This is a genomic window from Cryobacterium sp. (assembly GCF_025463825.1).
In the GTDB taxonomy this organism is placed as follows: domain Bacteria; phylum Actinomycetota; class Actinomycetes; order Actinomycetales; family Microbacteriaceae; genus Cryobacterium.
In genome coordinates this window covers 1-47,630 of record NZ_JAODBG010000096.1, presented here as the reverse complement: position 1 = coordinate 47,630, position 47,630 = coordinate 1, and the positions used below count along the sequence as shown (strand labels likewise).

The window sequence follows — 47,630 nt, the reverse complement described above, 5'->3', positions numbered from 1 at the left end:
GAAAGCCGCCGCAGCCAGGTCCGCGGCCACCGCCGCAGCACGCGCAGCAACGGCGGCTGCCACTGCGGCTGCCGCAGCGCGCGCCACCCCCACCGACGTGTACTCGGACCAGACGACGAACTCGAGTGCCCAGAGCGCCCCCGTAGCGGAGGGCGCCGTCAGCGCGCCGGCCGTCAACGAACCCGCACAGTCCACACGTGAGGAGCCGGCGGCCGCCGGCGCTGTCGTTGTGGAATCCGTGCCTGTGCAGCCTGCACCCGTCAAGGCCGCACCGGACGGGACCGTGCCGGATGCGTCAGCGCCGGCCGAGCCGGTCCTGGCCGAGCCTGCCTCGGTTGACGCCGACCTGCCTGCGGCCGCCGTCGACGTTGCAACCACCACCTCGACCCCCTCCCGTCCCGCCGAGCCCGCTCCAACCGAGCGTCGCCCGTTCTGGCGGCTGACCCGCGTCGCCCGGAAGCAGGCCGCAGCGGTTCCCGCACCACCGGCTGCGACGCCGCCGGTCGAGATCGCTCCGGTACCCACCGCTCCGGCAGCGCCCAGCCAGTCGACTGCAGCCGCGGCAACGTCCCGCAACACTCCCCTCGTGCGGAAGCCTCTCGCACCACGCACCGCGGCAATCGCCGTCGTCAACCCGAACGCCCCCGTGGAGATCGCGGTCAGCGGACTCAACAAGCGCTTCGGCCAGAATGTCGCCGTCGCCGGCGTCAACCTCGAGGTGCGCGCCGGGTCGTTCTACGGCATCGTCGGCCCCAACGGCGCGGGCAAGACCACGACACTGTCCATGATCACCGGACTCCTTCGGCCGGACTCCGGCACGATCCACGTGCACGGCATCGACGTGTGGGCCGACCCGGTCGCCGCCAAGCGGGCCATCGGCGTTCTGCCGGACCGGCTCCGCCTGTTCGACCGGCTCACCGGCGCCCAGCTGCTCTACTACTCCGGTGTGCTTCGGGGCCTCGAAGCCGAGACCGTGCGGGCCCGTTCGGCCGACCTGGCCGCGGCCTTCGGCCTGGAAAGCGCCCTCAACCGTCTGGTCGCCGACTACTCGGCCGGCATGAGCAAGAAGATCGCGCTCGCCTGCGCCATGATCCATTCACCCCGGGTGCTGGTACTCGACGAACCGTTCGAGTCCGTCGACCCCGTATCGGCGGTGAACGTCACCGAGATCCTGCAGCGCTACGTCGCCAGCGGCGGAACGGTGATCCTCTCCAGCCACGGCATGGACCTCATCCAGCGAGTGTGCGACAACGTCGCCATCATCGTGCAGGGGTCCGTCCTGGCATCGGGAACCATCGACGAGGTGCGCGGGAACGCTTCCCTCGAGGAACGTTTCGTGGACCTGGCCGGCGGACGAAAGGTTGCGGAGGGCCTGGAGTGGTTGCACAATTTCTCGGACTGAAGCTCAGGCTCCTCGCCAACCTCTTTCGGCGCAGCCCCTGGCAGGTCGTGGGAGTTGTGCTCGGCCTGCTCTACGGGCTGCTCGTCGCGGGAGCGCTGGCGGCGATGCTCGTCGCCTTCCGCGGTGTCGAGGACATCGGTGCCATCCGTGACGGCCTCATCGTCGGCGGCTCGATCGTGGTGCTGGGGTTCTTCCTCATCCCGTTGATCTTCGGCGTGGATGACAGCATAGACCCGCGCAAATTCTCCACCATGGGAATTCCCAACAAGCAGCTGGCGTTCGGCCTCGCCGTCTCGTCACTGGTGGGTGTGCCCGCCACCGCCCTGGCGCTGGTACTGCTGGGAACCATCGTGACCTGGTCAAGGGGGCCGGGGGAGACCCTGCTTGCCATCGTCGCCGCCGCGCTGCTGCTGGCCACCTGCATGCTCGCCTCCAGGGTGAGTACCTCGCTGGCCGCGTTCATGCTGTCCACTCGACGGGCGCGAGAGTTCTCGGGCATCCTCGGAGTCCTGCTCATCGTCATCCTCACCCCAGTGATCGTGCTCCTGTTCAACATGGACTGGAGCCGGTACGGGCTCGACCTGCTCGGCGGGTTCGCGGCCATCCTCGGATGGACACCGCTCGGCGCGGCCTGGGCCGTTCCCGGCGACGCCGCCACGGGCGCCTGGGGCGATTCCCTCCTGCGGTTGCTCATCGCCACCGCGACCGCGTTCCTGCTCTGGCTCGCCTGGCAGGGCCTGGTTTCCCGGATGCTCGTCTCGCCCGGCCGTGAGGCGCAGGCGCGGGCGTACGGCGGCTTGGGCTGGTTCGACCGGATGCCGCACAACGCGACCGGCGCCATCGCGGCTCGCAGCATCACCTATTGGGGCCGGGACCCGCGCTACTGGGTCTCCCTGGTCATGATTCCCATCGTGCCGGTGCTGGTGATCCTGCCGCTCGCCATCGCGGGAGTGCCGGTCGAATACCTCTCGCTCGTGCCGGTTCCGCTCATGTGCGTGTTCCTCGGCTGGACGCTGCACAACGATGTCGCCTACGATCACACGGCCATCTGGCTGCATGTGGTCTCGGGGCCCCGCGGCGTCGCCGACCGGGTCGGCCGGCTCGTGCCGGCCCTGTTCGTGGGGATCCCGTTGATCGGCCTCGGCGCCGCTGTCAGCGTCGCGTTCTACGGCGACTGGGCGGTCCTGCCCGGACTCCTGGGCGTGAGCACCTGCATCCTTCTCGCGGGGTTGGGTTTCTCCAGCTACACCTCCGCACGGTTCCCCTACCCGGCCACGAAACCCGGCGATAGCCCGTTCGCACAGCCGCAGGCGTCGGACACCGCCGCCGCGATCATCCAGTCGTTCACCTTCGTCGGCTCGATCGTCGTGGCAATCCCGGCCATCGTGTGCCTGGTGCTCGGTATCTTCGTCGATCCGATCTGGAATCTGCCGGCCCTCTACTGGGGGCTGGGCGGCGGCGTGCTGGTGCTCATCGGCGGCGTGTGGGCCGGCTCCCGCACGTTCGAGCGGCGCGGCCCCGAAATGCTGTCCTCGGCATTGCGCGCGTAGCTGCATACACTTGAACGTATGACACACGACACTCGCGCGAGCATTGCCGACCCCGGCCAGGGCCCCGGAACCGGCGGCGGAACCTCGACCCTCGACCGCGAGCTCGAGGAGCTCCTCAACCAGGAGCAGATCGAGCCCGGCGACCACGAACGCTTCTCGCATTACGTCCCCAAGGACAAGATCCTTGAATCCGCGCTCTCCGGCAAGCCCGTCAAGGCGCTGTGCGGCAAGAAGTGGCTGCCGGGCCGCGACCCGGAGAAGTTCCCGGTCTGCCCGACCTGCAAGGCCATCTACGAAAAGATGAAGCAGGATTGACCGGCGAACCGGCCGCCACCCCAGCTCGCGGAACAGGGCCGGCTAGCGGTACACCGTCGGGATGACGGCGTCGCCGCGGCCGAGCCGGAACGCGTCGATTGGTAGTTCGCGCATTGCCGCGGCGTGGTGTTCGCGGGCCAGGTGCGTGCCCGCCACACCCAGGTAGCGCTCGTCCACGACGCCGGCCACCATCAGCGGCACCAGCAGCGACCGCTCGACGAAGCCGTCGGTGTCGGGCAGGGGCAGCTCGTTCGGCGGGGAGGCCGGACCGTCGGCATCCACCAGCACCACTTCCTCCCGGGCGGTGCCGGCCGAGTCCACACGACGCACCGCGCTCTTCCGCCCGCCGACGGACGCCTTGGACGCCGCGGTCTTCGCCACCGACACCCAGTCATCGTCGGCGTTCTTGTGCGCAACGAGCTTGTAGACCATGCCGGCAGCCGGGGCGCCGGAACCCGTGACGAGCGAGGTGCCCACACCGAACGCATCCACCGGGGACGCCGACAACGCCGCGATCGAGAACTCATCGAGGTCGCTGGTCACCGTGATGCCGGTGTTCACGGCGCCGAGCGCGTCCAGCTGCGCGCGCGCGGCGGCGGCGACGGTCGGCAGGTCACCGGAGTCGATGCGGATCATGCCGAGGCCCGGGCCGGCGACCTGAACGGCCAGCTCGATGCCGCGCTCGATGTTGTAGGTGTCGACGAGTAGCGTGGTCGAGGCGCCGAAGGCGTCGACCTGGGCGCGAAAGGCGTCTTCCTCGCTGTCGTGCAGCAGGGTGAAGGAGTGTGCGGCGGTGCCCATAGTGGGGACACCCCAGCTCCGGCCGGCCTCGAGGTTGCTGGTCGAGCCGAACCCGGCGATGTACGCGGCGCGGGCGGCGGCAACGGCGGAGTGTTCGCCCGTGCGGCGGGAGCCCATCTCGGCCAGCGGGCGACCCAGACTCACCGACACCATGCGGGCGGCGGCGCTGGCCACGGCGCTGTCGTAGTTGAGCACGCTGAGGATGACCGTTTCGAGCACCACGCACTCGGCGAAGGTACCGTCGACCTGGATCAGCGGCGAGCCGGGGAAGTAGGCGTCTCCCTCGCGGTAGCCCCAGATGTTGCCGCCGAAGGAGTAGTCCGCCAGCCAGTCCAGCGTGGGCGGCCGCACCACGTTGTTGTCCCGAAGCCAGTCCAGTTCGGCGTTCCCGAAGCGGAAGTCCTTGATCAGGTCGAGCAGCCGGCCGGTGCCGGCGACGATCCCGTACCGCCGCCCGGCCGGCAGCCGCCGGGCGAAGGCCTCGAACATGCACTCCCGGTCGGCGGTGCCGCTCTGGATCGCGGCATCCACCATGGTGAGTTCATAACGGTCGGTTCGAAATGCAGAGGACTCGGTCACGCGGGCAAGCCTAGCCGCATGACCTCCCGCACCGCCGCTCGCGGTTCAGAGGGCGCCGAACGCGACGATGCAGTTCTGGCCGCCGAAGCCGAACGCGTTCACCAGCGCGTGCTTGATGGGCTGGATGCGCGCGGTGAGCGGCGTGTAGTCGAGCGTGCAGTCGGGATCGGGGGTGCGCAGGTTGATCGTGGGCGGCACGATGCCGTTCTTGATCGACAGCGCACCGATGAGGGCGGAGAGCGCCCCGGCGGCGCCGATCATGTGCCCGGTCATCGACTTGGGGGCCGTGATCGAGATCTTGTCGGCGAAGTGGCGCAGGGACTGACGGATGGCCAGGGTCTCGGCCTTGTCATTGGCCTGGGTGGAGGTGCCGTGGGCGACGATCATGTCGATGTCGGCCGGGTTGAGCTTGCTCCGGTCCAGGGCGCGGGTGATCGCCTGACTGGCGTACTGGCCGGACGGGTCGGGGGCCACGATGCTGAAGCCGTCGCTGGTGAGCGCGCCACCGAGCACCTCGGCGTACACGCGGGCGCCGCGGGCCGTGGCGTGGGAGAGCAGCTCCATCACGAACACGACCGCGCCCTCGCCGAAGACGAGACCGTTGCGGTTCGCGTCGAACGGTCGGCTGGCCTCGGTGGGCTCCTCGTTGTGGGTGGACGCGGCGTGCATTGCGTTCAGCCCGGCGAACATCACCGGGGTGATGGCGGCTTCGACGCCGCCGGCGATGACGACGTCGGCGTCACCGGTGATGAGCATGGTGCGGGCTTCGAGCAGCGCGTACGCACCGCTCGCGCAGGCCAGGGCGCTGGCGTTCACCGGGCCGTGCACGCCCAGGTCGATTGCGATCTCGCAGGCGGCCATGTTCATCAGCGATTGCGGCACGAAGCGGGGAGAGATGCGGCGGGCGCTGCCGGCGTTGACATGCTCGGTGGCGTCCTGGATCTCGGCATAGCCGGAGACGGCGCTGTTGACGATGACCGCGGTGTGGATGCCCTCCATCGACGGGCCGAAGCCGGCGTCGGCCACGGCCTCGCGGGCGGCGGCGATGGCCAGCTGCGAGGCACGGGAGGCCCGCTTGACCTGCTTGATCGACATGCGCGTCGCCGGGTCGAAGCCCTTGACCTCGCCGGCGATCTGCGTGGGCAGGTCGGTCGCGTCGAACTGGGTGATGCGGGCCACGCCGCTGCGGCCGTTGGTGAGGCCGTCCCAGGTCTCGGTCCACGAGTTGCCCAGGGGCGTCAAGGCGCCCAGGCCGGTGATTACGACTCGATCATTCATGACGATCATCTCCTCAGACGGCACGAGGGACGTCTTACGGTGGGGCTCTGTCTGGTTGACCTGGCCCATATGCCGAGTGTAGTGACGGGTATATACGTCTCTACGTACGTTGGGGCGTTCCCGGCATATAGCGGTGTCACGCCGGGGCGAATGCCGAACCCGGCTAGGCTTGATTGTCGTGACTGATGCACCGATTGGGATTTTCGACTCCGGCGTCGGCGGACTCACCGTCGCCCGCGCCATCAAGGACCAACTACCCAACGAGTCCATCCTCTATATCGGGGATACCGCCCATTCCCCGTACGGGCCGAAGAAGATCGCCGACGTGCGCGGGTACGCCCTGGAGGTCCTCGACGACCTGGTCGCCCAGGATGTGAAGTTGCTGGTAATCGCCTGCAACACCGCATCCGCCGCCGTGTTGCGGGACGCCAGGGAGCGCTACAGCGTGCCCGTGATCGAGGTGATCCAGCCGGCGGTGCGCCGGGCGGTGGGCACCACCCGCAACAAGCGGGTCGGTGTGGTCGGCACGGCGGGCACCGTCAAGTCGCGGGCGTACAACGACGCCTTCGCGGCGGCCACCGACATCCAGTTGTTCTCGCAGGCCTGCCCGCGTTTCGTGGAATTCGTCGAGTCCGGCGTCACCACCGGCGATGAGGTGCTGCGGGTCGCCGAGGAGTACCTGGCTCCGCTCAAGGCCGCCGACGTCGATACCCTGGTGCTCGGCTGCACCCACTACCCATTCCTGCGCGGAGTGATCTCCTATGTCATGGGGGATGCCGTGACGCTGGTGTCCAGCCACACCGAGACCGCGAACGACGTCTACCGGGTCCTCGTGGGCCAGGGGCTGGAGCGGGCCGTGACCACCCCGCCCACCTACCGCTACGAGGCCACCGGTGACAGCGCCGACGACTTCCTCCGCCTCGCCCACCGGCTGCTCGGCCCGGAGATCGCCCGGGTCGACCTGGTCGCGACGGGCACCATCAGTCTCAGCGAGGTGGCCAGTCTGGCCGCGTCGTCCACCACACCGCGTATTTTCAAGGAGTACCCGTGACCGACATCCTGCGCGCCGATGGCCGCACCAACGACCAGCTGCGTCCCGTCACCATCGAGCGCGGTTGGAGCGACCAGGCGGAAGGCTCCGCCCTGATCTCGTTCGGCCGCACCAAGGTGCTCGCCACGGCCTCGTTCACCAACGGTGTGCCGCGCTGGATGGCCGGCAAGGGCAAGGGCTGGGTCACCGCCGAGTACTCGATGCTGCCCCGATCGACGAACTCCCGGATGGACCGGGAATCGGTCAAGGGCCGCATCGGCGGCCGCACCCACGAGATCAGCCGGCTGATCGGCCGGAGCCTGCGCGCCGTCGTGGACATGAAGGCGCTCGGCGAGAACACCATCGTCATCGACTGTGACGTCCTGCAGGCCGACGGCGGCACCCGTACCGCCGCGATCACCGGCGCGTACGTGGCGCTGGCCGACGCGCTCGAATGGGGCCGCGAGAAGAAATTCATCGCCCAGAAGGCGCAGCCGCTCACCGACAGCGTCGCCGCCGTCTCCGTGGGTATCATCGCCGGGGTGCCGATGCTCGACCTGGCCTACACCGAAGACGTGCGCGCCGAGACCGACATGAACGTCGTCGTCACCGGCCGCGGCAAGTTCATCGAGGTGCAGGGCACGGCAGAAGGCGCCCCCTTCGACCGCAGTGAGCTCGACTCCCTGCTCGACCTGGCCCTCGGTGGGGCGATCACCCTCACCGAACTGCAGAAGACCACGCTGGGCCGCTGAGATGCGCGTCGTTCTCGCCACCCACAACGCCCACAAGGTCGAGGAGCTGCGCCGGATCCTCGCGCCGATGCTGCCCGGCCTCGAGGTGCTGGCCTATGACGGCCCGGAGCCGGTCGAGAACGGCGCCACCTTCACCGAGAACGCCCTGATCAAGGCGCGTGCCGCGGCCGCGTACACCGGGCTGCCGGCGATCGCGGATGATTCCGGCATCTGCGTAGACGTGCTCGGCGGCGCGCCCGGTATCTTCTCCGCCCGCTGGGGCGGCCCGGCGAGGGACCCCGACGAGAACCTGCGACTGCTGCTCTGGCAGATCAGTGACATGGCCGACGAGCACCGGGCCGGGCACTTCACCTGCGTTGCGGCGCTGGCCCTGCCGAATGGCGTCGAACGAGCCGTCACGGGGGAGTGGCCGGGCCGGATCCTGCGCGAGCCGGCCGGCGGTGGCGGATTCGGTTACGACCCGATCTTCCAGCCGGACGGACACGACTTGTCCGCCGCGGAGCTGCCGGCCGACGTGAAGAACGCCGAGAGCCACCGGGCCATCGCCTTCGCAGCTCTCGGTCCGGTGCTCACCGAACTTCTGGGCGTGTGACCAGGGGTTAGCCCCGCGGGCCGGCCGTGGGAGACTGCTGAGAACGGCACTCATTCCCAACTGGCGGCGGGGCTCGCTTTCAGGCGGTCAGGCTCGTAGCGTGGGGGCATGGGTCACGATCACGCATCCGTTTCGACGCGCAATCGGGCGCGCCTGTCGGTTGTGATCGGGCTGGTGGCCACCGTGCTCGTCGTCGAGATCGTCGGCGCCTGGTTCACCGGGTCCCTGGCCCTGCTCGCCGACGCCGGCCACATGTTCTCCGACCTCGCCGGGCTCATCATCGCGCTCGCCGCCACCGTGGTCGCCGCGCGCCCCGCCACCGACCGGCAGACCTTCGGCTACCAGCGGGCAGAGGTGTTCGGTGCGCTGATCAACGGCATGATCCTGCTCGTCGTGGCCGGGTTCGTTGTCGTCGGGGCGACCAGCCGGCTCGCCTCCGGCGTCCCCGGCGACGTGCTGGCGGCGCCGATGCTCGTGGTCGCCGTGATCGGCCTGGTCGCGAACATCATTGGAATCCTGCTGCTGCGCCCGGCCGCCGCCGGTTCGATCAACATGCGCGGTGCCTATCTCGAAGTGCTGGGGGATGCGCTGGGTTCGGTGGCCGTGATCGTCGCCGCCGTCGTCATCCTCACCACCGGCTTCGCGCAGGCCGACGCGATCGCGTCGCTGGTGATCGCCGCGATGATCGTGCCGCGGGCGTTCGGGCTGCTGCGTGACGTGGTGCGGGTGTTCAGCGAGTCGGTACCGGCGGACACCGACGTGCGCGCCATCCGTGAGCACCTCGAGGGCACCGCGGGTGTCGTGGCCGTGCATGACGTGCACGTTTGGGCGATCACCTCGGGGTCACGCGTGTTCAGCGCGCACATCGTCGTCGAACCTGAACTGCTGGCGGCGGGTAGGTCGGGCGAACTGCTGCGCGAGCTCTCCGAGTGCCTCTCCCACCACTTCGACGTCGACCACTCCACGTTCCAGCTGGAACCGGCCGACCATGCGGCGGACGCGGAGCACGAGCACCACTCGCACCGCTGAGCACCGGTCAGCTCAGGCCTCGTGCTTGCCGTCGTTGTTCGTGTCGAAGGTCTCCGGGTCGAGCACCAGCTTCTCCGGGTCGACGCTCACGCCGGCGCGAGCCTCACGGCGGGCCTTCACCGTGGACTGGACGTAGTGATAGATGGTGGGGATCAGGGTGATCACGACGGCGCCCAGCAGGATCAGGTCGATGTAGTCGCGCACGAAGTCGGCCAGCGGCGGGATGTATCCGAGGAAGTAACCGAAGAACGTGAGTCCGGCTCCCCAGATCATGGCGCCGATGAAGTTGTACAGGCTGTACTTGCGGTAGTCCATGTGACCCACGCCGGCGGCGACCGGGGCGAAGGTGCGCACGATGGGCACGAAGCGGGCGGCGATCACGGCGAAGCCGCCGAAGCGCACGAAGAACGCGTTGGTGCGTTGCACGTTCTTGACGCTGAACAGGCCGGATTCCTTGCGTTCGAACACTCGCGGGCCGAGCCGGTGACCGATGAGGTAGCCGACTTCGCCGCCGACGAACGCCGCGCCGCCGATGGCCAGGGCGACCCACCAGATGTCGATGGTGATGATGTCGAAGAACACGAACAGGCCGGTGATGACCAGCAGCGTGTCACCCGGCAGCAGGAACCCGATCAGCAGGCCGGTTTCGGCGAAGACGATCGCGCAGACACCAAGCAGCGCCCACGGCCCGAAGCCGTTGATGAGGATCTCCGGGTCGAGCCACGGGATGAGTGCAGTGTTTATCACGAAGAAAACTCCAGTCGGCGGCGGCTAGATCGGCCAGTCGGCGGTGATCGCTTGCGTCGCTACAGGTTACCGCGTTCTTGACCCAGACCGCCGGGCGGCGGGGGTGGCTATCCCCCCAAAATGCTGGGTGGCCCGCCACCCGTGGCCACTTCCCGGCGGATGCTGGCACGATCGGCGAACCAGGTGCGCAGGCCGAACACAATCGACGCCGTGATGAAGAAACCAGCGATGATGTACGCGGCGCTCTTCACCCCCGGGATCGCGGCGGCGTAGTAGCCGGTCAAGGTGATTCCCACACCCCAGGCGAGCGCGCCGACGAGGTTGCTGGAGAGGAACTTGTAGTAGTTCATGCGGCCGACACCGGCGACCACGGGCACGAACACGCGGGCCCAGGGCATGAACCTGGCCACCACCACGGCCCACCAGCCGTACTTGAGGTAGAACGACTCCGTCTTGCCGATCGCCAGCTGGGTGCGCCGCCCGCCGCGTGTGTCGAGATGGCCGCGGCCGTAGCGTCGGCCGAGCAGGAAACCGACCTGGTCGCCCAGGAACGCCGCGACGCCGACGCCGACGGCGAGCACGACGATGTTCAGGCTGGCCGTGGAAGCGGCCACCAGGCCGGCGCCGAACAGCAGCGAGTCGCCCGTGATGAAGGGGATGAAGACTCCCAGGAACAGGGCGGTGCCAGCGAAGACGAGCGCCCAGACCAGCAGGTAGAACACCACCACGCCCGCGCTCGCGAGGAAGTCGCTGAGCTGCCCGTCCAGTGCCGCGGCGCGCACCATCGGCTAGCGCGCCAACCCGTCGAAGACCGCGCCGTTGTAGGTGAAAGCCGCGTCGACCTCGGCAACGAGGGTGTCCACATCCGCGGGTGGCAGCGACAGGGAGTTCAGCTTGTCGCGGTAGGCGCGCTTGTACTGGACGATGTTGTTGATGGCATCGAACCTGTAGAAACCGAGTTGTTCCGGCGCTGCCCCGTAGTACCGGGCGACGAGTGCGGCGATGGCCTGACCGCCGGACAGGTCCCCGAGGTAGCGGGTGTAGTGGTGCGCCAGGCAGCGCACGCTGTCCGCGCTGGTGAGGGACTGCAGGTGCGCGATGTAGGCCGTCGTGGACGGCAGCGGCGGGTGCTCGAGGCGCCAGTTCTGCACGCCGAGGGCGGCCAGGTCGCTCTCGATGGCCGGTAGCCGGTCGAGCGCGGGGTCGAAGATCTCATTGCGGTCCACCTGGGAGACACGGTCGACGAGTTGCTCGAGGGCTTCGTAGACCCAGGCGTACTGGCCCAGGTAGCGCGTGTAGTCCGCGAGGGACAGCGCGCCGCTCATCAGCTCGGTGATGAACGAGCGCGTCTCGGTGTCACTGTGCTGGCTGCTCGAGCTGGCGCGGAGGTAGTCGGCCAGGCTCGGCTGCTGGTCCATGGAGTGCTCGGTGCTGATTGGGGACGCGGTCATGAGAACCGATCTGCTGGGGGAACGAGTAAGGCAATCCTAAGCTCCACCGCTGCGGGTGGGCAGGATTGGGCAAATCTCTCGATAGCAGCGGAGCCGGACGGCATCTGTGGGCCGACAGCCGGCTTCGTCGGTGCGGGAGAAGGGACTTGAACCCTCACGCCTTCCGGCACAGGTACCTAAAACCTGCGTGTATACCAATTTCACCACTCCCGCGAGTGCCGCTCCAGTCTAGAGCGCGAGCAGTGCTGCCGCCGTGACCGCGCCCGCCTCGTCCCGCGCCGCCCCGATCTGGGCGGCGGAGAGCCCCAGAACCCGAAGGCAGGACGCGGCGATGGTCTGATCGTCGTCGGCGCTCTCGCTCTCCTCATCCCGGCGCAGCTGGATCACGACCTCCGCCAGCTGGATCAGGAGGACGCCGATGCGGTCCTCGCTCACGGTCGCCCGCACATCGGCCACGGCAGCGGCGGCACCGAGGCGGCCGTAGATGGCCCGGAGCGCGATCCGCTGGTTGCGGAAGGCGTCATACCGGGGATCCTGGATCTCGGGCAGCAGGTAAAGGGTGCCGATGTTATGCGGGGTGTTGCGCAGGGTGCGGGCATCCATGCTGGCCAGGGCGAACAGGGCACCGGCCGGACTGATCTCCCCGGGCACCCGAGCTTCGATGTCGGACACGAACTCGATGCTGGGTCGCACCGAGCCGCTGAGGAGTTCAGCGAGGATTTCGTCCTTTCCGGCGAAGTGGTAGTAGAGCGATTGCTGGCGGATACCGACCCTGTCGGCGATCGCGCGCGTCGACGTCCCAGAGAACCCGGCCTCGGCGAAGAGCGCGGCGGCGGCGTCGAGGATCTGCTCCCGGGAGGTCAACGACGAGCGCCGGCTGTCGTTGTTCGCGCGGGGGCGGCCGGCCTTGTTCGTGGGCGGGGCGGAGGTCATGGTCTCTCCATGTTCTCACTCCGAACCACGGAGCGTCGCAGGGGGAGCATCCCGGTCAGGAGCGTAACCAGGCAAGCCAGCCGCCGTGGCCGCTGATGTTCTTGGCCCCGATCGTCGCGACCGCTTCGCACAGGAAGCCGGGCACCCGTCGCCCGTCGGCCAGCAAGACGCTGCCGATGGTCATGGGAGCGGGGAGGCCGGCAACGAAAGCCCCGAAGCCAGCCGCCGGCAACGACCACACCTCACCGACGATCGCAGACCCGGCCCTTTCCACGCGGAGCAGCCCCGGTTTCGGCGGAGTGGTGTCAAGCGCGAACAGCGCGTAATCCGCACTCGTGGTCGCACTGCCGACGAGGGTGCCGCCCGCGGCGACCAGCTGATGGTTCAGGGGCTGGTCGGTGAGATGGGCGCCCACGACGAGGACCTCCAGCGCGGGCGCAAGGAACCGCTCGGCCAGTTGCTGCACGGCACCGTCGCGGAAGGCGGCGGCGGTGAACATCACGCCGAACGGTGCGCCGTCGACCGTGCCCGCGGGGATCGCGAGGGACGTCATGTCGAGCAGGTTGGCGAAGTTCGTGTACCTGCCCATTCTGCTGTTGCCGCCGATCGGGTCGGCGGCCAGCTCGTCGAAGGTCGGGTGCCAGGTCGTCGTGGGGGTGAGCAGGGCGTCGCAGCCGGCCAGGGCGTCGCGCGCGAGAGCGGCCAACCTGTCGAGCTCTTCCCGGTCCTGGAAGAGTTCAACGGCGGTTCGGTCGGCTCCGCCGAGCACGATAGCGGCCACGGACGGGTCGAGATCGGTGCCGATCAGCTCCCGGTGCGAGTCGATGTGTGCGCCGACCGCGGCGTAGCGTTCGGCCACGAAGGCGCCGTCGTAGAGCATTTTCGCGGCCTGCAGGAGCGGCTCGATGTCAACGTCGACCACGTCGACGCCCGTCGCCGCCAGCCGGTTCGCCGCGTCGCGGAAGGCGTCGGACCAGCCCGGAGCCAGGCCCTCCAGCTGGTCGGCGGCTGGCACCCCGACCCGGGGACGGGCGGGAAGGCCAACGGAAGGGAGGTGCTGCCGGGCCTCCGCGTCGGTCCGGGCCAGCGGATCGGCGCCGTCCGGTCCGGCGAGGAGCTCCGCGGTTTGTCGCGCCGTGGCCAGGTCCCGGGCGAAAACGGTGACGCAGTCGAGGGTGCGGCAGGCGGGGACGACCCCCGTGGTGGGGATGCGTCCGCGGGTGAGTTTCAGGCCGATGATCCCGTTCAGCGCTGCCGGCACCCGACCGGATCCGGCGGTGTCGGTGCCGAGGGCCACGTCCACGATCCCGAGCGCGACGGCCACGGCGGAACCGGAACTCGACCCGCCGGAGATTCGGTCGGGGCGCCAGGCATTACGCACGGCGCCGTACGGGCTGCGAGCTCCGACCAAGCCGGTGGCGAACTGGTCGAGATTGGTCTTCCCGATCACGATCGCTCCGGCGGCGCGCAGGCGACCGACCGCGGTGGCGTCCGACTCCGGGCGGTAGCGGTAGCTGGGGGCGGCGGCGGTGGTGTCCAGTCCGGCGACGTCGATATTGTCCTTGACACCCGCGACGGTTCCGGCCAATGGCAAATTCTCACCAGCGGCAACGCGGGCGTCGATGGCGGCGGCGTCGTCGAGGGCGGCCTGCTCCTCGCGCAGGCTGATCCAGATTTCGGGCCGGTCGAGCGCCCGGATGCGCTGGTATGCGGCGCGCACCCGATCGGTTGCGGTGGGATGGGGCATCAGTGGGCTCCGGAGATGGCGAGGAGGGGCTGGCCGGGGGCCACCTGGTCTCCTGGACGGACATAGATTTCGGTGATGGTGCCGTGGGCGGAGGCGGTCACGGAGGACTCCATCTTCATCGCCTCGAGCGACATCAGCTTCTCGCCCGCGACCACCCGTTGGCCCGGCGCGACGCCGACCTGCCAGACGGTCGACGTGAAGGGTGCGGTGACGGCGGTGGCGCCGGCCGGGACGACCACGGCATCCGCCGGTGCGGTCTCCTTGGTGTCGGGCCGGACGTCGAATTCGCCCGCCGCCCGCCAGCGGTCCTTCTCAGCGCTGAACGCCGCAGCCTGCACGGCGCGGAAGTCCTCGATGGAGGCGGAGTTCTCCGCGAGGAACCGCTGGTAGTCCGCGATGGCGAAGGTGCCTTCCTCGGTGGCGAAGTCGCCACGGCCGGCGTCGGTTTCGGCCCGCAGTTCGAGAAGTTCGTCGGCGCCCACCGGGTACCACTCGATCCGGTCGAAAAATCGAAGCGCCCAGGGGTTGTCGGCGAAGAGTCCGCCGCGACGGAACCGGTTCCAGACCTGCACGGTGCGACCGACGAACTGGTAGCCGCCGGGTCCTTCCATGCCGTAGATGCACATGTAAGCGCCGCCGATGCCCACGGAATTCTCCGCCGTCCAGGTGCGGGCCGGATTGTATTTCGTGGTGACCAGGCGGTGCCGCGGGTCAAGGGGGGTGGCGACCGGCGCGCCGAGGTAGACGTCGCCGAGGCCCAGGACCAGGTAGGTGGCATCGAAGACGGTTTTCAGCACGTCGTCGACCGAGTGGAGGCCGTTGATGCGGCGGATGAAGTCGATGTTCGACGGGGTCCACGGCGCGTCGGCGCGGACGCCGTTCATGTACCTCTCGATGGCCAGGTGCGTGGCAGGGTCATCCCAGGAAAGCGGCAGCCGCACCGTGCGGGAGGGCACGACCAGTTCGTGCGTGGCCGGAATGTCGTCCTCGATCTCGCGGAGCAGTCCGGCCAGCGCGGTGGCCCTGAGCTCGGCGGAGTCGGTGCGGATCTGCAACGAGCGGATGCCCGGCGTGAGTTCGAGAACGCCCTTCGGGGATTCTTCGGTCAGCTTCGTCATTAGAGCGTGAACGCGCATCCGCAAACCGAGGTCGAGGGTGAGATCACCGTATTCGACGAGGAGGTTGTCGTCACCATCGCGGCGGTAGGTCACCGAGGGACGCTCGGAGTTCTGCTCGAGGCGGCCGATCACGCCGTCGTCGCCGTCTCCGCCGGAGCTCTTCACGGTGAAGGATGCGCGGTTGTCGACGAGGCCGGCCGCGTCGGCTTCCCGCACCGGCACGAAGCGGATGGTGTCACCCGGGCGCAGCTGGCCGAGCTTCCACAGATCGCCGCTTCCGACCACGGCGGGGCAGACGAAACCGCCCAGGCTCGGCCCATCCGGTCCGAGGATGATCGGGGTGTCCCCGGTGAAGTCGATCGCGCCGATCGCGTAGGGGTTGTCGTGGATGTTCGACGGGTGCAGGCCGGCCTCGCCGCCGTCCTCCCGCGCCCATTCCGGCCGGGGACCGTCGAGACGCACGCCGGTGCGGGCGGAGTTGTAGTGCACCTCGTAGTCGGTGGCGTAGAAGACGTCCATGTCGACTCGGGTGAAGAAGTCGGGCGCGCCATGCGGGCCCTCTGTGACGCCGATCTGCCAGGTGGAGGTGATTGCGGGGCGCCGGTTGGCGGGGGTGGGGCCGCCGACCAGGGACAGGCGGGTGCCGGTCGGGAACGCCGGGTGCGGCGCATCCGAGTCGGGGGAGCCCGGCCGGAGCACGTCGCCGGGGAGCAGGGCGCGGCCGGCGTGGCCGCCGAATCCGCCGAGCGTGAAGGTGGAAGCGCTGCCCAGGTACAGGGGAACGTCGAGCCCGCCGCGCACGGCGAGGTAGGCGCGTTGCCCGGGGCCGGGCAGGGTGCCGATGGTCAGGACGCTGCCGGCGGCCGCTTCGACCGGTTCCCACATCGGCACGGCGGCTCCGTCGAGGGTGGCCGTGGCGCCGGCGCCGGTCAGGGCGAACAGGGTGGCCGCGCTGAACCGGAGGGTCGGGCCGGTGGCGGTGATCTCCAGGCCCGGCGCCCCGGCGGGATTGCCCACCGCCAGGTTGGCCTCAGCGAGAGAGACGGCGTCCATGGGGCCGCTCGGCGGGACGCCGATCTGCCAGTAGCCGGTGCGCCCGGGGATGTCCTGCACCGTCGTCATCGCGCCCGCCTCGAGAACATCGATGCGCGGGTCAGGGTCCGCCGTGGTCTCCAGCGTCGATGTGGAGTGCACGGAGGCGCGCAGCGCCGTCTCGTCGGTCAACGAGCGCAGGAGCCCCAGATTGGTGACGACGCCATCGACCCGGCTGGCGTCCAGGCCCTCGCGGAGCAGGTCGAGAGCGGTGTCGCGGGTGGGCGCGGCGGCGATCACCTTTGCGAGCATCGGGTCGTAGTACGGGGAGACCTCGAGGCCGGTCTCGATCCAGCCGTCGATGCGCACACCGCTGAGGGCGGGGCCGCCGTAGCCGGGGAAGACGGCCTGGGTCACCAGGCCGGAGCTGGGCAGCCCGCTCTTGGCCGGATCTTCCGCGTAGACGCGGGCCTCGAAGGCGTGCCCGACGGGCTCGAACGGCGTCGTGAAGACGGCCGGATCGATCCCGTCGGCACCGTCGCGGGCGAGACGGAGCATCATCGCGACCAGGTCGACGCCGTAGACCTCTTCGGTGACCGGGTGTTCGACCTGGAGGCGGGTGTTGACTTCGAGGAAGGCGGCTTCCTCTCGGATCGGGTCGTACACGAACTCGACCGTGCCGGCGGAGCGGTACTTCACCGAGGAGGCCAGGGACCGTGCGGAGTCGTGCAGTTGGCGCCGGACGGCGTCCGGGAGCGCGGGCGCCGGGGCTTCTTCGATGACCTTCTGGTTGCGGCGCTGGAGGGAGCAGTCCCGATCGCCGATGACGGCAACGCGGCCGTCGCCGGCGCCGAAGAGTTGTACCTCGACATGCCGCGCCGGCCGGACCAGGCGTTCGAGGAACACTCCGGCCGAGCCGAAGTTCTTCTCGCCCAGCCGGGCCACCCGGTCGTAGGCGTCGCGGACCTCGTCGATGGTGGTGCAGGCCTGCATGCCGATCCCGCCACCGCCACCGGTGGCCTTGAGCATGACGGGCAGCCCGATGCGCTCGGCGGCGGCGACGGCCTCGTCCGCCGAGGACAGCAGGCCGGTGCCGGCCAGCATGGGCACGCCGGCGAGGGCGGCGAGTTCACGCGCAGTGTGCTTCTCACCGAAGGAGGCGATCTGATCGACGGTGGGTCCGATGAAGCTGATACCTTCGGCTTCGATCCGGCGGGCGAACTCGAGGTTCTCGGACAGGAACCCGTAGCCGGGGTGGATGGCGCCGGCGCCGTGCTGGGCGGCAGCGGCGAGGATGGTGTCGATGTCGAGGTAGGACTCCCTGGCCGGGGCGGGGCCGAGCCGGACGGCCTCGTCCGCTTCCCGCACGTGGGGGGCGGCGCGGTCGGCGTCGGAGTAGACCGCGACGGTGCGGAGGCCCATCGTCTTGGCGGAGCGGATGATCCGCCGGGCGATCTCGCCGCGATTTGCGACGAGGAGGGTGTCGAAGGCGCTGGTCATGCGTGATCCGTTCCGGTGGGGGCGGCTGCGGGGGCGTCGGTGACGATCATCCGCAGCGGCGTGCAATTGAAGTCGTTGCAAGGGTTGTTTATTTGGGGGCAGTTCGAGACGATCACGAGCACATCCATCTCGGCGCGCAGGGCGACGCGTTTGCCGGGTGCGGACATCCCGTCGACAATGCCGAGCGTGCCGTTCTCTTCGACAGGGACGTTCATGAACCAGTTGATGTTGGAGACGAGGTCCCGGGCGCCCAGGCCGTATCGGGCGGCTTCACTGAGGAAGTTCTCCCGGCAGCCGTGCTGGTGTTCGGTGTGATATCCGTAACGGAGGGTGTTGGATTCCTTGGAGCACGCCCCGCCGATGGTGTCCTGGCGGTCGATCTCATTGCCGACCACGCTCATCAGCGGCCGGCCCAGGTTGGACCGGAGCACCGAGCCTTCGCGGAGGTAGGCGTTGGCCTGCCAGGCCAGGGTGTCCGGCACCGAATAGCGCTCGTCGGTCTCGGTGGCGTTGTAGACCAGGAAATCGGCGGACTGGTTGCCGCCGAGGTCGACGATGGTGAGGACCTGACCGGCCCGGAGGGCGCCGGACCACGGGGCCAGCGGGGCCACCGTCTCATCGCTGACGACGGGGCCGTCGGCGAGCGGGCCGGACTCCTCCATCGGGGTGCCGGCGGCGTAGACCGCTCCGACCGGCACCGTCGATTCGATGGTGCGCGTTCCGGCGGGGTGGGTGGTGGGAATGGTCATAGTCCGCGTGCCTCCGCGTAGTCGATCGAGTTCAGGTATGCGCGGGTGAGCTCGGGGGTGGCCGTGAACCTGTCGTCCGCCGCCGTGGTGGGCTCTCCCCGCCAGGCGTGCACCTGGAGCGGCCCGACCAGGTAATCCTCTGCCGGGTCGAGTGGGTGCGGCACGTTGACGATGAGGACGATCAACGGCAGCTCCGCAATCAGTTCGACGTAGGCGCCGGCGCCGGCGCTGCCCCGGAAGACGAGCTGGCCGTCCGCCTCGACGTGGACGCCCTGGAAGAACGAGATGCTCGGCGGCAGGTCGCGCCCGGTGAGCCCGTGCTTGGCCGCGGCGAGGAGGAACCGTGACCGGCCGGACGGGGTGGGACCCTGCGGATCGGCGGACCCGTACCTCGCCGTGCTGAAGGCATCCGTTGTCGTACCGCAGAAAGCGTCGTGGTGGCCCGAGGTGTCGGCGGAGATGCTGGCCAGGGCCCGGCCGTCCCCGGAGAGGAGCGGATGACCGGCGCCGAGGTAGGCCTGCCAGGGGATCTTGATGGTGTCGGCGACATTCAGCCGTTCGCTCGGTTCGAGGGCGTTGTAGAGGATCACGCTCGCGCAGGCCCGCCCGGTCGGGTCGTCCAGGCGGATGCGGGTGCCGCGGGCGAGAACCTTGTGGGTGTAGCCGCCGGGCGCGACAGTCTCCGCCCAGGTGAGCGCGGCGGGATCGACGCCCGGCGGGACGACCGGTGACGTCGACGCCGGGCGGTACGGCAGGTACGGTGCCGTTTCTGTGGCACGGGCTCGCGCGTCGGCGCGGGCGGCCACCACGCTGTCGGTCTGGTGGAGATCTGCTCTCGAGGGCATGACGTGCTTTCTGTTGGGGCGCCGCCCGCATCGGGGCGGGCGGCGCGGCCGGGTCTGGTCAGGCCAGGGTGGCGACGGAGGGGGTTCCGATGGCCGAGTGTTCGGCGGATCCCGGCAGGTGGCCGAGGTCGATGGCGCCGTCCCTGGAGCGGTTCCGGCGGTGCACGAGGTAGCCGACGACGAGGGTCGCGCCGATGAACAGCAACGCGCTCCACTGCAGCCACCAGGTTTCGCCGGTGAGGTCGTAGATCTCCGCGCGCGGCCAGACCAGGTTCACGACCATCCCGATTTGATAGGCGACCGCCAGGGCGTTCAGCGGGATGCCCCACCGGCCCAGGGTGAAGAGCGGTTTGCCGTCCTCGTCCAGGCCGTGCTCGACGTCGGTGCCACGTTTGGTGAGCCGCTGCACCAGCATGGGCAGCGTCACCCCGAGGTAGGCGAGGTAGAGCATGGCGATGCACAGGCTGGAGAGAGCGGTGAATATGGCGCTTTGGCCGAAGTTGACGGCCAGGGCGAGGGCGGCGCCGACACCGATGACGATGCTGGTGGCGATCGGTGTTCCGGTGCGCGGCGATACCTTCGCCAGGGTGCGCCAGAACGGGAGGGCGCGTTCCCGGGCCATCGAGTAGATCATGCGCGAGCCGGACGTCTGCACGGCGAGGGTGCAGACGAAGACGGCTACGGCCACCGCGACCAGCAGCAGCCGGCCGAAGACCGGGCCGAGGCGCTCGGTGACGACGTAAGCGATGCCACCGGACGCGAGGCTGCCGTCGCTGAGGCTGGGCGCGGCGACGAGGGTTGCGATGATGAGGAGCGCCCCGCCGAGACCGGACACGATGACCGCGCGCACGATGGTCTTGGGGATGGTCCGGCGCGGTGCGTGGGTCTCTTCGGCGAGCTCGCCCGCGGAGTCGAAGCCGACGAGCACATAGGCGGCCATAAGCGAGGACGCCAGGAACGCCCAGATGTACGGGTCGTCCGTCGGCGCGGCGCCCTCGGTGGTGAAGACGACCGCGGCGCTGCGCTCCGGCAGCAGCATCAGGGCTGCGACCACCACGATCACTCCGATGATCTCGATGAGCACCCCCACACTGGTCGCGAGGGCCATGATGCGAACGCTCAGGATGTTGACGACGGTCGTGAGCACCAGAAGCCCGACGCCCAGGAGCACGGCGTTCTGCGCGCCGGTGGCGGAACCGAGTGACGGGTCGGCCGTCGGCCCGCCGATGATCTGGAAACCTGCCCAGATGGCCGGAAGCACGGCCTGCACAGCGATGGCAGCCACGGCGACGGTCAGGGTCTGGGCGACGATCATCACCCAGCCGGTGAACCAGCCGAACGTCGTGCCGGCCAGTCGGCTCGCCCACTGGAAGATCGACCCGGAGATGGGCCACCGCGCGGCGAGTTGGGCGAAGTTGAGGGCCACGAGCAGCTGGCCGGCGAAAACGAGCGGCCACGTCCAGAAGAACGCCGCGCCGCCGAGGCCGAAGCCTAGGCCGAAGAGCTGGAAGACCGTGGTGAGGATCGAGACGAAGGAGAAACCGGCTGCGAAGGAGGCGAACGACCCGACGCCCCGGTGCAGTTCCTGGCGATAGATCTTGGGGGTTTTGGTGGGGGATCCGGGGGCGTGGAGCGAGGGTGGTTCCTGGGCACTCATTGAGGTGGCCTTCCGCGAGCAGATATCCAATATCTGTCGATTGACAGGTACAGGTTTCATGCTGGTTCACGGCGGTTGCGCCCCCGTTTCGCGTTTGTTAATTGCACATTTCGGCGAAAGCGAGTTTTTCCGTTGCCGTCGCCCGGACACCCGGTGCCCGGCGGCGCCGTTCTGCCTGTGGATAACTCGCACGCGCCGACGGACCCGCGGGGCAGGATTCCTTTCATGAGTGAGGCCGTGCGCATCATCACCGAGCAGGTGCGGCTGCGCGTGCGCCGGGACGGTGCCGACCTCGGCGGGGATGCCGGCCTGGCCGACCAGTACGTGCGCGATGAGGTGCGTCGCTACAGCGAACGAGCGCTCGGCGGGTCGATGCCGCTTCTCGCCGACGAGTTCCAGGCCGCGAGGGAGGTCGTCGCCGCCCTGACCGGTTTCGGCGCCCTGCAGCCGTTTCTTGACGACCCCGAGATCGAGGAGATCTGGATCAACTCACCGAGCCGGGTCTTCGTCGCCAGGGACGGGGTGCCGGAGTTGACGACCATGGTGCTCACCGAGCGGGAGGTGCGCGACCTGGTCGAGCGGATGCTGCAGGCCTCCGGCCGCCGGGTCGACCTGTCTTCCCCGTTCGTGGACGCGTCGCTGCCCGACGGGTCCCGGCTGCACGTGGTGATTCCGGACATCACGCAGAAGCACTGGGCGGTCAACGTACGTAAATTCACCCGCCGCATCCGCGACCTCACCCAACTCGTCGCCCTGGGCGCGCTCACCCAGCCGGCCGCCGACTTCCTCCGAGTGTGCGTGCGTGGCGGCCAGAACATCCTGGTCTCCGGCGCCACCCACACCGGCAAGACCACGATGCTCAACGCCTTGCTGGCGGCCACCCGCCGCACCGAACGGATCGTCACCGTGGAGGAGACCTTCGAGCTGAGCGTGGGGGCCCGTGACGTGGTGGCGATGCAGTGCCGGCAGCCGAGCCTGGAGGGCGCGGGCGAGATCACCCTGCGCCGGCTGATCAAGGAATCGCTGCGGATGCGGCCCGACCGGTTGGTGGTGGGGGAGGTGCGCGAGGCGGAAAGCCTCGATCTGCTCATCGCGCTGAACAGCGGACTGCCCGGCATGTGTTCGATCCACGCCAACAGCGCCAGGGACGCCCTCCGCAAGCTGTCGACGCTGCCCCTGCTGGCCGGGCGCAACATCGACTCGTCGTTCGTGCTACCCACCGTTGCGGGGTGCATCGACATCGTCGTGCATTGCGGAATCGACCGCCATGGGCGTCGGCGGGTGACCGAGATCATCGCGCCGAGCGGGCAGTTGACCGGCGCCACGATCGAGGCCAGCCCGCTGTTCCTGATGAAGGACGGCGTGCTCGAACACACCGGAGGTTTCCCCACCAAGCTCGCCAAGTTCCGGGCCGCCGGCCTGGACCCGGTCGGGGTATTGCGGAGGGGATCGGCATGATCCTGCTGTTGGGCAGCCTGCTCGGCGCCGGCCTGGTGCTGCTCAGCGCTCCGCTGTTCTGGCCGGCGACCCGATCCGGCAGCAGAGGCAGTCCGCTGCTCGCGGGGTGGCGGGCCCGCCTGGCCCAGGCCGGTTTCGGCACCCTGCCGCTGTCTGTCTTCGCCACCATCTCGGGGGTGCTCGCCGTGGCCGCCGCCGCGCTCGCCGAGGCGGTGCTGGGCGTGCGGGCGCTCACCGTGGTCGCCGGGCTGGTCTGGCTGATCCTGCCGACGCTGATCGTGCTCTGGCGGGCCAGGGCGCGGCGCCGGCTCAACCGGGCCGTGTGGCCGGACGTGGTCGACCACCTGGTCTCGGCGGTGCGCTCCGGCCTGGCGCTGCCCGATGCCGTGAGCAGCCTGTCCCAGGCCGGGCCGGTGGTCACCCGCACCGCCTTCGCGGAGTTCGAGTGGGAGTACCGCGCCACCGGCAACTTCGGGTACAGCGTCGACCGGCTCAAGGCATCCCTCGCGGACCCGTTCGCGGACCGGCTGCTCGAGACCCTCCGGATGGCCAGGGAGGTGGGCGGCAGCGACCTCACCGTGGTGCTGCGCAGCCTGTCCAGCTGGCTGCGGCAGGACGCCGCGGTGCGCGCCGAGGTCGAGGCCAAGCAGTCCTGGGTGGTCAACGCCGCCCGGCTGGGGGTGGCGGCGCCGTGGATAGTTCTGGTGCTGATCAGTTCCCGGCCCGAGGCCGCGCAGGCCTTCAACACGGCAGCCGGCACCGTCGTGATCCTCGGCGGCCTCACGGTGTCGGTGCTGGCCTACCGGGTGATGCTCGCCCTGGGGCGCCTGCCCGAGGAACGCCGGTGGTTCCGGTGACCGCCTCCGCCTGGGGCGCCTTCTTCGGTTCGGTGCTGGGCATCGGCCTCTGGTCGCTGGTGAGCCTGGTCCCGCGGCTGAGCCGCCCCCGGGTCGTGAACCGGCTGGCGCCCTACCTGCTGGACGTCTCGGCGGAGGCCCGGGTGGTGGTCGGCCGCCGCTCGGTCGACCCGATCCCCGTGCTCGGCACCCTGTTCTCGCCGGTGTTCGAAGCGCTGGTTCACACCCTCGCCGGTCTGCTCGGCGGCGCGGACGTTGTTGCCCGGAGGCTGCACCAGTCCGGCTCCACCCGCACCGTTGAGGCGTTCCGCGCCGAGCAGCTCGTGTGGGGGCTGCTGGGCCTGGCCGCCGGCCTGCTCACTGTGCTCGGCACGCCGGTGGGCCGGGCGTGGCCACTGGTCGTGCAGATTGCGGCTCCCGGCCTGGCGGCGGCGGCCGGCGTGGTGCTGCGGGACCTACGGCTCACGCGGGCCGCGACGGCCCGACTGGCCCGCATGGACAGCGAACTGCCCACCATCCTCGAGTTCCTCACCCTGTCCCTCGCCGCCGGGGAAGGCATCCTCGACGCCCTGCGCCGAGTCGCTCGGAGCACGTCAGGGGAATTGTCCCGGGAGTTCGCCGGGGTGATCGGTGACGTGCACGCCGGCGTGTCCGTTCCCACCGCCCTCACGGAACTGTCCCGCCGGATGCGCCTGACCTCGCTGACCCGGTTCGTCGACCAGGTGGTCGGCGCGATCGACCGCGGCTCTCCGCTCGCCGAAGTGCTGCGGGCGCAGGCGCAGGACGGTCGGGAGGAAGCCAAACGCCATCTGCTCGAGGTGGCGGGGAAAAAGGAGGTGGCGATGATGGTGCCGCTGGTGTTCCTGATCCTGCCGATGACCATCGTGTTCGCGATCTTTCCCGGCCTGTTCGTGCTGCAGGCCGGTTTCTAGGGCTAGACAACCGCATCAGCCGTGCACCATCCAGGAGAAAGCAGGACACCGTGAGTCTCATCATTCAGTTGCTGGACCGTATCCGCGCCGGGCTGCACGACGCGAGGGGGGACGTGCCGGGGTGGGTACTGATCACCCTGATGACGGCCGGGCTCGTCATGATCATCTGGGGGCTGGCCGGGCCCGCCCTCAGCGGCATTTTCGAGCAGGCCATCGACCGAGTCAGCGGCATCTAGCGTGCCATGATGCGGTGCTGGCGCTGGCCGCCGGGCGACTCCGAACGAGGCTCGGTATTGTCCGAATTCGTGATGGTGGCCGCCCTCCTGACCGCGCTCACCCTGGCCGTGCTGCAGCTGGCGCTGGCGCTGCACATCCGCAACACCGTGCTGGATGCCGCCGCCGAGGGGGCGCGGTACGCTGCGCTGGCCGACAGCGGACTCGACCAGGGCGCCACCCGCAGCCGAGACCTGATCACGTCAGCGCTCGGGCCGGCGTATGCCGTGGACGTCTCGGCCAGCTACGTGGACGTGGCCGGGCAGCCCGGCGTGCGGGTCCGGGTCGTGGCGCCGCTGCCGCTGTTCGGCCTGCTGGGCATGAGCCGCGGGTTGGAGGTGGAGGGGCATGCCGCCGTCGAGGGGTTGGCGACCGAGTGAATGGCGGGCGGCGCTCGCCGGCGAGTCGGGATCCGCGTCGCTTGAGTTCATCACGGTCGGGCTGATCCTGTTGGTACCGCTGGTGTACCTGGTGCTGGCGATGTCGGTGCTGCAGGGTGGCGCCTTCGCGGTGGAGGGTGCGGCCCGGCAGGCGGCGCGCGTATACGTACTGGCGCCGACCCCGGCCGAAGCCGAGGCCCGCGCCGAACGGGCGGTCCTGGTCGGCCTGGCCGACTACGGCATCGACGCGGCCACCGCTCAGGTGAGCATCGGCTGCGCGGGCGGCCGCGTCTGCCTGTCCCGTCGCACGGTGGTCACCGTGACGGTGCGCGTGCAGGTGGCCCTGCCGTTCGTGCCCACCGTGCTCACCCATTCGCACGCCGGCAGCATCCCGCTCCAGGCTTCGGCGACCCAGACCGTGTCCAGATTCTGGCACGAGGGCTGAGGATACGGATGCAACCGGCAGCGGTACGCGGCAGGCCCCACGGCGAGGAAGGGACCACCCTGCTCCTGACGATCTTCTACGGGTTCCTGGCGCTGCTCGTGGTGCTGATCGTGGTCGCCGCGACCAGCCTGTACCTCGAACGGAAGAAGCTTTTCACCCTGGCGGACGGTGCGGCGCTCGCGGGCGCCGAATCGTTCCCGCTCGACGCCGTCGCGGTCGACGCCGGCGAGCTGCATGCCGCGCTGACCAGCCCGGAGATCCGCGCCGCGGCCAGTGCCTACCTGGCCGCGGCGCCGCATCCGGGCGTCGAGGGCCTGGTGCTCTCACGCGCCGACACCGTCGATGGCCAGAGCGCCACGGTAACCCTGCAGGCCTGGTGGCGGCCGCCGGTGCTCACCCTGTTCGTTCCGGACGGCCTGCCGGTGGAGGTGACGGCGGTCGCCCGGTCGGTGTTCCACTGACCCGCATACTGCTGTTGGTCTATCCCGCGCGCGGTCTTCGACGGCGTCGCTGAGATCGAGGACCGCGCGGCGTCGCTCGGGCGCTTGGTGGGTTGAGTCCGGCCGCTGTCGACGACTGATCGCCGGTAGTGTCGTCGGAGTGCGGCATCCGGCCGGCGGGGGAGAACAGTGACAGCACAGCGTGACCGCCTCACCGGAGCCGGAGCCCAGCTCATCACCGAAGTGACCATCAACTACGGGTCGTCCCTGGCCGGGCTGCTCATTCCGATGGTCGGCTCACCCGTGGTCGTGGCCGTGCGCCAGCTTGTGATGGCCATCACCGTGTTGCCGTTCTACCGGCCGAAGTTCGTCACGTTCACCTGGGCCCGGCTCTGGCCGGCGTTGCTGCTCGGCGTGGTCCTTGCGGTGATGAACCTCACCTTCTATGAGTCGGTCGCCCGTCTCGGCCTTGGCGTGGCCGCGACGATCGAGTTCCTGGGCCCGTTTGCCGTGGCGCTGGCGGCATCCCGACGCTTCCTCGACTTCATCTGCGCGGCCGTCGCGGCCGCGGGGGTGCTGCTGCTGACGTGGTCGGATGGCACGCTCGACCCGTTCGGCATCGCCCTGGCGCTCACCGCGGCGGCCGCCTGGGCCGGCTACATCCTGCTCACCCGGCGAGTGGCCACGCAACTGCCGGGCCTGGAGGGCATCACCATCGCCAGCGTGGTCAGCCTGGTGCTGCTCGTTCCGCTGGCACTGGTCACGGTGGATTACTCCACGTTGAACTGGGGAATCGTCGGCTTGCTCGTGGCCGTTGGCGTGCTGTCGTCGGCGTTCCCGTACACGCTGGACACCTTCATCCTGCGACGCATCACCCCGCGCCTGTACGCGATCATCACCAGCTTCGGCCCGGTCTTCGGCGCGGTCTTCGGCGTGCTGGTGCTGGGCGAGAGCCTGCTGGTGCAGCAGCAGCTGGCGATTCTCGCCGTGTGCGTGGCCGCCGGCGCCTCGATCGCCACCCAGCGGGACCAGCCGGTGTCCGACCTCGAACGCACGGCCCGCGCCATCCCGTAGGCGGCAAGTGGATGCGGCATTCGATGAAGCGGAACGCGAGTCAGTCGCGGGTGGGGATCGCTTCGAGGGCGTCGGTTTCGAGGGCGGCCACGAATTCGTAGGCCACCAGCTCGCGCGGGGTCTCCTCGATTCCGACCAGCGGGGCCAGCACCTTCGATTCGTTCAGAGCGTTGAGCTTGCGGGCGGTGGGCAGCACCTGGCGTTCCATCGAGCCGACGAAACCGTTGTAATCCTTGACTGTGCGCTCGATGGCACGGCCGAGCTTCTCGATGTGGGTGGCCGTGGTGGCCAGCCGGGAGTACAGCTCCCGGCTGAGGTCGAAGAGCACCTGGGCGTCGTGCGTGAGCACGTCCTGCTGCCAGCTGAACGCCACGGTCTTCAGCACCGACCACAGGGTGACGGGGGACGCCAGGGCAACGCGCTTACTGAACGCGAATTCCATCAGCGACGGGTCGGCTTCCAGCGCCGAAGACACCAACGACTCGCTGGGAATGAACGCGATCACGAGTTCGGGGGAAGCGTCAAGGCCCTGCCAGTAGGCCTTGCTGCCCAGCGCCGTGACATGGTCACGCACCGCCTTCACGTGCGCTTTCATGAAGACAGCACGCTGGGCTCCGTCGACGCCGGTGGCCGTGGCGGGGATCTGGCTGGCCTCCAGGAACGCGGTGAAAGGAACCTTGGCGTCGACGGCGATGTTCTTGCCGCCGGGCAGGTGCACGACCATGTCGGGCCGGCCGGCGCCGGCGTCGGAGTGGATGCTGGACTGCACGTCGAAGTCGACCCGCTCGATGAGCCCGGCCGCCTCCACCACACTGCGCAGCTGGGTCTCGCCCCAGACACCGCGGGTGTTGTTGGCGCGCAGGGCCGAGGCGAGCGACTCGGCGGTGCTGCGCAGGCGCTCCTCGGACTCCGTGGCCGAGCGCAGCTGTTCGGTCAGCTCACCGTGCTGCAGGCTGCGCTGCAGCTCGAGCTCGGCGACCTTCTGCTGCATGTTCGCGAGGCCGTCCTTCACCGGGGCCAGGGCCTGCAGCACCTGGCTCTCTTGCCGGTCACGCTCGGTGCGGGCGGCCTGGTCGTCGTGCTGCCGGTCGACGATGTCCCGGTACTGCCGCTTCTGCTCAGCAATCTGGTCGCGCAGCCCGTCGGCGGTGGCCTGCATCGAGGCGAGTTCCTCCCGCAACAGCGATTGCACGGCGGCCTCCCGGGCGCGGGTCTCGGTCAGCAGCACCTGGTGCCGGGCTTCGAGTACCGCCGGGTTCTCGCCGGTCGGGGTGGCCGACCGACGGCGCTGCAGGAGCAGGGCGCTTCCGAGCGCGCCGAGGACTGCACCGAGAACGAGGCCGAAGAGAAGCGCGAGGAGATCCATGCGGCCAGTCTGACAGCGGCCACCGACACCGCCGGCAGGCCGGGCGCGAGTCGCGGTCGCAGCGCGTCGGGGCATGGTTCGGCCGCATCCGCCTTGGCTCGCGCCCGGTGGCGTAGGCTCGGGCCGCATGGACGACCAGGAGCGCAGACGGCGGGCGACCGAGCAGGAACAGCGCGCCCTCCGCGGGTTGGAGTCGATCTTCATCGGCGGTGACCTGGTCGAAGAGTCCTTGAAACTGTCCAACCAGTTCACCGACCGGCAGACAGGCCGGCTCTCCGCCTGGTTCCGCCGCCTGACCGGTCGGCCCAGGCGCGACTGACGCGCGCTGAGCGCAGCGTGGGTTGGTGCAGCGTGAGTTAGCTCAGTGCCATCGGGCCGTGCGTAGCGCGGTGCTCCTGGGCGGCGACCGGGCCGATCACGCCGACGTTGACGCCGCAGATGCGCGCCAGGTCCTCGATGCTGTCGGCCCCGTGCCGGTCGGCGGCATGGATCATGATGGCGGCGCAGGCCTCCGAGTCGGCCAGGGCGTCGTGGTGCGCGAAGTCCTCGAAACCGGCGGCCATCGCGGCGACCGGCAGCCGGTAGGAGTCGAGGTGGTAGGTCTTGCGGGCCACCTGCAGGCTGCAGACGTACCGGAAGTCGGGCACGTCCATGCCGGTGATCGTGGACGCGGTCTTGATCACGCCCAGGTCGAAGCCGGCATTGTGCGCCACGAGAACGTCCCCGTCGGCGAAGTCGACGAGGTCGGGCAGCTGCTGCGACCAGCTGAGCGCATCCGCCACCTGCTCGGGGTAGATACCGTGGATGCGGATGTTCCACTCCTGAAACAAGTCATGGCCCAGCGGCGGCCGGATGTACCAGCCTATTTTGTCGACGACGACGCCGTCGCGCACCTTCACCAACCCCACGGAGCAGGCCGAGGCAGCCGAAGAGTTGGCGGTTTCGAAATCGATGGCGGTGAAATTGACGGGCACGCCTCATGGTCTCACGCGCTACCGACACCGCCGTGCCGCCCCGCATCCGCCCGGCCGCGCGTGCCGCGAAAACACGCGGCAGAACGACGGTCAAGTTGAGCCGGTACCATTGACTCTCGTGGCTCTTACTATTGCAATCGTCGGACTGCCCAATGTTGGCAAGTCCACCCTCTTCAACGCGCTGACCAAGAACAACGTGCTCGCGGCGAACTACCCGTTCGCCACCATCGAGCCGAACGTCGGCATCGTCAACCTGCCCGACCACCGACTCGCCAAGCTGGCGACGGTCTTCGGCAGCGAGCGGATCCTGCCGGCGCCGGTGTCGTTCGTCGACATCGCCGGCATCGTGCGCGGCGCCAGCGAGGGTGAGGGCCTTGGTAACAAGTTCCTGGCGAACATTCGGGAGGCCGACGCCATCGCGCAGGTCATCCGCGGTTTCGCGGACCCCGACGTGGTGCACGTCGACGGCGCCGTGAACCCGGCCGGCGACATGGAGACCATCAACACGGAGCTGGTTCTGGCCGACATGCAGACGCTGGAAAAGGCGCTCGTGCGGTACGAGAAGGAGACCAAGGGTCGCAAGCTCGACCCGATCGTGCTCAAGACCGCCCTCGAAGCGCAGGCCTTCCTCGACACCGGCAAACCGCTGTCGGCCTCGAAGATCGACGTGGAGCCCATCCGCGAACTCGGCTTGCTCACCACCAAGCCGTTCATCTACGTCTTCAACGTCGACGAGGCCGTGCTGCAGGATGCCGAGAAGCTCGCCGTGCTGGCCGACCTCGTCGCCCCCGCCAACGCCGTGTTCCTCGACGCCAAGCTCGAATCCGAGCTCGCCGAACTAGACGAAGAGGACGCCGCCGAGATGCTGGCGTCCACCGGCCAGGAGGAGAGCGGACTGAACCAGCTCGCCCGCATCGGCTTCGACACCCTGGGCCTGCAGACCTACCTCACTGCGGGACCCAAGGAAACGCGCGCCTGGACCATCCACAAGGGCTGGACCGCGCCGCAGGCCGCCGGAGTCATCCACACCGACTTCCAGAAGGGCTTCATCAAGGCAGAGGTCTTCGGCTTCCAGGACCTCGTCGACGCCGGCTCCGTGGTGGAAGCCCGCGCCAAGGGCAAGGCCCGCATCGAGGGTAAGGAATACGTCATGCAGGACGGCGACGTGGTGGAGTTCCGCTTCAACAACTGAGACAAAATGTAAGGCCATGAGGCCGACCTCGCGAGCCTGTCCGCGGAGATCCGAATCACGCTCGTGGCGCGAGCCCACAGGGCTCGCCGGGAGCCATCACACGGGTGTGCCCCTGTTCCAACCGGGTTGTTGCATGAGGAGGTCGTCGTGCTCGTGCCGGCGGCACTCCTCGATGAAGGCGACGGCAATGACCGGGTCGGCGAGCCACCGGCGGTACTGGTCAGCACTGAGCTCGTAGAACTCCTCGTAGGTCACGGCGCTGCTGTTCACCGGAAACGACGCGTAAGTGCGCCCCGATTCTTCATCGACACCGAGCGAATAGCGGTCCTCGCGGGAGAAGTACTCATCGCGGGGCTTCATCCTGCTCACGACTGAAGGCATCGGTGGTCGAGCTCCGACTGGGTCATTGTAGAAGAATACCGCTTGAGACTGAAGGTGCATCGGTAACTCTGGGAGTCAACATGATCGCTGCAGGAACATTGCCGCACGCGGGTAAGAACGACGGCCCACCGGTGCGCTTGGTGTTGCCGCATCAGCTCTTCCAACAGCATCTGGATGCGCCGGGCGACACCGTCTTCGTGCTCATCGAGCACGACCTGCTCTTCCGCCAATACCGGTTCCACTCGCACAAGCTGGTGCTGCACCGCGCGTCCATGGGCCGCTTCGCGGGGCGTTTGCGCGGGCTGGGCTACGAGGTTGTCGTTCTCCAGAGCGATCCTGGGCGTAGCTCCCACGATCAGCTCGCCGACTTCGTCCGCACCCGCCGGCCAAACCTGGTCGCGTGGTTCGACGTTGTCGATGACTGGCTCGAGCAACACCTGGTCGCCGGTCTCGCCCAGGGCGGGTATCGGATGCGCTCCGCTGACATCCTGGAGACACCGAACTTCCCCACCGACCGTGCGCAGATCGACGACTGGTTCTCCCGCAACGACTCCTGCATGCAGGACTTCTACGAGTGGCAACGCCGCCGGCTCGGCATCCTCCTCGTCGACGGCAATCCCGTCGGCGGCAGGTGGTCGTTCGACACGGAGAACCGCAAGAAGCTGCCGCGCGGGTACACACCGCACTCGGTGGGCCGGTTCGCGCACCATCCGGTGCTCTAGCGCGAGGGAACCTTCGATCTCGATGCCCTGATGGCCGACGCCGATGGGAACGACGACCCGGTGGCTCCCGAGGTGAGCAGCGCGATCGGGTGGGTCCGCGCCGAATTCCCGGACGCCCCGGGCGACCTCAGCTGTTCGCCTGGCCCACGAGCGCGGCCGAAGCCCAGGAACACCTGCGGGAATTCGTGCACGATCGTCTGATCGATTTCGGACCCTTCGAAGACGCCATCTCCACGGAGCATCCGTTCATCAACCACGGTCTGCTCACCGCCGCGCTGAACATCGGCCTGCTCGACCCGAGGGAGGTGCTCCAGGCGGTACTCGACGGTGCCGACGAGAACACACCGCTGGCATCCGTAGAGGGGTTTGTTCGGCAGCTGATCGGCTGGCGGGAGTACATGCGCGCCACCTACCGAACCCAGGGCCGCCAGATGCGCACCGCCAACCGGCTCGACCACCAGAACGCGCTCGGGGACGGCTGGTGGGACGCGACCACCGGCCTGGCGCCCGTGGACATGGTGATCTCCCGTGTACTGGCCACCGGGTAGGCCCATCACATTGAGCGGCTCATGGTGCTCGGCAACGCGATGTCCCTGCTGCGAATCCATCCCGATGCGGTCTACGAGTGGTTCACGGAGATGTTCATCGACGCGTACGACTGGGTGATGGTGCCCAACGTCTACGCGATGAGCCAGTTCGCCGCGGGGCCGAAGATCACCACGAAGCCCTATGTGTCGGGGAGCAACTACCTGCGGAAGATGTCGGACCTTCCGGCGGGAGAATGGGCGGCCGACTGGGACGGTCTGTACTGGACGTTCATCGAGGACCACCGGACGGTGCTGGAACCCAACCCGCGCATGAGATTGGTCCTCTCCCTTCTCGACGACATGGACGCGGACATCCGGGACGGCCATCGGCGCCGCGCCCTGGTACTTCTCGACGTCGGTCGGGGCACGTCGCTGCTCGGGGGGCCTCGAGGGAGGCCCCTGAGGCCCCTGTGCCGGCCTCCCCACGGATGAGCGCGTAGTGGCAAGATCAGGACAGCGACCGGTGCCCTCCGTCACCGGGTTCCACCTGTGGAGGAGAGGACCGAGGCCGGATGCCTGACACCCAGCGCGTCACCCCGGGCAGAGCAGCACGCGTCAATGAGATGCGAATCGTGCTGGAGTGTCCAGGGCCGTCGGCGTTCATCGGTGTGGCGGACGTTGTCGACCAAGCGATGGCAGAGTGGCAGGTGGCACCGCTGGCGACTGGGCAGGACCAGGTCTGGGTAGTGTTCGGGACGGTCGTCGAGCGGGTGGGCACAGCCGACTATGCGCGGGTGGCCCACACCCTGGTGCAACGCATCCTCGACCTGACGGTCGGTCGTCATTTGCCGAAAAGTGCCCCTTGGAACGCATTCACGGGGCACTTTGCGGCGAGTCGAGTCGGCGCGGGCTAGTGGCCGCGGGCGATCCAGGCCGGCAGGTCGGGGGACTCCGCGCCGATCGAGGTCGACTCGCCGTGGCCGGTGTTCACGACGGTCTCGGCCGGCAGGCTGAGCAGCTTCGTCGTGATCGACTCGATGATCGTGGGGAAGTCGCTGTACGAGCGGCCGGTTGCCCCGGGGCCGCCCTGGAACAGGGTGTCGCCGCTGAACAGGGTGCCGAACGTGGGCGCGTAGAAACACACCGAACCGGGGGAATGCCCCGGCGTGTGGATGACCTGGAGTTCGATGCCGGCCACGCTCAGGCTGTCGCCGTGGGCCAGCTCGCGTTGCGGTGCGGCATCCGGGTAGACGACGTCCCAGAGCATCCGGTCGTCCGGGTGCAGGTAGACCGGGGCGTCCGTGGCGGCCGCGACGGCACCGGCGGCGCCGATGTGGTCGTTGTGCGCGTGGGTGCTGAGGATGCCCAGCAGGGTGCGATCGCCGACCGCGTCGAGGATCGCCTCGGCGTTGTGGGCGGCGTCGATCACCACGCATTCGGTGTCATCGCCGACGATCCAGACGTTGTTCTCCAACGCCCAGCTGCCGCCGTCGAGGTCGAAGGTGCCCTCGGTGACGAGGTGCTCGATGCGCGCGCCCATCAGAGCACCACCACCGAACGCAGCACGTCGCCCGAGGCCATCTTGGCGAAGGCCGCCTCGATCTCATCGATGCCGATGCGTTCACTCACGAAATCGGCCAGCGGCAGCCGGCCTTGCAGGTACAGCTCGGTGAGCATCGGAAAGTCCCGCTCTGGGAGGCAGTCGCCGTACCAGGAGCTCTTGAGCGAACCGCCGCGGCCGAAGACATCCGCGAGGGGAATCTCTAGCTTCATGTCGGGCGTCGGCACGCCGACGAGCACCACGGTGCCGGCCAGGTCGCGGGCGTAGAACGCCTGCCGCCAGGTCTCGGGGCGGCCGACGGCGTCGATGACGACATCCGCGCCGAACCCACCGGTGAGGGCCTGCACCGCGGCGACGACGCCGTCTTCGTCGAGGCCGGACGAATCGATGGTGTGTGTGGCGCCGAACTCGGAGGCCTTGGCGAGCTTCTTGGCGTCCCGGTCGATCGCGATGATCGTGCTCGCGCCGGCGAGCGTGGAACCCACCACCGCGGCGTCGCCCACGCCGCCGCAGCCGATCACGGCCACGGAGTTCCCGGGGGAGACGTTGCCGGTGTTCATGGCGGCGCCGATACCGGCCATGATGCCGCAGCCGAGCAGGCCGACGGCTGCGGGGTCGGCCTCCGGGTTCACCTTGGTGCACTGGCGTTCGTGCACAAGGGTCTTCTCGGCGAATGCGCCGATCCCCAGAGCCGGGCTCAATTCGGTGCCGTCGACCAGGGTCATCTTCTGGGTGGCGTTGAAGGTATTGAAGCAGTACCAGGGCTCGGCCCGGGTACAGGCCCGGCAGTCACCGCAGACGGCGCGCCAGTTGAGCACCACGAAGTCGCCGACGGCCACATGGGTCACGCCGTGGCCGATCACGCTCACCCGGCCGGCCGCCTCATGCCCGAGCAGGAACGGGAAGTCGTCGTTGATGCCCCCTTCCTTGTAGTGGAAGTCGGTGTGACAGACACCGCAGGTTTCGATGTCGACGACGACCTCGCCGAAACCGGGGTCGGGGATGACGATGTCGGTGAGCTCCACGGGAGCTCCCTTCGAGCGGGCGATCGCGCCGTGAACGGTGATGGGCATGGAGCTCCTCGTGGGTGGCCGGGCAGCCGGTGTCGGCAGGCTTCCAACCTATCGAAGCATGCTGACCGGCCGCTAGCCAGCCTGGCTCAGCGGTCGGCCCGGGACCAGGCCAGCAGCTTGTCGACCGGCCAGGTGGTGACGATGCGATCGGCGGGCACCCCGGCCGCCTGGGCGCGTTCGGCGCCGTAGGCCAGGAAGTCCAGGTGCCCGGGGGCGTGCGCGTCGGTGTCGATGCTGAACAGGCAGCCCGCGGCGAGGGCGACCCGGATGAGGTCGTCCGGCGGGTCCTGGCGCTCTGGCCGGGAGTTGATCTCGACCGCCACATCGTTCTCTGCGCAGGCGGCGAACACCTGGTCGGCGTCGAAGGTCGACGGTGGGCGGGTGCCCCGAGTGCCGCTGACGAGCCGGCCGGTGCAGTGGCCAAGCACGTTGGTGTGCGGGTCACGCACCCCGGCGAGCATTCGCTGGGTCATGCTCAGCGTGTCGGCGCGCAGCTTGGAATGCACGCTGGCGACGACGATGTCCAGCCGAGAGAGCAGCTCCGGCGTCTGGTCCAGCCGGCCGTCTTCGAGGATGTCGACTTCGATGCCGGTGAGCACTCGCACTCCCGTCGCGGCGGCCGGGTCGCTCAGGCTAGCGAGGACGTCGAGTTGTTCCGCCAACCGGTCGCCGCTGAGCCCGTTTGCGATCGTCAGGCTGGGGGAGTGGTCGGTGAGCGCCTGGTACTCCCGGCCCAGCGTGCGGGCGGCGGCCATCATCAGCTCGATCGACGTGCTGCCGTCGGACCAGTCGCTGTGCGCGTGCAGGTCGCCGCGAAGCTGGGCGCGCAACTCGTGACCGCCGCTGGTCAGCGGTTCGGTGCCGCGCTGGCGCAGGTTCTCGAGGTAGTCAGGCACCACCCCGGCCACGGCCTGCCCGATCACCTCGGCGGAGCGGCCGCCGATGCCCTTCAGACTAGTCAGCCGTTTCGTGCGCGCCCGCTCGGCGACGTCCGCGGCCGGCAGGTCTTGGATGATGCCAGCCGCTTTGCGGAAGGCCTGCACCTTGAAAGCGGGCGCCAGTGCACGCTCTAACCAGAAGGCGATCTCATTGAGGGCGTCGACGGCATCCATGCAGACATCATCGGCCCGAAGCGGCGGTTGTCGCGAGCCCCGGAATGCGCGCCACGGTCAGGCGACCTCGAAATGGGCGACGATGAGCTCCCGGTCAAGCAGGAACCGGTCGTCTTCGGGGTAGAAGACCGCCAGTTCGATGTCTTCGCCGGCGAAGGATTCGATGTGCGCGTAGGAACGCCAGAAGGACACCGTGCGCACCTCGCAGCGGCCGTCGGGCAGGTCCCGGAACACGATCAACGCGCCCAGGTTCCCTGAGGTCGAGCGGTAGTCCGCCAAGCCGGTGCGCTCCATGTACGCGGCATACTCGGCACGGGATTTCGGCGCGATCCAGCCGGTCCAGCTGCGCATCACGCTTCCTGCGGGTACGTCCAACATGGTGTCCTCTTTCCGTCCGGCGGAGCCGTGTTGTCATGCTGGCATCGTCCCGCCGCGCTGCCAACGGTAGGGAACACCCCCCAAAGTGCCGGTCGGGGGCTGGATGCGGTTTTCGCGGGGCAGTTCCATACTGGGGGCGTGACGAGCGCGGTTGTATCTGGCGGGCCGCGCTCGGGCTGTTCGTCCGGCGGCGTCGATGCGCAGCCAGGGCATGTCGAGCGGCCTACGGACACGGCGGGGCCGGCGGTGGCGGGACGGTGGCAGAATGGCCCGATGACACTGCATCTCACCGGCGATGACGCCGCGGACACCCTGCTCAGCGAAGACCCTTTCGCGCTTCTGCTCGGGATGCTGCTCGATCAGCAGATCGCGATGGAGGCCGCGTTCGCCGGCCCGGCCAAGATCCGCCACCGGATCGGCACCCTGGACGCGAAGACCCTCGCCGAGTACGAACCGGACGCCTTCGTGGAGGTGTTCCGGCAGACGCCAGCGGTGCACAGGTTCCCCGGTTCGATGGCCGGCCGGGTGCAGACCCTCGCCGGTGTCGTCGCCGAGGACTGGAACGGCGACGCGGCGTCGATCTGGACCGCCGACGATCCCGACGGCGCCGAGGTGTTGCGCCGACTCAAAGCCCTGCCCGGGTTCGGGGAACAGAAGGCGAAAATCTTCCTGGCCCTGCTCGGCAAGCGGCTGGGCCTGACGGCGGCCGGCTGGCGGGAAGCATCCGCCCCCTACGGCGAGGAAGGCTCGCTCAAGTCGGTGGCCGACATCGTCGACCCGGAGTCGCTCGCGAAGGTGCGCGAGAGCAAGCGCGCGGTCAAGGCCGCCGCCAAGGAGGCTGCCAAGAAGTAGCGTCCCGACGGGTTCCAGCCCGTAGCCGGGCACCTGTCGCGGGTTTAGCATGGTCGCGTTCGCACCACCGACATGTGCGGAGGAGTTCATCATGGACGCAGACGACAAGAACACCACCCCGGCGGATTCACTGCACGAGGTGGCGGGCATCCAGAAATACGCGATGCAGGTGGGCCAGGTGGCCGACGCGCTGTCGAAGGGCGATGCGCTCACCGCACGCCTGATCGACGCCGTGCACGGCGGCGACAGCCAGGCGGTGCAGAAGGTGTTCGCCGAGGTCGGTGTCGACACCCAGGTGACTTTGAAAACGGTGGACGCCAGCGATACGGCGGGCCCGCAACCCGACCAGCAGGGCACGGCCGTCGCGCGCGCTCAGGCACCGAAGGTGCGCACCGTAACGGTGACCATTGGAATCGGACCGATCTCCATCTCGGTCACGGTCACCAAGAAGTCCTCCTGACCGCCCGCTCGAGCGTCCACCGGCCGACGCGCCGGAGGGCCCGGAGCGCGGGAGAATGGAGGCAGCCAGGTGGCAGGGAGTCACCGGTCGAGGAGCGTGCAAGTGGGACCCCGTTTCAGCGAGCAGGCGTTCGATTTTCTCGAGGAGCTCGAGCATCGCAACAACCGCGAGTGGTTTCAGGAACACAAGCCCGTCTACGAGTCGGAGCTGAAGGCTCCGATGCTTGAGGTGATCGACGCGATCAATGTCCAGTTGGCTGACATCGCGCCCGACTACCGGCGACCGGCCCCCAAGGCCATGCTGCGGATCTATCGCGACGTGCGGTTCTCCAACGACAAGACTCCGTACAAGACGCACCTCGCCGCTAGCTGGCCCCGGCAGGGGCTCGAGAAGTCCGGCGGCGCCGGGTTCTTCCTGCAGGTGGGGGTGCACGGTGTGATGGTGGCCGGCGGCGCGTATTCGCCGGGGCCGGACCAGCTGCGGGCGATCCGCGAGCACCTCCTGGAGCACCACGAGCAGATGCGCGCCGTGCTCGCCGACGCGACCCTTGCGCGGCTCGCCGAGCCTTTCGAGGGCCGACCCTTGCTTCGCACACCCCGCGGTTTTCCCCCGGAGCACCCGGCCGCCGACCTGTTGCGAGTGCGCAGCTGGGCCCAGTTCGCACGGCTGCCCGGCGACGCCGCCCTCCGGGAGGACTTCGTCGACGTCGTGATGGAACGGTTCCAGGCGCTCGCCGCGTTCGTCGACCGGCTCAATGTGATCCTGGTCGACGCCACCCCGCTGGCGCTGGAGAACGCCACCGGCCGACGCCGGGCAGCGGGCAGCCGGCCCTGACGCGTAACGCCCGGCGGCCCTGACGCGGAGCGCTATGCCCTTTGTCGGGCAGGATGCGCCAGAATGGGGTCGAAGAGCGGGCGCGGCCGAAGCGGTCCAACGGTCCCTCGAAGGAGCAGCCCGTGAACGATCCTCGAGCCAAGATGGAAGGCAATCGCCTTCTCGGACTGGGAGCTCCGCAATTGGACTGGACGAAGGCACCCGGCCGGGTCCCTGGCTTCTGGGTGGCGCTGCTCGGCCTGGTCGTGGCCGTCGTATTCCCGGTGCCGGCACTCCTGGTCGGGGGCGTCGGCCTCGCCTTCACGCTGCAGGCCCGCCGGGTCATTCCCGCCGGGGCCGTCGGCAGCGGTCTCACCCTCGCCGCCCTGGCCCTTGCCGGGGCGACGCTGGCCGTGGTGGTGCTGCAAATCGTGCTCTCCATGGTGTTATAGCAGTCCTCCTGCCGGCCCTGCTCGACGCCCTGAACGCTTCCACCGCGGAGTGCTCGAAGTAGGTGCTCACCGCCCCTTTCCAGCCCGGCCAAGGGGGAGTTTCATGGGGTCATGACAGCTGGAACGGAACCGTCGACCCGCTGGGCCACCATCCAGAAAGACCCGGCTTCCCTTCCGGTGCCGCCCAACCTTGTCGACTATGCCAAGGCCTATGCCGAATTCGATTGGGAGAAGGCTCGGGAGGCCATTTCGGGGCTGCCTGGCGGCAACGGCCTCAACATTTCGCACGAAGCCGTCGACAGGCACGCCAGCGGTGCGCGCGGCGGCCGCGAGGCCCTGCGGTTCGTGCTGGCCGACGACAGCATCCAATCGATGAGTTTCGAGGACCTCGCCGATCAAGTCAGCCGGTTCGCCAGCGTGCTGCGGCGCCTCGGGCTGGAGCGGGAGGACCGAGTCTTCTCCCTGCTCGGGCGCGTGCCGGAGCAATACGTGGCCGCGTTCGGCACCTTGAAGAACGGTAACGTGTTCTGCCCGCTCTATGACGCGTTCGGCCCTGAGCCGGTGCGCCAACGCCTCGCGATCGGCTCGGGGCGGGTGCTGGTCACCACCCGGGCGCTGTACCTGGAACACGTCGCCCCGGTGCGGCTGAGGCTGCCGGAACTCGTGTTCGTGCTCCTCACCGACACCCGCGGTGAGCCCGAACCGGGCACCCTCGACCTGGCGGCGCTGCTGGCCGAGGTGCAGGAATTCGGGGTCACCGTCGTCACGCAGCGCGAAGACATGGCCGTGCTGCACTTCCCCAGCGGCACGAGCGGGGCCCCAAAGGGGGCGATCCACGTGCACGACGCCGTCACGTCGTACTAGGTGAGCGCGCTGTACGCCCTTGACCTGCACGCCGACGACGTGTTCTGGTGCACGGCGGACCCCGGCTGGGTCACGGGGATGTCGTACGGGGTGTTCGCGCCGCTCGTGCACGGCATCACGGCCATCGTCGACGAGGGTGAGATCAGCGCCGAACGTTGGTACCGCATCCTCGCCGAGCAGAAAGTGTCCGTCTGGTACACCACGCCGACCGAGCTGCGGATGCTGATGATGGCCGGTGCGGACGTCACTGCCGGCCACGATTTCTCGGCCCTGCGCTTCGTGGCGAGTGTGGGCGAGCCGCTCGAACCCGAACTCGTGCTCTGGGGCCAGGAGGTCTTCGGCCAGCCCGTGCACGACAACTGGTGGCAGACCGAGACCGGCGCGATCATGATCGCCAACCTCGCCGGCGTGCCGATCAAACCGGGGTCGATGGGGCTGCCGCTGCCGGGGGTCGAGGCTGCCCTCGTGGCCCGCGGAGACGCTGGTGCACCGCTGGTGCGGGACGGTGAGACGGTTCTGATCAGCGAGCCCGACACGGTGGGGGAACTGGCCCTCCGCTCCGGCTGGCCGTCGATGTTCCGCGGTTATGTGCACGACGAGAAACGGTACGCGGCCTGTTTCAGCGGCGAGTGGTACCTCACCGGCGACCTGGCCAAGCGGGACACGGATGGCTACTACTGGTTCGTGGGCCGGGTGGACGACGTGATCATCTCGTCCGGCCACCTGATCAGCCCGTTCGAGGTGGAGAGTTCCCTGGCGGAGCATTCGGCCGTTGCCGATGCCGCTGTGATCGGCGCGCCGGATCCGGTGGCCGGCGAGGTGGTGAAGGCGTACGTGCAATTGCGGGACGGTGTCACCCCGATCGCTGCCCTGCGTCAGGACATCCTGGACTTCGCCGACACCCGGCTCGGCGCCGCAGTGGCCCCGGAGGCGCTCGAGTTCATCGACGACCTGCCGAAGTCCCAGAACGGCAAGATCCTGCGCCGGGTGCTCAAGTCCAGGGATCTCGGGCTGCCGATGGGGACACCACCACGGTGGACGAGGGCGGCTGAGGTGCCACCGGGGAGCGCCTGAAGACGACGCGCCGCTGCACCTGGAAACCGACCAGGTAGAGCGTGGCATCCGTCAGGAGCTTGGCGGCCAGAAGCGGCACACCGAGCCGGGTGAGCAGGCTCAAACCCGCATAACTTGCGGCCAACAGCGCCACGGCCAGCCCGGCATACGCCGCAGCCTCACGCCGGACGCGATGAGGTCGGGTGCCGGCGAAGACCAGCGTGCGGTTGAGCAGGAAGTTCACCGAGGCACTCAGCAGCCGGGCGGCGACGACGCTGGCGCCCAGCACGCCGGTGACGGCCACGAACGCCTGCAGGGCCAGCAGATCGATCAGGAAGGAGCCGAAGGACACGGCCCCATAGACCAGCAGCGGCCGCATCACCCGGAGGGAGTCGACCACCGGCCGGAAATGCGACGACGCATTGCCATGCAGGTAGACGGTCTCGATGTCGACCTCCTCGATGCGCCGACCGACCCTCGACGCCTCGAGCAGGGTGTTCAGTTCGTATTCGAACCGGTTCCCGTCGACACCGACGAGTCCCGCGAGCAGGCTGGCCGGGTAGCCGCGCAGGCCTGTCTGGGTGTCGCGGAGGCTGACCGTCGTGGAGAAACGGAAGGCCTGCCTGGCCAGCGTGTTTCCTACCCGGCTGCGCAGCGGCACCGTGCCGGTGAAGCGGCGGGCGCCCAGGACGACCGGGGCATCGGCCCGGCCGGCGTGCTGCCGCACCCGGTCGGCCACCCGCACGATGTCGCGCACCCGGTGCTGACCGTCGCTGTCGGCGCAGACCACGGCTGCCCCGGGGTACCGGCTGAGGATGTGGCGGAAGCCGGCCTTGAGTGAACAGCCCTTGCCGAGGTTGACCGGGTGCCCGATGACCTCGGCGCCCAGGGCGCGCACGGCATCGAACACCGGCCGGTAGTCCGCACCGCTGCCGTCGTCGACCACCAGGACAGGGAACGGTTCGGCGCCGGCGCGCAGGTCGGCAACGAGGGACACGAGGCGGGCATCCGGTTCGAAGGCGGGGATCAGGATGATCATGCGCCGGCTCACCCTTGAATGTAGAGGATGTCGGAGGTGCCGCGCTCGCTGCCGGTGCCGAGCGGATCGTTGACCAGGGAACCGTTGAAGTACATCGTCGACGAGCCGCCGCCGTCGAGGTTGTAGGCGGTGGTCGCGCCCAGGCCCTGCATGATCCCGGCCAGACCGGGGAGGGTGACGCCGGCGCTGTAACCGGGGCTGCGCCCGTCGACGACCACGAAGACCAGGTGGTTGTCGTCGATGACGCCGATCGCGGTGCGTGGCTGGTCGCCCTGGATCGAGTGGTTGCCCACATTGGTGTCGATCTCGACGTCTTCGATGCCGTCGACGACGGCGCCGTCCTCGACGATCGCCGGCCCGAACGAGACGGTGTTCCAGACGCCGTCGGCGAGGAGTTCGTCGGCCGAGGTCGTGGTCTCGTCGTACACCTGCACCGATCCGTCCAGGTAGAAGGCGAGGCCCTGCCTGGCACCTTCGTCGCGGTAGACGACGCCGTTGCGGATGACGATGCCCGTGTCCCGGAAGCCGTAATAGTCGCCGTTGATGGCGAAGATCGCGTCGTTGTCTGCGGCGATGGCAGAGGTGGTTTCGGTGATGTTCTCCCCGAAGGCGTTCTTGGCGAACGCCGAGCGCAGGGCCGTGGCGTCGGTGAGGGTGACGTCGGCCACGTAGTAGGTGACCGTCTCGTCGCCGGTGCCGGTGACGACGGTGGAAATCGACACGTCCGCGTCGTCGGAGTCGTAGCCGGTGTCCGTGACCGTGGTTTCGTCCGTGCTGTCGGTGCTGCCGTCGGCGGTGTCGTCGTCGGTGGCGGTGACCGACGAATTCTCGGCCTCGTAGGCGTCGACATCCGTGATCTCGGCGTGCTCGATGACGAATCGGTCGAGCGCCCAGGTGGTGCTGCCGCCCAGCGCCAGGGTGAGTGCCAAAGCCGAGCTGATGATCACCCGGCGTCGGGTGCGTCGGGGTTTTCCGGTGGAGGTGGGTCGCATTCCTCCTGTTTAGGCGGCGTTTCTATGCGCCCGCACTGGCGTGCCTAAGCGGCGGCTATCGGGGGACTGACGGTCTGCTGACCCCGGCCCTTGGACGGGGATCTGGACGGTCGCCACCCGGAAGGCACGGTCGGTCATCGCCAGCACCGCGCGCGCAACCGGCATCCGTTCGCGTTCGTGGCTGCGCAGCAGGGCGGGGACGGCCTCGCCGTGGCAGACGAGGGCGAGCTTCCAGCCGAGGTTCACGGCATCCTGGATGCCGGTGTTCATGCCCTGGGCGCCGGCCGGGCTGTGGATATGCGCCGCGTCGCCGGCAAGGAACACCCGGCCGCGCCGGAACGCCTCGGCCAGGCGGCTGCTGACGGTGAACTCCGTGAGCCAGGCGGGGTGGTGCACCACGATGTGCTCCCGAGTGTGGCTGGCGACGGCGGCCTGCACGACGGGCAGGGTGACGGGTCCGCGGGGCGCAGACCGTGGCAGAGTCACGATCAGCCGCCAGCTGGCGGGGGTGCCGAGCGGGAACAGGAACATCGGGCCGGTCCTGGCGAGGAAGACGTGCACCCTGCCTCGTTCCAGACCGTCCGCCTCTACGTCGGCCAGCAGGAATCGTTGCGGGAAGGACCGGCCGGCGAAGTCGATTCCCGCCAGGCGTCGGGTCGCGCTGTGGGCGCCGTCACACCCCACAACGAAGCGGGCGCGCACGACCCGGGGCGGCACGCCGGGCGACTCGAGGGTGGCCGTGACGCCGGCGGCGTCCTGCTCGAGGCCGGTCAGCCGGTGGCGGCGGACCCGCTCGGATGGAGTAGCAGGGTTCCCGTCGGGTCGCCGGCGGCGACCAGGTCGTCCGCGAGCCCGTTGCGGGCGAGCACTTCGAGGGTGCGCGCCTGGATGGCCAGCGCCCGGGACTCGTGCACGGCATCCGGGGCGCTGTCGACGAGCCACGCGCCCACGCCGAGGGTGTGCAGTTCCCTGGCCAGGGTAAGCCCGGTGGGTCCGGCGCCGACGATCAGGACGTCGGTGTCGAAGCCCGCAGGTCCAGGCGCCCTGGCCACGGTCTTACCGCGGACCCGGTTCCGTCGCCGACTCCGCCGCTGGTGATGGTGCTGCGCGGAACTCGGTTTCCTTGACGAGAGACGTCCGGTGCGATCCCCGGTGCGCCAGGCGCCGACCTGCTCGCCGAGGTGGAATCGGCCGGAACGCAGCAGGGTTCCGTCGGTCCGGAACCGATCCCACTGTCCGTGCAATGCGCCATCCAACTCCAGCCCGCTTGCCTTCATCGAGCCGTCCGAGAACCTGTCGTGCCGAGGGATGGGTGTGCCGACCGGAGCGGGGTCAGGGGCGGCCGCGTGGGCGGGCAGAGAGTCTGGCATGTCCCCATGCTGCCCCGGAATGGTGCCACGTTCTAGGGTATGGGTGGTCGGGTGCGCTCAGGCGTCCGGACCCAGGCCGTCGGGACCGAACTCGTCTGGACCGAGTTGGTCTGGACCGAGCTCGTCTGGGTCCAGGTCGTCAGACTGGTCGGGGCTCGGCAGCCGGTACGCGTCGGCGGCGGTTTCGGTGTGGTCGAAGATCGAGCGCAGCAGCCCGGCCATGGTGGTGGAGCGCAGCATCGCCACCTGGTCGAGCGGGCCCACCGGGGCGATGCCGGCCAACTGCCAGGCGGACTCCACCGGATCTTCCGACAGGGCGACATCCGCTGCCCAAGCGTCATCGGTGAATTCGCTGGCAAGGGCAAGGGTGCGGCGCACGGTCTGCTCGGCGAGGACCCGCAGGGGCGTCAGGGCGTCGTCCCAGACCAGGGCCGGTAGCTCCCGCACCACCGCCTGCGGGTAAGGGGCGTCATCGCTCCACTCCACCACCTCGATGCGCCGGTCGCCCTGGGCGACGAGACCCACGAAACCCTCGGGCGCCACCAGCTCTATAACCTGGGCGACGGTGCCGGTGCTGAACGGATGCTCACCGCCGCCGACCTCCTGGCCGCGTTCGATCAGCACCACCCCGAACTCGGCGGGTTCAGACTCGAGGATGCGCGCGAGCATCATCAGGTATCGCTGCTCGAAGACCCGCAGCTGCAGCGGCATATGCGGGAACAGGACCGAACCGAGCGGGAACATCGGCAAGCCGATGGTGCCGGCCTCCGCGCGCGCGCCAGACGACAGGTCCGGGGTTCCGGGCTCGTCGGGCGGGTTCGCGTGGTTCGACATGTCCCCAGCGAAGCACCTTCCAGCCCGAATTCCAAGCGTCACGACCGGTGCCCGGCTACAACTGTTCCCGTTTCGGACAATTGTGACCGGCACACCGGGACCAGTTGTCCGGAGGGGTAACAGTTGCCGTGCGGAAGGCGCTCAGGCCTGGTCGACGTGGATCGGCGGCAGCCGGCCGGCCCAGGGCATCGCCTGCTCCAGCTGGGCGGCCGGCCACCTGCAGCAGCAGGTCGTCGCGGCCGTAGGCTGCCACCAGTTGCACCCCGACGGGCAGGCCCTCGCGGCTCGGGCCGAGCGGGAGGCTTATCGCGGGGTGCCCGGAGATGTTGAACGGCGCGGTGAACGGTCCGAACTCGAGGATGCGCCCGATCCACGAGCGGGCGGTGTGGCCGGGGGCGTTGTAGTCCAGGGTGCCGTGGCGGGGCGGCAGCTGCGCCAAAGTCGGGGTCACCAACAGGTTGTACCGGCCAAGGAAGACACCGATCGAGCGGGTCACCCGGTGCTGGGCGTCGATCGCGGCGGCTACATCCAGGGCGCTGGCGTTCGCGGTTTCCGCGAGCACTGCCCGGGAGACGGCCTCGAGGCGAGTTGGGTCGGGCCGTCGGGGCGCCCGCAGCAGGGCGGTGCCGGTGGCGAACACGCCCAGCATCTCGGCTTCGAGGATGTCCTCCGGATCAAGTACCGGCGCGTCCTCAAGCACCGCATGCCCGATCCACTCCAAGGTGCGGGCAACGGCCTCGGCGGCGGCGGCCATCTGAGCATCCACGGGAACTCCGGACCAGGCTCTGCGCATCAGCGCGACGCGCAGCCGGCCCGGGTCCTGCTGGATCGTGCGGGCGAAGCTCGTGGCCGGGGCCGGCAGGGTGTACTTCTCGCCGACGCTGGGGGCGCCGACGGCGTCGAGCAGGTGTGCGGCATCCCGCACACTGCGGGTGAGAGCGAATTCACCGATGAGCCCGAACGCGGCCTCACCGGCCAGCGGACCGTTCGGGGTGCGACCGCGGCTCGGTTTGAGGCCGACCAGGCCGCAGCACGCTGCCGGCACCCGGATGGAGCCGGCCGCGTCGTTGGCGTGGGCGAGGGGCACGGCGCCGGCGGCGACCAGGGCGGCCGCGCCTCCGCTGGACCCGCCGACCCCTCGGCCGAGGTCCCACGGGTTGCGGGTGGGGCCGGTGCGAACGGGTTCGGTCGCAAAGTTCAGACCGAATTCCGGGGCCGTGCTTTGGCCGATCGCCACCAGTCCGGCCGCCCGGAACCGCACCATCATCTCGTGGTCGACCTCGGCGGCCACGCCCTGGATGCTGCGGCTGCCGAGCGCGAAGCGCACCCCCTGGGCGAACGGGCCGCTGTCCTTGATCAGGAAGGGCACGCCGGCCAACGATCCCTGCGAACCCGGGCCGCAGCGTCAGTCGAGCCGTTTGGCAAGCACCCGCACGTCGGCATCCGTGTAGCCCAGCCGATCGTAGAAGCCGGAAACGGCGGCGTTGGTCTCCCGCACCATAAGCTGCACCTTAACGGCTCCGCGCTCCACGAGCCAGGCTTCGGCCGCCTGCATCAGCGTGCGGCCGAGGCCCGAACCGCGTTCGGTCAGGGCGACAGCCAGGTAGTACACCCAGCCACGATGTCCGTCGTGCCCCACCATCACCGTGCCGACGAGCCGGTTGTCGATGACGGCTCCGAGCACGGTCGACGTCGGGGTGTCGAGCGCGCGTTGCAGGTCGGCGGCCGGGGGATTCCACGGCCGGGTCAGGCCGGCCTCTTCCCACAGCGCGATGACGGCCGGGAAGGCGGCGGGGGAGATCTCCTCGATGTTCATCGGTCCATTCTGTCGGAGGCACATCGTTGGCCGGGTGCGCGGGTGCTGACGAGCACGGCGCCGCCGGGCACTGGCATGCTGGATGCATGACTGAGACTGTCTTCGATCTGCCCGGCGGCCCGTTCACCCTGCGCCCGGCTGCCTCGACGGATGTGGCCGCCATCGTCAGTCTCCTCGCCGACGATCAGCTGAGAAGCGCCGAGGAATCCGTCGCGCCGGAAGACCTGGCGCCGTACCTCGCCGCGTTCACCGCCATCGACGGCGACCCGGCGCACCTGCTCGTCGTGGCCGAGGACCCGGCCGGGCGCGTGGTGGGAACGCAACAGCTGACGGTGTTGCCCGGCCTCGCCCGGTCGGGGGCCACCCGCCTGCAGATCGAGGCGGTGCGGGTGAGTGCCGACGTCCGCGGCAACGGACTCGGCGGAGAGATGATCGCCTGGGCGGTGGAGTATGGGCGCAGCCGGGGTTGCCGCCTCGTGCAACTGACGTCAGACGCGTCCCGTCTGGACGCCCACAGGTTTTACGAGCGCCTGGGTTTCACCTCTTCCCACGTGGGATTCAAGCTTCTCTTGTAGCAGTCCCGGTGAAGAGGATTGCGTCCGTTCGTTCGTTCACAGGTCATTAGAACGGCGGGTTTTCGGGCACCGGTGGCGAGGGGTGGCGTGGGGGCTGGTGCCGGGGCATCAGGTAGCTGTCGTCCGCGGGCCGCTTCGGGGTTGTCGGTCCCACGGTCGGCGGTTGGGGCCGGGGTGGGCCGATCGGGTTGGCCGGGTCGGTGCGGTAGGTGCGCTTGCCCGGTGAGGTCCAGACCAAAACTCCGCCGGGTTCTTGGG

General features: G+C 69.2%; 52 protein-coding genes, 1 tRNA gene and 2 pseudogenes. 28 read left to right on the top strand and 27 right to left on the bottom strand.

Features of this window, described 5'->3' with window-relative positions:
- The first annotated feature begins 619 nt into the window (after nt 1–619).
- Genes JWP54_RS11935 through JWP54_RS11925 form a run of 3 tightly spaced genes read left to right on the top strand, consistent with a single transcriptional unit; the run spans nt 620 to nt 3,267 of the window.
- Nucleotides 620–1,402 (top strand): ABC transporter ATP-binding protein, encoded by a 783-nt coding sequence (locus tag JWP54_RS11935; RefSeq protein ID WP_297372285.1) that lies wholly within the window; start codon nt 620–622, stop codon nt 1,400–1,402.
- Nucleotides 1,378–2,952, top strand: a complete 1,575-nt coding sequence (locus JWP54_RS11930) for a hypothetical protein (RefSeq protein WP_297372276.1) — start codon at nt 1,378–1,380, stop codon at nt 2,950–2,952. The genes JWP54_RS11935 and JWP54_RS11930 overlap by 25 nt, the downstream gene beginning before the upstream one ends.
- Before the next feature lie 18 nt (nt 2,953–2,970).
- Entirely contained in the window at nt 2,971–3,267 is a 297-nt protein-coding gene (locus JWP54_RS11925; RefSeq protein ID WP_265399575.1) for a DUF3039 domain-containing protein, read from the top strand.
- A 42-nt stretch (nt 3,268–3,309) separates the two neighbouring features.
- Here the strand turns inward: JWP54_RS11925 and JWP54_RS11920 are convergent, their stop codons facing one another.
- Together JWP54_RS11920 and JWP54_RS11915 are read right to left on the bottom strand one after the other, a co-directional pair.
- Nucleotides 3,310–4,647, bottom strand: a complete 1,338-nt coding sequence (locus tag JWP54_RS11920; protein ID WP_297372272.1) for a nicotinate phosphoribosyltransferase — start codon at nt 4,645–4,647, stop codon at nt 3,310–3,312.
- Nucleotides 4,648–4,692: 45 nt separating this feature from the next.
- The gene (locus JWP54_RS11915) at nt 4,693–5,925 is read right to left on the bottom strand and encodes a beta-ketoacyl synthase (RefSeq protein WP_297372267.1); all 1,233 of its coding nucleotides are present in this window, start codon (nt 5,923–5,925) and stop codon (nt 4,693–4,695) included.
- A 178-nt stretch (nt 5,926–6,103) separates the two neighbouring features.
- Between JWP54_RS11915 and murI the strand changes: the two genes are divergently transcribed.
- The 4 genes from murI (at nt 6,104) to JWP54_RS11895 (ending at nt 9,328) form a co-directional block, all read left to right on the top strand.
- On the top strand, nt 6,104–6,976 hold the full coding sequence (murI, locus tag JWP54_RS11910; RefSeq protein ID WP_297372264.1) for a glutamate racemase: 873 nt from the start codon (nt 6,104–6,106) through the stop codon (nt 6,974–6,976).
- The gene (rph, locus tag JWP54_RS11905; protein ID WP_088455547.1) at nt 6,973–7,707 is read left to right on the top strand and encodes a ribonuclease PH; all 735 of its coding nucleotides are present in this window, start codon (nt 6,973–6,975) and stop codon (nt 7,705–7,707) included. Before murI ends, rph begins: the two co-directional genes overlap by 4 nt.
- Before the next feature lies 1 nt (nt 7,708).
- Nucleotides 7,709–8,299, top strand: a complete 591-nt coding sequence (gene rdgB / locus JWP54_RS11900) for an RdgB/HAM1 family non-canonical purine NTP pyrophosphatase (RefSeq protein WP_297372253.1) — start codon at nt 7,709–7,711, stop codon at nt 8,297–8,299.
- 108 nt (nt 8,300–8,407) lie between these two features.
- Complete coding sequence (locus JWP54_RS11895; protein WP_297372250.1) at nt 8,408–9,328, top strand: cation diffusion facilitator family transporter; 921 nt, start codon at nt 8,408–8,410, stop codon at nt 9,326–9,328.
- Between the two features lie 12 nt (nt 9,329–9,340).
- Here JWP54_RS11895 and JWP54_RS11890 read toward each other — a convergent pair whose 3' ends face one another.
- From JWP54_RS11890 to JWP54_RS11845, 10 genes are all read right to left on the bottom strand, one after another.
- Complete coding sequence (locus JWP54_RS11890) at nt 9,341–10,075, bottom strand: VTT domain-containing protein (protein WP_297372248.1); 735 nt, start codon at nt 10,073–10,075, stop codon at nt 9,341–9,343.
- Between the two features lie 107 nt (nt 10,076–10,182).
- On the bottom strand, nt 10,183–10,860 hold the full coding sequence (locus tag JWP54_RS11885) for a DedA family protein (RefSeq protein WP_297372245.1): 678 nt from the start codon (nt 10,858–10,860) through the stop codon (nt 10,183–10,185).
- 3 nt (nt 10,861–10,863) lie between these two features.
- Nucleotides 10,864–11,526: a heme oxygenase (biliverdin-producing) gene (locus tag JWP54_RS11880; RefSeq protein ID WP_297372242.1), complete on the bottom strand. Its 663-nt coding sequence runs from the start codon at nt 11,524–11,526 to the stop codon at nt 10,864–10,866.
- A gap of 131 nt (nt 11,527–11,657) precedes the next feature.
- Nucleotides 11,658–11,739, bottom strand: a tRNA-Leu gene (locus JWP54_RS11875).
- A 15-nt stretch (nt 11,740–11,754) separates the two neighbouring features.
- On the bottom strand, nt 11,755–12,459 hold the full coding sequence (locus JWP54_RS11870) for a TetR/AcrR family transcriptional regulator (protein WP_297372239.1): 705 nt from the start codon (nt 12,457–12,459) through the stop codon (nt 11,755–11,757).
- 55 nt (nt 12,460–12,514) lie between these two features.
- Nucleotides 12,515–14,206 (bottom strand): allophanate hydrolase, encoded by a 1,692-nt coding sequence (gene atzF / locus JWP54_RS11865; RefSeq protein WP_297372236.1) that lies wholly within the window; start codon nt 14,204–14,206, stop codon nt 12,515–12,517.
- Nucleotides 14,206–17,856 carry an urea carboxylase gene (gene uca / locus JWP54_RS11860; RefSeq protein ID WP_297372233.1) on the bottom strand — a complete coding sequence of 1,217 codons (3,651 nt, stop codon included), beginning with the start codon at nt 17,854–17,856 and terminating at the stop codon, nt 14,206–14,208. Before uca ends, atzF begins: the two co-directional genes overlap by 1 nt.
- The gene (locus JWP54_RS11855) at nt 17,853–18,605 is read right to left on the bottom strand and encodes an urea amidolyase associated protein UAAP2 (protein WP_297372230.1); all 753 of its coding nucleotides are present in this window, start codon (nt 18,603–18,605) and stop codon (nt 17,853–17,855) included. Before JWP54_RS11855 ends, uca begins: the two co-directional genes overlap by 4 nt.
- Complete coding sequence (locus JWP54_RS11850; protein WP_297372227.1) at nt 18,602–19,450, bottom strand: urea amidolyase associated protein UAAP1; 849 nt, start codon at nt 19,448–19,450, stop codon at nt 18,602–18,604. Before JWP54_RS11850 ends, JWP54_RS11855 begins: the two co-directional genes overlap by 4 nt.
- Before the next feature lie 58 nt (nt 19,451–19,508).
- A complete protein-coding gene (locus JWP54_RS11845; RefSeq protein ID WP_297372224.1) occupies nt 19,509–21,107 on the bottom strand; it encodes an APC family permease in 1,599 nt (532 codons plus the stop codon).
- A 225-nt stretch (nt 21,108–21,332) separates the two neighbouring features.
- On the opposite strand from JWP54_RS11845, the gene JWP54_RS11840 reads away from it, so the two are divergent.
- The 8 genes from JWP54_RS11840 (at nt 21,333) to JWP54_RS11805 (ending at nt 26,966) form a co-directional block, all read left to right on the top strand.
- The gene (locus JWP54_RS11840) at nt 21,333–22,565 is read left to right on the top strand and encodes a CpaF family protein (RefSeq protein ID WP_297372221.1); all 1,233 of its coding nucleotides are present in this window, start codon (nt 21,333–21,335) and stop codon (nt 22,563–22,565) included.
- Nucleotides 22,562–23,422: a type II secretion system F family protein gene (locus JWP54_RS11835; RefSeq protein ID WP_297372219.1), complete on the top strand. Its 861-nt coding sequence runs from the start codon at nt 22,562–22,564 to the stop codon at nt 23,420–23,422. Before JWP54_RS11840 ends, JWP54_RS11835 begins: the two co-directional genes overlap by 4 nt.
- Nucleotides 23,410–24,354 (top strand): type II secretion system F family protein, encoded by a 945-nt coding sequence (locus JWP54_RS11830; protein WP_297372216.1) that lies wholly within the window; start codon nt 23,410–23,412, stop codon nt 24,352–24,354. The genes JWP54_RS11835 and JWP54_RS11830 overlap by 13 nt, the downstream gene beginning before the upstream one ends.
- Before the next feature lie 50 nt (nt 24,355–24,404).
- On the top strand, nt 24,405–24,590 hold the full coding sequence (locus JWP54_RS11825) for a hypothetical protein (RefSeq protein ID WP_297372213.1): 186 nt from the start codon (nt 24,405–24,407) through the stop codon (nt 24,588–24,590).
- A gap of 57 nt (nt 24,591–24,647) precedes the next feature.
- On the top strand, nt 24,648–25,007 hold the full coding sequence (locus JWP54_RS11820) for a TadE/TadG family type IV pilus assembly protein (RefSeq protein ID WP_367274216.1): 360 nt from the start codon (nt 24,648–24,650) through the stop codon (nt 25,005–25,007).
- Nucleotides 24,976–25,452, top strand: coding sequence for a hypothetical protein (locus JWP54_RS11815; RefSeq protein ID WP_297372206.1), 477 nt, complete (start codon nt 24,976–24,978; stop codon nt 25,450–25,452). Before JWP54_RS11820 ends, JWP54_RS11815 begins: the two co-directional genes overlap by 32 nt.
- A gap of 8 nt (nt 25,453–25,460) precedes the next feature.
- Nucleotides 25,461–25,913, top strand: coding sequence for a pilus assembly protein TadG-related protein (locus JWP54_RS11810; RefSeq protein WP_297372203.1), 453 nt, complete (start codon nt 25,461–25,463; stop codon nt 25,911–25,913).
- Between the two features lie 168 nt (nt 25,914–26,081).
- On the top strand, nt 26,082–26,966 hold the full coding sequence (locus tag JWP54_RS11805; RefSeq protein ID WP_297372200.1) for an EamA family transporter: 885 nt from the start codon (nt 26,082–26,084) through the stop codon (nt 26,964–26,966).
- 40 nt (nt 26,967–27,006) lie between these two features.
- Here the strand turns inward: JWP54_RS11805 and rmuC are convergent, their stop codons facing one another.
- Nucleotides 27,007–28,332 (bottom strand): DNA recombination protein RmuC, encoded by a 1,326-nt coding sequence (gene rmuC / locus JWP54_RS11800; RefSeq protein WP_297372197.1) that lies wholly within the window; start codon nt 28,330–28,332, stop codon nt 27,007–27,009.
- 127 nt (nt 28,333–28,459) lie between these two features.
- Between rmuC and JWP54_RS11795 the strand changes: the two genes are divergently transcribed.
- A complete protein-coding gene (locus JWP54_RS11795) occupies nt 28,460–28,651 on the top strand; it encodes a hypothetical protein (protein ID WP_297372194.1) in 192 nt (63 codons plus the stop codon).
- Nucleotides 28,652–28,688: 37 nt separating this feature from the next.
- Here JWP54_RS11795 and JWP54_RS11790 read toward each other — a convergent pair whose 3' ends face one another.
- Complete coding sequence (locus tag JWP54_RS11790) at nt 28,689–29,306, bottom strand: exonuclease domain-containing protein (RefSeq protein ID WP_297372191.1); 618 nt, start codon at nt 29,304–29,306, stop codon at nt 28,689–28,691.
- A 118-nt stretch (nt 29,307–29,424) separates the two neighbouring features.
- Between JWP54_RS11790 and ychF the strand changes: the two genes are divergently transcribed.
- Nucleotides 29,425–30,498 (top strand): redox-regulated ATPase YchF, encoded by a 1,074-nt coding sequence (ychF, locus tag JWP54_RS11785; RefSeq protein ID WP_297372187.1) that lies wholly within the window; start codon nt 29,425–29,427, stop codon nt 30,496–30,498.
- Between the two features lie 96 nt (nt 30,499–30,594).
- Here the strand turns inward: ychF and JWP54_RS11780 are convergent, their stop codons facing one another.
- Nucleotides 30,595–30,867 carry a hypothetical protein gene (locus tag JWP54_RS11780; protein ID WP_297372184.1) on the bottom strand — a complete coding sequence of 91 codons (273 nt, stop codon included), beginning with the start codon at nt 30,865–30,867 and terminating at the stop codon, nt 30,595–30,597.
- Nucleotides 30,868–30,959: 92 nt separating this feature from the next.
- On the opposite strand from JWP54_RS11780, the gene JWP54_RS11775 reads away from it, so the two are divergent.
- From JWP54_RS11775 to JWP54_RS11760, 4 genes are all read left to right on the top strand, one after another.
- Nucleotides 30,960–31,601 carry a cryptochrome/photolyase family protein gene (locus JWP54_RS11775; protein ID WP_297372180.1) on the top strand — a complete coding sequence of 214 codons (642 nt, stop codon included), beginning with the start codon at nt 30,960–30,962 and terminating at the stop codon, nt 31,599–31,601.
- A 185-nt stretch (nt 31,602–31,786) separates the two neighbouring features.
- Nucleotides 31,787–32,149 (top strand): hypothetical protein, encoded by a 363-nt coding sequence (locus tag JWP54_RS11770; RefSeq protein WP_297372177.1) that lies wholly within the window; start codon nt 31,787–31,789, stop codon nt 32,147–32,149.
- Between the two features lie 21 nt (nt 32,150–32,170).
- Nucleotides 32,171–32,620 carry a hypothetical protein gene (locus JWP54_RS11765; protein ID WP_297372174.1) on the top strand — a complete coding sequence of 150 codons (450 nt, stop codon included), beginning with the start codon at nt 32,171–32,173 and terminating at the stop codon, nt 32,618–32,620.
- Nucleotides 32,621–32,700: 80 nt separating this feature from the next.
- Complete coding sequence (locus JWP54_RS11760; protein ID WP_297372172.1) at nt 32,701–33,042, top strand: hypothetical protein; 342 nt, start codon at nt 32,701–32,703, stop codon at nt 33,040–33,042.
- Here the strand turns inward: JWP54_RS11760 and JWP54_RS11755 are convergent.
- The 4 genes from JWP54_RS11755 to JWP54_RS11740 all read right to left on the bottom strand — a co-directional run bounded on the left by JWP54_RS11755 (nt 33,039) and on the right by JWP54_RS11740 (nt 36,252).
- Nucleotides 33,039–33,668 (bottom strand): MBL fold metallo-hydrolase, encoded by a 630-nt coding sequence (locus tag JWP54_RS11755; protein WP_297372170.1) that lies wholly within the window; start codon nt 33,666–33,668, stop codon nt 33,039–33,041. The genes JWP54_RS11760 and JWP54_RS11755 overlap by 4 nt on opposite strands.
- A complete protein-coding gene (locus JWP54_RS11750) occupies nt 33,668–34,762 on the bottom strand; it encodes an S-(hydroxymethyl)mycothiol dehydrogenase (protein WP_297372167.1) in 1,095 nt (364 codons plus the stop codon). The genes JWP54_RS11755 and JWP54_RS11750 overlap by 1 nt, the downstream gene beginning before the upstream one ends.
- 86 nt (nt 34,763–34,848) lie before the next feature.
- A complete protein-coding gene (locus JWP54_RS11745; RefSeq protein ID WP_297372164.1) occupies nt 34,849–35,874 on the bottom strand; it encodes a PHP domain-containing protein in 1,026 nt (341 codons plus the stop codon).
- Nucleotides 35,875–35,931: 57 nt separating this feature from the next.
- Nucleotides 35,932–36,252, bottom strand: a complete 321-nt coding sequence (locus tag JWP54_RS11740; protein WP_297372161.1) for a hypothetical protein — start codon at nt 36,250–36,252, stop codon at nt 35,932–35,934.
- 273 nt (nt 36,253–36,525) lie between these two features.
- On the opposite strand from JWP54_RS11740, the gene JWP54_RS11735 reads away from it, so the two are divergent.
- The 6 genes and pseudogenes from JWP54_RS11735 (at nt 36,526) to JWP54_RS11710 (ending at nt 40,767) form a co-directional block, all read left to right on the top strand.
- Nucleotides 36,526–37,104, top strand: a complete 579-nt coding sequence (locus JWP54_RS11735; RefSeq protein ID WP_297372157.1) for an HhH-GPD-type base excision DNA repair protein — start codon at nt 36,526–36,528, stop codon at nt 37,102–37,104.
- A 91-nt stretch (nt 37,105–37,195) separates the two neighbouring features.
- A complete protein-coding gene (locus tag JWP54_RS11730; protein ID WP_297372154.1) occupies nt 37,196–37,564 on the top strand; it encodes a hypothetical protein in 369 nt (122 codons plus the stop codon).
- Between the two features lie 102 nt (nt 37,565–37,666).
- Nucleotides 37,667–38,398 carry a DUF2461 domain-containing protein gene (locus JWP54_RS11725; protein WP_297372151.1) on the top strand — a complete coding sequence of 244 codons (732 nt, stop codon included), beginning with the start codon at nt 37,667–37,669 and terminating at the stop codon, nt 38,396–38,398.
- Nucleotides 38,399–38,520: 122 nt separating this feature from the next.
- Entirely contained in the window at nt 38,521–38,829 is a 309-nt protein-coding gene (locus JWP54_RS11720) for a hypothetical protein (protein WP_297372148.1), read from the top strand.
- A gap of 111 nt (nt 38,830–38,940) precedes the next feature.
- A pseudogene (locus JWP54_RS11715) lies at nt 38,941–40,221 on the top strand (AMP-binding protein); the annotation flags it as partial.
- A 45-nt stretch (nt 40,222–40,266) separates the two neighbouring features.
- Entirely contained in the window at nt 40,267–40,767 is a 501-nt protein-coding gene (locus JWP54_RS11710) for a hypothetical protein (protein WP_367274217.1), read from the top strand.
- Here JWP54_RS11710 and JWP54_RS11705 read toward each other — a convergent pair.
- The 7 genes from JWP54_RS11705 to JWP54_RS11675 form a co-directional block, all read right to left on the bottom strand.
- Nucleotides 40,685–41,785, bottom strand: coding sequence for a GtrA family protein (locus tag JWP54_RS11705; protein WP_297372146.1), 1,101 nt, complete (start codon nt 41,783–41,785; stop codon nt 40,685–40,687). The two genes, JWP54_RS11710 and JWP54_RS11705, sit on opposite strands and share 83 nt — an antisense overlap.
- 8 nt (nt 41,786–41,793) lie before the next feature.
- Nucleotides 41,794–42,777, bottom strand: coding sequence for a phosphodiester glycosidase family protein (locus JWP54_RS11700; RefSeq protein ID WP_297372143.1), 984 nt, complete (start codon nt 42,775–42,777; stop codon nt 41,794–41,796).
- A 9-nt stretch (nt 42,778–42,786) separates the two neighbouring features.
- Nucleotides 42,787–43,551 carry an FAD-dependent monooxygenase gene (locus JWP54_RS11695; protein WP_297372278.1) on the bottom strand — a complete coding sequence of 255 codons (765 nt, stop codon included), beginning with the start codon at nt 43,549–43,551 and terminating at the stop codon, nt 42,787–42,789.
- Entirely contained in the window at nt 43,548–43,829 is a 282-nt protein-coding gene (locus JWP54_RS11690; protein ID WP_297372140.1) for an FAD-dependent monooxygenase, read from the bottom strand. Before JWP54_RS11690 ends, JWP54_RS11695 begins: the two co-directional genes overlap by 4 nt.
- Nucleotides 43,830–44,204: 375 nt before the next feature.
- Entirely contained in the window at nt 44,205–44,981 is a 777-nt protein-coding gene (locus tag JWP54_RS11685; protein WP_297372138.1) for an LON peptidase substrate-binding domain-containing protein, read from the bottom strand.
- Nucleotides 44,982–45,036: 55 nt separating this feature from the next.
- Entirely contained in the window at nt 45,037–46,359 is a 1,323-nt protein-coding gene (locus JWP54_RS11680; RefSeq protein WP_297372136.1) for an amidase, read from the bottom strand.
- Nucleotides 46,360–46,386: 27 nt separating this feature from the next.
- A complete protein-coding gene (locus JWP54_RS11675; protein ID WP_297372134.1) occupies nt 46,387–46,797 on the bottom strand; it encodes a GNAT family acetyltransferase in 411 nt (136 codons plus the stop codon).
- An 86-nt stretch (nt 46,798–46,883) separates the two neighbouring features.
- Between JWP54_RS11675 and JWP54_RS11670 the strand changes: the two genes are divergently transcribed.
- Nucleotides 46,884–47,372 carry a GNAT family N-acetyltransferase gene (locus tag JWP54_RS11670; protein ID WP_297372131.1) on the top strand — a complete coding sequence of 163 codons (489 nt, stop codon included), beginning with the start codon at nt 46,884–46,886 and terminating at the stop codon, nt 47,370–47,372.
- Between the two features lie 46 nt (nt 47,373–47,418).
- On the opposite strand, the pseudogene JWP54_RS11665 reads toward JWP54_RS11670, so the two are convergent.
- A pseudogene (locus tag JWP54_RS11665) lies at nt 47,419–47,630 on the bottom strand (hypothetical protein); the annotation flags it as partial.

Bases quoted from the DNA above. Each gene is read 5' to 3' on its own strand.
- JWP54_RS11835 (WP_297372219.1), top strand. From the start codon at position 22,562: ATGATCCTGCTGTTGGGCAGCCTGCTCGGCGCCGGCCTGGTGCTGCTC.
- JWP54_RS11775 (WP_297372180.1), top strand. From the start codon at position 30,960: ATGATCGCTGCAGGAACATTGCCGCACGCGGGTAAGAACGACGGCCCA.
- JWP54_RS11850 (WP_297372227.1), bottom strand. From the start codon at position 19,450: ATGCCCTCGAGAGCAGATCTCCACCAGACCGACAGCGTGGTGGCCGCC.
- JWP54_RS11675 (WP_297372134.1), bottom strand. From the start codon at position 46,797: ATGAACATCGAGGAGATCTCCCCCGCCGCCTTCCCGGCCGTCATCGCG.
- uca (WP_297372233.1), bottom strand. From the start codon at position 17,856: ATGACCAGCGCCTTCGACACCCTCCTCGTCGCAAATCGCGGCGAGATC.
- JWP54_RS11685 (WP_297372138.1), bottom strand. From the start codon at position 44,981: ATGTCGAACCACGCGAACCCGCCCGACGAGCCCGGAACCCCGGACCTG.
- JWP54_RS11810 (WP_297372203.1), top strand. From the start codon at position 25,461: ATGCAACCGGCAGCGGTACGCGGCAGGCCCCACGGCGAGGAAGGGACC.
- JWP54_RS11705 (WP_297372146.1), bottom strand. From the start codon at position 41,785: ATGATCATCCTGATCCCCGCCTTCGAACCGGATGCCCGCCTCGTGTCC.
- JWP54_RS11740 (WP_297372161.1), bottom strand. From the start codon at position 36,252: ATGTTGGACGTACCCGCAGGAAGCGTGATGCGCAGCTGGACCGGCTGG.
- rdgB (WP_297372253.1), top strand. From the start codon at position 7,709: ATGCGCGTCGTTCTCGCCACCCACAACGCCCACAAGGTCGAGGAGCTG.
- JWP54_RS11845 (WP_297372224.1), bottom strand. From the start codon at position 21,107: ATGAGTGCCCAGGAACCACCCTCGCTCCACGCCCCCGGATCCCCCACC.
- JWP54_RS11760 (WP_297372172.1), top strand. From the start codon at position 32,701: ATGCCTGACACCCAGCGCGTCACCCCGGGCAGAGCAGCACGCGTCAAT.
- JWP54_RS11925 (WP_265399575.1), top strand. From the start codon at position 2,971: ATGACACACGACACTCGCGCGAGCATTGCCGACCCCGGCCAGGGCCCC.
- atzF (WP_297372236.1), bottom strand. From the start codon at position 14,206: ATGCCCCATCCCACCGCAACCGATCGGGTGCGCGCCGCATACCAGCGC.
- JWP54_RS11745 (WP_297372164.1), bottom strand. From the start codon at position 35,874: ATGGATGCCGTCGACGCCCTCAATGAGATCGCCTTCTGGTTAGAGCGT.
- JWP54_RS11815 (WP_297372206.1), top strand. From the start codon at position 24,976: ATGCCGCCGTCGAGGGGTTGGCGACCGAGTGAATGGCGGGCGGCGCTC.
- JWP54_RS11880 (WP_297372242.1), bottom strand. From the start codon at position 11,526: ATGACCGCGTCCCCAATCAGCACCGAGCACTCCATGGACCAGCAGCCG.
- JWP54_RS11670 (WP_297372131.1), top strand. From the start codon at position 46,884: ATGACTGAGACTGTCTTCGATCTGCCCGGCGGCCCGTTCACCCTGCGC.
- JWP54_RS11855 (WP_297372230.1), bottom strand. From the start codon at position 18,605: ATGACCATTCCCACCACCCACCCCGCCGGAACGCGCACCATCGAATCG.
- JWP54_RS11735 (WP_297372157.1), top strand. From the start codon at position 36,526: ATGACACTGCATCTCACCGGCGATGACGCCGCGGACACCCTGCTCAGC.
- JWP54_RS11755 (WP_297372170.1), bottom strand. From the start codon at position 33,668: ATGGGCGCGCGCATCGAGCACCTCGTCACCGAGGGCACCTTCGACCTC.
- JWP54_RS11710 (WP_367274217.1), top strand. From the start codon at position 40,267: ATGTTCCGCGGTTATGTGCACGACGAGAAACGGTACGCGGCCTGTTTC.
- rmuC (WP_297372197.1), bottom strand. From the start codon at position 28,332: ATGGATCTCCTCGCGCTTCTCTTCGGCCTCGTTCTCGGTGCAGTCCTC.
- JWP54_RS11730 (WP_297372154.1), top strand. From the start codon at position 37,196: ATGGACGCAGACGACAAGAACACCACCCCGGCGGATTCACTGCACGAG.
- JWP54_RS11765 (WP_297372174.1), top strand. From the start codon at position 32,171: ATGGTGCTCGGCAACGCGATGTCCCTGCTGCGAATCCATCCCGATGCG.
- JWP54_RS11750 (WP_297372167.1), bottom strand. From the start codon at position 34,762: ATGCCCATCACCGTTCACGGCGCGATCGCCCGCTCGAAGGGAGCTCCC.
- JWP54_RS11915 (WP_297372267.1), bottom strand. From the start codon at position 5,925: ATGAATGATCGAGTCGTAATCACCGGCCTGGGCGCCTTGACGCCCCTG.
- JWP54_RS11895 (WP_297372250.1), top strand. From the start codon at position 8,408: ATGGGTCACGATCACGCATCCGTTTCGACGCGCAATCGGGCGCGCCTG.
- JWP54_RS11870 (WP_297372239.1), bottom strand. From the start codon at position 12,459: ATGACCTCCGCCCCGCCCACGAACAAGGCCGGCCGCCCCCGCGCGAAC.
- JWP54_RS11795 (WP_297372194.1), top strand. From the start codon at position 28,460: ATGGACGACCAGGAGCGCAGACGGCGGGCGACCGAGCAGGAACAGCGC.
- JWP54_RS11840 (WP_297372221.1), top strand. From the start codon at position 21,333: ATGAGTGAGGCCGTGCGCATCATCACCGAGCAGGTGCGGCTGCGCGTG.
- JWP54_RS11700 (WP_297372143.1), bottom strand. From the start codon at position 42,777: ATGCGACCCACCTCCACCGGAAAACCCCGACGCACCCGACGCCGGGTG.
- JWP54_RS11885 (WP_297372245.1), bottom strand. From the start codon at position 10,860: ATGGTGCGCGCCGCGGCACTGGACGGGCAGCTCAGCGACTTCCTCGCG.